The following is a 55,718-nucleotide window of genomic DNA, read 5'->3' on the forward strand; positions in this document are numbered from 1 at the left end:
TTCTGGATGGGGCTGGCCAAGCGGTCGGTGCAGTTCGGCTGAAACCGGCCTCATGGAACCCGGGGTTCCCCCCGGGTGTTACAGCGGCTTCTCGTACCAGGCCACGTCCCAGTAGCGGTCGAACTTGCGGCCCACCTCCCGGTACGTGCCGACGTACTGGAATCCGCAGCGCTCGTGCAGCCGGACGGAGCCCTCGTTCGGCAGCGCGATACCGGCGTAGGCGCGGTGCAGGTCCTCGCCGGACAGGGCCTCGAAGAGGGCCCGGTACAGGAGGGTGCCGACGCCGCGGCGGCCGGTGCCCGGGGCGACGTACACGGTCGTCTCCACCGAGGTGGCATAAGCGGGCCTCTGCCGGAAAGGGCTTGATGTGGCGTAGCCCAGAATTTCCTGTGAGTTGGTGCCCGTGGCAACCATCAGGCGATGCGGGCCGTCTACTGGATGGGAGAGCAGCCAAGGGCGGCGCTCTTCCGGAGTGAAGACAGCGGTATCGAATGTGATCGCCGTCTCACGTACATAGTGGTTGTAGAGGGCTGTGAGAGCTTCGAGGTCGGCCTCGACTCCCGGTCTGACCTGCACCTCTGTACGTTCCGACGGCATCGTGCCTCCCCAGGTGGCCGGACAGGGTACTGCATGATCAGGAAAATCGTGGGGCGGGTTGGGAATTCTGTCCTGATTCCAGTCGTTGTTTCCATCGGATGCAGGGCACCCGAGGAGAGTCCGGAGAGTCCCGGAGACGGAGTCCAGCGTCCGAAGGACCGCCCGCTGACCTCACCATCGCAAGGGAGCACGCATGGCAACCCGTGCCGTCGCCCGTCGTAAGTCCGCCACCGGCGAGACGGCCGACGCGGCAAGCAGTGTTCGCGCCGTTCGCGCCCATGGCGGCGAGATCGCCGACCGCGACCTGGTCGGCATGTACCTCGACGAAATAGCGCGCACGCCACTGCTCGACGCCGCCAAGGAGGTCGAGCTGTCGCAGGTCATCGAGGCGGGTGTGTTCGCGCGGCAGGTCCTCGACGGGTTCGAGGAGACCAAGGCCGACGCCACCCGTGACGAACTCGAGGCCCTGATAGCCGACGCGGAGCGGGCCAAGGACATCTTCATCCGCTCCAACCTCCGCCTGGTCGTCGCCGTCGCCCGCCGCTACCCCCGTAGCGGTCTGCCGCTGCTGGACCTGATCCAGGAGGGCAACGCCGGCCTGGTGCGCGCGGTCGAGAAGTTCGACTACCGCAAGGGCTTCAAGTTCTCCACGTACGCGACGTGGTGGATCCGCCAGGCCATCACCCGCTCGATAGCCGACCAGTCCCGTACGATCCGCCTGCCCGTCCACCTGGTGGAGGAGCTCGGCCGGATCCGCCGTGTGCAGCGCGAGTTCAACCGTGAGCACGGCCGGGACCCGGAGCCGGCGGAGATCGCCGCCGAGCTCGGCTCGACGCCGGAGCGGGTCACCGACGTGCTGGACTGGGCCCGCGACCCGGTCTCGCTGAACATGTCGGTGGACGACGAGGGCGAGACCCAGTTCGGCGACCTCCTGGAGGACACCTCGGCGGTGTCGCCCGAGCAGTCGGTGCTCACGCTGCTGCGCAGCGAGGAGCTCGACGACCTCATCGGCCGCCTCGACCAGCGCACGGCCTCCATCATCAAGATGCGCTACGGCATCGAGGACGGCCGGGAGCGCACGCTGACCGAGGTCGGCAAGGAGCACGGCCTGACCCGCGAGCGCATCCGGCAGATCGAGAAGCACGCGCTGCTGGAGCTGAAGAAGCTGGCGCGCAGCACCGGTTTCGACGCGGCGGCGTGACGCCTGGTCCGCACCCGGCTGCGTGATGCGTGACACCGCGTACGCCGGGTGGCGAAAGACCGCGCAAACATGGCGTTGTATCGCCGCTTAACCCGAAGGACTCGGGGAACAAGACTTCCGGGTCCACCAGTTCGGGCCCGGGGCCACACCCCCTCGGCCCCCAAGAACCAAGTCCCGTCGCACTCCCCCCGGCGCCGGGACTCTCCCAAGGCCGGGCTTCGGCGCCCCTCCCCCCGGGCGCCGGGGTCCGGCTCTTTTCCTGCCGGTGCCTCGCGCAGAGCCTTCGGCCGCGGTGCTTGGAGGGCGGGGCACCCCGTACCTGAACCACGGGGTGGCCCGCCAGATGGCAGATTGTGTCACATGGGCATACCCTGCCGGGCGTGAGCAGCACCACCCCGACCCCGCCCCAGGCCTCGCTGACCGAACGGCGGAAGGCCGAGACGCGGATGGAGATCGCCCGGGCGGCGGCGGGCCTCTTCGTCCGGCACGGCCTGCGCGCCACCCGCGCCGAGGACATCGCCCAGGCCGCCGGCATCGCCCCGCGCACCTTCTACCGGTACTTCGCCACCAAGGAGGAGGCCGTCGCCCCGCTCTACGCGGCCGGCGCCCAGCGCTGGGTGGCGGCGGTACGCGCCGCTCCCGCCGACGCGAGCGTGCTCCAGGCCCTGGAACAGGGCGTCCGCCACACCCTCACCCCGGGCATCGGCGTCTCGGCGTCCTCCTGGGAGTGGGTCCGCACACTCCTGCGCCTCGCCGAGGCGAACCCGTCCCTGCGCCGGGTGTGGGCGGAGGTCTGCCAGACGTCGGAACGGATGCTGGGGGAGGTGCTCGCGGAACGGGCGACCGGGGCCGAGCGGGGCGACGACAACGTTGCCGCCGCGCCTGCGACACGCTTCGCCGCCGCCGTCGCAAGCGCCGCCGTGCGCGCCGCCCTGGAGGCCTGGGCGGAAGGGGGCGGCCCGGCAGAGGGCCCGGGTGGCCCGGCGGAACTCGCGTCGCGCAACCTGACGGCGTTGCGGGACTTCCCGTGGGAGGGATGACACGGCCGGGGGATGACACGGCCGGGGGCTGACGCGGCCGGGGGCCGAACGGCACCTGAGCGGCAGGGGCATGTCCCGCCGACGGGCACTTGAGGGCCAGGGTCACGCCCCGCCCGCGTCCCCGGCCCCGGCCGCCTTGCTCAGTCGGGCCCCCAACTCCCGCACGGCCCGGACGAGTTCCGCAGGCTGCCGGACCACGAAGTCGCACTCCAGCATCGCCAGCCGGAACGCCACCCACTGCACCTGGTCCCCTGCGGACCCCCGCAGCCGGCAGGTGCTGGCGTCCAACGGCTCAGGTGTGCCCAGCCACTTCGGCAGGCGGGCGGCGACGAAGTCGGCGGGGGCGGCGAAGGTGACCTCGAAGTCGTAGGTCTGCTGCTGCCGTTGCATCGACTGCCGCAGGAACTCCGCCGCGCTTCCCGTGGGCAGCTCGCGCGGTACGAAGCGGGCCCCCGTGGCGAACGGTTCGCTCACCCGGTCGACGCGGAACGTCCGCCAGTCGTCGCGGTCGATGTCGTAGGCGACCAGGTACCAGCGGCGGCCCGTCGAGACCAGTCGGTACGGCTCCGTCAGGCGTCGCGACCCGGTGCCGTCCGCGGCCCGGTAGGCGAACCGCAGCCGTTCGTGCCCGGCCACCGTCGAGGCCATCACGGTCAGTGTCTCGGGTGCGATGCTCGGCCCGTCCCCGCTGGTCAGCGGCATGGTCGCGGCCTGGAGGGTGGTCACGCGGTGGCGCAGCCGGCCCGGCAGCACCTGCTCCAGCTTGGCCAGCGCCCGCACCGACGCCTCGTCCAGGCCCTCCACCGCGTGCCCCGCCCCGGCGCGCAGCCCGACCGCGATGGCCACGGCCTCCTCGTCGTCGAGCACGAGCGGCGGCATGGCCTTGCCGGCGACCAGCCGGTAGCCGCCGTCGGCACCCTTGGTGGCCTGCACGGGGTAGCCCAGTTCGCGCAGCCGGTCGATGTCCCGCCGGACCGTGCGGCGGGAGACCCCGAGCCGGCCGGCCAGCTCGCCGCCGGGCCATTCGCGGGGCGTCTGGAGGAGGGAGAGGAGCGTGAGCAGCCGGGCAGGTGTGTCCGTCGTCATACCGACGAGGATGCCGTACCACTAGGACATGATCTGACCTAATGACCCCCTAGTTTCGAAGCATGACCTCCACCGACACCACCCCTGGCGCCACAGGCGACACCACAGGCGACACCACAGGCGGCGGCAACGACCGCCGCCGCTGGTTCGCCCTCGCGATCGTGATGACCGCGGCCTTCATGGACCTCGTCGACGTCACGATCGTCAACATCGCCATCCCGTCGATCCAGCGGGAGTCGGGCGCGTCCTTCAGCGAGATCCAGTGGATCACCGCCGGATACGCCCTGGCCTTCGCCGCCGGACTGATCACCGGCGGACGGCTCGGCGACATCCACGGCCGCAAGCGGATCTTCCTCGTCGGCATCGGCGGCTTCACCGTCGCCTCCGCGCTGTGCGGCCTCGCGGTGAACCCGGAGATGCTGGTGGCCTCGCGGTTCCTCCAGGGCGGAATGGCGGCGCTGATGGTGCCGCAGGTGCTGTCGATCGTGCACGCGACCTTCCCGGCGCACGAGCGGGGCAAGGTGTTCGGGCTGTTCGGCGCGGTCGTCGGGCTCGGGGCCGTGTCCGGTCCGCTGCTGGGCGCGCTGCTGACCGAGTGGAACCTGTTCGGGTGGGAGTGGCGCTCGATCTTCCTGATCAACCTGCCCGTGGGTGTCGCGGGCCTGATCCTCGGCAGCCGCTTCATCACCGAGTCCAAGGCGCCGAAGGCCCTGAAGCTGGACCTGGTCGGGGTCGCGCTCGTGACGCTGGGTCTGCTGATGCTGCTCTACCCGCTCATCCGCGGCCGCGAGCTGGGCTGGCCGGTGTGGGGATACGTCTCGATGGCCGGCTCGCTCGTCGTCCTCGCGGTGCTGGTGCTGTTCGAGAGGCGCAAGAGCGCACGGGACGGCTCCCCGCTGGTCGAGCTGTCGCTGTTCCGGGTCAAGAGCTTCGCGGCCGGGATCGCCGTACAGACCGTCTTCGGAGTCGCGCTCGGCGTCTTCTTCCTGGTGTGGACGCTGTACATGCAGTTCGGGCTGGGCTGGAGCCCGCTCAAGGCCGGGCTGACCGGGGTGCCGTTCTCGATCGCGGTGTCCGTGGCCGCCGGGATGTCGGTGCAGAAGCTGGTCCCGCGCTTCGGGCGCAAGGTGCTCCAGGCGGGCGCGCTGGTGATGGGGGCCGGGGTGCTGCTCTACATCTGGGAGTCCGGGCACTACGGCCTGGCCATCACCTCCTGGCAGATGGCCCTGCCGCTGGTCGTGATGGGTGTGGGCATGGGCCTGATCGTCGCGCCGCTGACCGACGCGATCCTCTCCGAGGTGCCGCGCGAGCACTCCGGCTCGGCCTCCGGCCTGATCAACACCGTGCAGCAGATGGGCAACGCGCTCGGGCTCGGGCTGGTGTCGGTCGTGTTCTTCGGCTCGATCAGCGACCACCTGAGCCGGGAGCAGGTGGGCCCGGCCTTCGCCGACGCCTTCGAGAACGCGCTCGGCTGGGTGGCCGCGGTGATGGGCGTCATCTTCCTACTGATGTTCGCGCTGCCGAAGCGGCCCGCGCAGCACGTGGAGGGCGAGTCGCTGCCGGCGGAGGGGAAGGAACCGGCTCTGGTCTGACGCAGGGGAACAGAAAACGGGCCCGGCACCTCACAAGGTGCCGGGCCCGCTACTGTTTCCGATCATGCCCGATTGAGCCCGAACCTGTTTACTTCCTGGAAATCTCGGCGTAGCCTCCCGCTGAAACCACACGTTCGGGCATGAGGCGGAGGCGAACAGACATGTACGCACCGGAGCGGCAGCAGGAGATCCTCCGGCTCGCCCGTGACGGCGGCCGAGTGGATGTCGTGTCGCTGGCCGAGGAGTTCCAGGTGACAGCGGAGACGATCCGCCGGGATCTGAAGGCCCTCGACCGGGCCGGCCTGGTCCGCCGGGTGCACGGCGGAGCCATCCCGGTCGGGCGTCTCGACTTCGAGCCGGACCTCGCCGAGCGCGAGACCGCGGCGGCCGACGAGAAGGACCGCATCGCCAAGGCGGCCCTCGCGGAACTGCCGACCGAGGGCACGATGATCCTCGACGCCGGTACGACGGTGGCCAAGATGGCCGCCGCCCTCCCGCTGGAGGCCTCCCTCACCGTCGTCACGCACAGCCTGCCCATCGCGGCCCGCCTCGCCGACCACCCCGGCATCCAGCTCCACCTCATCGGAGGGCGCGTCCGGCACCGTACGCGCGCCGCCGTGGACGCCTGGGCGCTCAGGGCGTACGGCGAGATCCGCGCCGACGTGCTGTTCGTGGCCGCCAACGGCTTCTCCGCCGAACACGGTCTGACCACCCCCGACCTCGCCGAGGCCGCCGTGAAGCGCGCGGCCGTGGCCGCCGCCCGCCGGGTGGTCCTGATCGCCGACTCCTCCAAGCACGGCCAGGAGCACTTCGCCCGCTTCGGCGACCTGAGCGATGTGGACCTGCTGATCACCGACAGCGGGCTGAGCCCCGAAGACGCCGTCGCCATCGAGCGCGGCGGCACGGAAGTAGTGCGCGCATGATCCTCACCGTCACCCCCAACCCGTCACTGGACCGCACCTACGAGGTGCCGTCCCTCGACCGCGGCGAGGTCATCCGCGCCACCGGCGAGCGGATGGACCCGGGCGGCAAGGGCGTGAACGTCTCGCGCGCGGTCGCCGCGGCCGGACAGCGCACGGTCGCGGTCCTGCCGCTCGGCGGCGCCCCGGGCGCGCTCGTCGCCGACCTGCTCGACGCGCAGGGCATCGAGGTCGCGCCGGTCCCGGTCGCCGGGGCCACCCGCTCCAACATCGCCCTCGCCGAGGCAGACGGCGTCCTGACGAAGATCAACGCACCGGGTCCGGAACTGTCCGAGGCCGAGCGCGAACTGCTCCTGGAGACCGTACGGCAGCAGTCCGGCGACGCCGCCTGGATCGCCTGCTGCGGCAGCCTCCCGCGCGGCCTCGCCCCCTCCTGGTACGCCGAGCTGGTCGCCCGCACGCACGCCGCCGGTGCCCGGATCGCCCTGGACACCTCCGGGCCCGCGCTGCTGGAGGCGCTGCGCGAACGGCCCGACGTGGTCAAGCCCAACGCCGAGGAGCTCGCCGGAGCCGTCGGCCGCCCCCTCGCCACCGTGGGCGACGCCGTGAAGGCGGCCGAGGAACTGCGCGCGCTGGGCGCCCGGGCCGTCCTCGCCAGCCTCGGCGCGGACGGGCAGTTGCTGGTGTCCGACGAGGGCGCCTGGTTCGGCAGCGCCCGGGTGTCCGCGGTGCGCAGCAACGTCGGCGCCGGTGACTCCTCCCTCGCCGGTTTCCTGATCGCCGGTGGCAGCGGCCCGGACGCCCTCGCCTCCGCGGTCGCCCACGGCGCGGCGGCCGTCCAGCTGCCCGGCAGCGTCATGCCGACGCCGGGCGACCTGGACCCGGCGGCGGTCACGGTCACGGCGGAGGTCCCGGTGGACCGTGTGCTGAAGGAGCCGGTGTCATGACGTACCCCGAGCCGTTCCCACCGGACCCGCGGCGGCGGAACTCCCCGTTACTCCCCACAGCCACCCCCGTCACCCCCCACCGCACCCCTGTCCCCACCCCCGCCCACCCCGCTGACCGGGCGATACGCGTGCTAAGGAGCCCGCGATGAGCGACATGATCACGGCGGACCTGGTCGATCTCGACCTGTCCGCGGACACCAAGGAAGCGGCGGCGCGTGCCCTCGCCGAGCGCATGGTGGCCCTGGGCCGGGTGACCGACCTGGACGGCTTCCTCGCCGACGTGGCCGCCCGCGAGGCACAGATGCCGACCGGCCTCGACGGCGGCATCGGCATCCCGCACTGCCGCAGCGAGCACGTCACCGAGCCGACGCTCGCCTTCGGGCGCAGCTCCGACGGCATCGACTTCGGCGCGACGGACGGCCCCGCCGACCTGATCTTCCTGATCGCCGCGCCGGCCGGTGCCGACGACGCCCATCTGACGATCCTGTCGTCACTGGCCCGGCAGCTGATGAACACGGAGTTCACCGACGCGCTGCGCTCGGTGGGCGACGCGGCGGCCGCGGCGGCGCTGATCCGCGGCGACGAGCCCGACTCCGCCGAGCCTTCCGCGGAAGGCGGTTCCGAAGACACCGTGGCGTCGGCGGGAGCGGCCTCTCCCGCCGCCGCCACGGTCACCGACGACAGCGAAGACGCCCCCGAGGAGCGCCCGTTCCGCATCGTCGCCGTCACCTCCTGTCCCACCGGCATCGCCCACACCTACATGGCGGCCGAGTCGCTGGAGAACGCCGGCCGAGAGGCGGGCGTCGAGGTCACCGTCGAGACCCAGGGCTCGGCCGGTTTCACCCGCCTCGACCCGGAGATCATCGCGGCGGCGGACGGCGTGATCTTCGCCCATGACGTCTCCGTACGGGAGAAGGACCGGTTCGCCGGCAAGCCGACCGTCGACGTCGGGGTGAAGGCGGGCATCAACCGCCCCGCCGAACTCATCGCCGAGGTCCGTGAGAAGGCCGCGCGCGGCGAGGTCACCTCCGGCTCCCCGGGCGCCACGCCCGTCGAACGCACCGGCGACTCCGGCGAGGGCTACGGCACCAAGCTGCGCAAGTGGCTGATGTCCGGCGTCAGTTACATGGTCCCCTTCGTCGCGGCGGGCGGTCTGCTGATCGCCCTCGGCTTCGCGATCGGCGGCTACAAGGTCAACAAGGCCCCGTCGGTGATGGACCACTTCCTGTGGACGCAGGCCGACAGCTGGGCGGCCCTGCTCTTCCAGATCGGCGGCGTCGCCTTCGGCTTCCTCGTCCCGGTCCTGGCCGGCTACATCGCCTACGGCATGGCCGACCGGCCCGGACTCGTCCCCGGCTTCGTCGGCGGCTCGATCGCCCTGACCATCAACGCCGGCTTCCTCGGCGGCCTGGCGGCCGGTCTGATCGCCGGTGGCGTGGTGATCGCGATCCAGAAGGTGAACATCCCGGCGGCGCTGCGCGGCATCATGCCGGTGGTGGTGATCCCGCTGATCTCCTCGGCGATCGTCGGGTTCCTGATGTTCGTCGTCATCGGCAAGCCCATCGCCGAGGCGCAGAAGGGCATGACCGACTGGCTGAACAGCCTGTCCGGCGCCAACGCCATCCTGCTCGGCACCCTCCTCGGCCTGATGATGTGCTTCGACCTCGGCGGCCCGGTCAACAAGGTCGCCTACACCTTCGCCACGGCCGGCATCGCGGTCTCCGACCCCAGCGACTCCGCGATGAAGATCATGGCGGCGGTCATGGCGGCCGGCATGGTGCCCCCGCTGGCGATGGCCCTGGCCACGACCGTGCGCGGCAAGCTCTTCAACGCCACCGAGCGCGAGAACGGCAAGGCCGCCTGGGTGCTCGGCGCATCCTTCATCTCCGAGGGCGCGATCCCCTTCGCGGCGGCAGACCCACTGCGCGTCATCCCGGCCTCCATGGCGGGCGGCGCGATCACCGGTGCCCTGTCGATGGCCTTCGGCGCCACCCTGCGCGCCCCGCACGGCGGCATCTTCGTGGTCCCGCTGATCGGCAACCCGCTCCTCTACCTGGTCGCCATCGCCGCGGGCGTCTGCGTCACGACGGCCCTGGTGATCGTCCTGAAGGGCATGCGCAAGCAGGCCCCGGGCACCACCGCGGCTCCCGGCGAGGGCGCAGCGGCCCCGGCGGCGGAGAGCAAGCAGCCGGTGGCGGCCTGACTCCCGTAGCGGTCCGTCCCTTTCAGGGCATGTGAACCGTTCACGCCACCTGCGAGATAGATCACGAAAATCACGGCCCGGGACCGAAGTCCCGGGCCGTGGTGTCTACTGGAACGCATGCCTGAGCACCTCTCCGGGTGGCCCGAAGGCCACTCCCTCCCCGCTCTCCCGCAACAGCGGCAGACAGGCCCCCGGTCGGAGTCCGTGGAGCTGACCACGGAGGAGAGAGACGCCTTCACCGAGCTGGTGCGCCAGTTGGGCGGAGACCGGGGCGTCTAGGTGGCGAGGTGTCCAAATGACCGAGGCCTCTAGGACAACTGCGCCGCCCGCCGCTCCATCGCCTCGCGCGCAGCGTCCTCGCTGACGTACACCTCGCACATGTGCCGCCCGTCCGGCGTCGCCGTGTGCTCGACCTCCCAGAGGGAGAGCTCCGCGCCGTCGCGCAGCAGGAACGCGTGCTCGTAGAGCGAGAAGCCCAGCCCCGCCCGCCCGGCGCGGCAGGGGCGGCCGAAGGCCTGGGTGATCTGGTGGCCGGACGCCGTGGCCAGCAGGGCCGCCGTGTCCGCGCCCGGCCGGTCCATGTTCTCCGCCCGGCGCAGTAAACGGCGCGCGTGGTCCGCCGAGTCGTCGGCGGCATAGGCGTGCCGGGGCGTGGGGACCGGTGACAGCTGCACCGTCACGGGCAGTTCGAAGTCGGGCGTGTCCGGCGGCAGCGGCAGCCGCGCGGTCGCGGCTCGCAGCTCCTCCTCGTCCACATAGACCTCGTGCTGCGGTTCGCTGCCCAGTGCCGTGTTGTGGACGAGCTCCCAGAGGGTGAGGGCCGAACCGTCGGCGAGCAGCCACGTGTGCCGGTACGTCTCCCGGTGCAGTCCCGCGCTGTGGTGCGCGGAGTGCAGCGAACCGTCGTGGGCCAGGGCGCAGTCCAGGCGCCTTATCGTCTCGTCCGGTAGCTCGAAGGAGTTCAGGGCGCGGCCGAGGAGTCGCGCGAGGTGCTCCTCCGGAGACTCGGGCGAGTCGTGGGGTTCGTACGCTGCCGTCTCGTACGGAACGCTCAAGGTTTCTCCCGGCGTTGCTGCATGTCACCTTGTGGGTGCATACCGTAGCCCCTCGGTCGGACATCATGTCCGGGAACCGAGAAAACGTACGTCCGGGAAAACGCGCGGGCCGCGCGAAAAGTTCCCGCGCGGCCCGATCGGTCCGTCAAAAACCCCAGTTGGGGCAGGTCTTCAGTGCCCTACGACTCGCTGCCCGCGACCCACTGGCTCCAGGGCATGTTCCAGCCGTTGAGCCCGTTGTCCGGGGACACCGTCTTGTCGGGGGAGTTCTTCACGATCACCACGTCGCCGATGAGCGAGTTGTCGTAGAACCACTTGGAGGGCGTGTTGCCCCCGGCGCCCTGGACGTCCGCGAGGCCGACGCAGCCGTGGCTGGTGCCCTGGCGCCCGAAGGGCGGATTGCCCTTGTTGTACCAGTAGTTGCCGTGGATGAAGGTGCCGGACGTCGTCAGGCGCATCGCGTGCGGCACGTCCGGGATGTCGTACTCACCGCCGAGACCGACCGTCCGGCTGTTCATCCGGGTCTGCGTGAACTTCTCCGAGATCACCATCTGCCCGTTGTACGTGGTGTGTTCCGGGCTGCCCGCCGAGATCGGGATCGTCTTGATGGTCCTGCCGTCCCGGACGACCGTCATGGTCTGCGTGTTGACGTCGACCGTCGAGACCTGCGAGCGCCCGACGGTGAAGGTGACCGTCTTCTTCTGCACGCCGTAGACACCGTTCGCGCCCTCGACCCCGTCCAGGTCGATCTTCATCGTCACCTTGGAGCCGGCCTTCCAGTACTCCTCGGGCCGGAAGTCGAGCCGCTGTCCGTTGAACCAGTGCCCGACCACCTTCTGCCCGCTGCTGGAGGTGACCGTGATGCGCGACTGCACGGCCTTCCGCTCGGTGATGGCCTTGTCGAAGGTGAACGACACCGGCATGCCCGCGCCGACCGTGGTGCCGTTGTCCGGCGTGTACGTCCCGATGAAGCTGTTCGACGACGACACCGTCGTGAAGATCGAGTTGGCCGCGGCCGTCCGGCCGTCCGTGTCCTTCGCGGTCGCGGATATCTGGTACTTCGTCCCGCGCTCCAGCTGCTCCTTCGGCTTCCACGCCTTGCCGTCGGAGGAGATCGAGCCCGGCACGGCCTGACCGTCGCCCGCCACCGTCATCTTCACGTCGGTCAGCTTCCCGTCGCTGACCTTCACGCCGGTCGAGTTGATGGACGCGCCCGTCGAACCGTCCTTCGCCGAGATGGCGATCTTCGCGACGGACGTGTTGCCCGAGCCCTTGCCACCCTTGGCGTCGTCATCGGCGTTGGCGCTGCCACCGCAGGCGGTGAGCGTCAGGGCGCCGACCATCAGGGCGGCACAGGCCCCCAGTGTGCGCCGCGCAGCAATGTCCGGCGTTGTCACGGGCTGCTCCCAGTTCGTGTGATGTGAGTGATCCGCTCCAGTACGTGAAGGAAGAGGGACCGGGCGGCCGTTCGGGTTGCGTCCGACCGCCAGGAACGACATCACCGTTACATGGCCGCGACAATGTCCGGCATCGCTGTGGGACCGCTGTGGGTGCCCGCCTGCTCAGCGGCCCGCGTACAACTCCCCGTACGACGGCCACGCCCCGCCAGGACCGTCGACCGACCCGGCGGCGCGCACGGCCCGAACGATCGCGCGGGTCACCACATCGGCGCCCGCCGCGAGGACCTCGTTGAGGGCGAGCGGGTTCGCGCCGTCCAGGGCGCGGTCGCCTGTCGCCAGCGCGAACACCGTGTCCCCGTCGTTGAGGAGGTGCACCGGCCGCACCGCGCGGGCGATGCCGTCGTGAGCCGTACCGGCCAGCTTCTGCGCCTGGGCCTTCGACAGATCCGCGTCCGTGGCGACCACCGCCAGCGTGGTGTTGAGCGGCGGAGGCGCGCTCCTCGCGGCCGTCTCAGCGAGCCGCTGCCACGCGGCTGCGTGGACCTCCGCCTCCGGGTACTCCACCCGCCCCTGGAACAACTCGCCGTACAGCACCCCCGTTTCCGGATCCACCGTCGAACCCGCAGCGTTGGCCACCACCAGCGCGGCCACCGTGACACCCGAGCCGAGCACCGTGCTCGCGCTGCCGATGCCGCCCTTCACCACCCCGGTCACCGCCCCCGTGCCGGCTCCCACACAGCCCTGGGGCACCCGCGCACCGGGCTCGCTCGCCGCAGCCGCCTCGACCGCGGCCCGGCCGGTGGCCGCGTCCGGCCGGGCCCGGAAGTCGCCGCCCCGCCCCAGATCGAAGACACAGGCGGCCGGCACCACCGGCACGACATGCGCCGGGTCCGCCCCGACCCGGATCCCGCGCCCCCGCTCCTCCAGCCAGGCCATCACCCCCGAGGCGGCGTCCAGCCCGTAGGCGCTGCCACCGGTCAGCACGATCGCCTCGACCTTCCGCACCACGTTGCGCGGGTCGAGCGCGTCCGTCTCCTTGGTCCCGGGGCCACCGCCCCGCACGTCCACGGCCGCCACGGCCCCGCCCTCCGGGGCGAGCACGACCGTGGTGCCGGTGAGCCAGCCGTCGCCGGCGCGGGTCGCATGCCCCACGCGCAGGCCGGAGACATCCGTCAGAGCGTCCACCAGAGCGTCAACTGTCATGGCGCCCAGTGTTGTCCAGTACTCGGCCCGCGCGGGCGTACCGGGCCGGTCGGCGCGGTCAGGGGGCCGGACTCGACGACTTGTGGGCCCGCGCCGGGTTCGACGACTCCGGGGCCTTCGCCAGGCCCGTCGGCGCCGTCAGGCCGTCCGGCTCGAAGCCGCCTGGGCCCTCGCCGGGCGCGCGGCCAGCGCCTCTCCCGCCGCCACCGACAGCGCGCAGACCACACCCGCCGCGAGCACCGCCCAGTCACCCAGGAACGTGCAGCAGATCACCAGCAGGGCCGTCATCGGCAGCACCAGCTGCTGGGTGATGCCCGCCTTGAAGTGACGCGAGTGCAGGGCCCACACGGTCAGCAGATACAGGGCCGTCGGCAGGGTCACGGCGGCCGACGCTGCCAGCGTGGAGATGTGCGCCTTGCCGACCGTCTGCTCCACCGCCACCTCCAGCCCGGCCCCGACCGCGGCCGCCGAGGCGAAGACCACGTAGTGGCCGTAGCCCCACAGGAACGCCTGCCGGTTGGAGCGCAGATGGCCGTGGATGGGCACCACGAAGTAGATCCACCACGCGGCGAAGATGATCAGCAGCCCGCCCGACGCGATGGGGAGGAGCTCGCCCAGTGCGTCGTTCTCGTCGACACCGGACTTCACGGCGATCGTCGCCGCTGCGATCGTCTCGCCGAGCACGATGATGGTGAACAGCCCGTAGCGCTCCGCGATATGGCGGGGATGCCAGGCCGTGGGGTGGCCCCGCTCCGCGAAGAGCGGCACGCACATCTCCAGCAGCGCCATCACCAGGAACCACCAGGGCCGGGCGTCCTCGGGCAGGAGCAGCAGACCCAGCCAGCCGACCTGGCACAGCAGCACACCGCCGGCGTAGCGCAGGGCCGTCGTCCGCTCCGGGCCCTCGGCGGCGCGGGCCGCCCGCAGCCACTGTGTCGCCAGTGCCAGCCGCATGATCACGTAGCCCAGCCAGACCACGAAATAGTCGTGCTCCTCGAACGCCTGCGAGACCCCTGCCGCGAGGACCAGCACACCCGCGATCTGCACCAACGTGACGACCCGGTACAGCACGTCGTCGTTGTCGTACGCCGAGGCGAACCATGAGAAGTTCATCCACGCCCACCACACGGCGAAGAACACCATCGCGTAGTCGAGGATCCCCTCGCCGGCATGGCCCTCCGCGACGGAGTGCACCAGCTGGATGCCCGCCTGGGCGACGGCCACGACGAAGCACAGGTCGAAGAAGAGCTCCAGCGGCGAGGCCGTCCGGTGCGCCTCGTCGCGTCCGCGGGCCCTGAGCCTGCGCAGCGGTCCCCGGTCGCCGGGCGGGCCGGAGGGGGCGGGCGGGGGAGTGGGGCTGGACGTCATGATTCCCAGCACAGCAGAAGGCGCGGGGTTTTTCTCCGCGACCGTACCCTGGTCGCATGAGTAGTAGCGCCCCCGATCCCGAGCCGCGCGCGCCGAAGCCCGCGCTGGTCTTCGACGACCCGCTCGACCAGCAGTCCTCCGACGACACCGACCGCGGCTGGGGCGAGCGCACCGACTCCGGCTCAGGCGCGGCCGACCTCAAGCGCTTCCTGGACGAGAAGCCGCCCCACCACCTCTGAAGCCGCCGCACTACTCCCGGTCGGGCCCCGCACCACGCTGGGCGACCAGCGCGTCCCGGATCTCCTTCAGCACCTCCAGCTCGGTCACCTCGATGACCTCCTGCGTGCCCTCCTTGGCCTTGCGGCGGGCCTCCTGGCGGGCCAGGTACTTCGCCATGGGCAGGACCATCAGGAAGTAGACGACCGCGGCCGTGATCACGAAGCTCAGGGTGGCGCCGAGGACGGAGCCCCAGGCGATCTGGATGCCCTCCTCGCCCTCGCACGCCGAGCTCAGGCAGGAGCTGTAGTGGTCGAGGTTCTTGGTCCCGATGGCCCCGACGACCGGGTTGATGATCCCCTTGACCACGGCGTTGACGATGTTGGTGAACGCGGCGCCGATCACCACCGCCACAGCCAGATCGACGACGTTCCCGCGCATCAGGAAGGCCTTGAAGCCCTCCCAGAGGCTTGGTTCCTTCTTCTCGCTCACCTCGGGGCCTTTCCTCGCACGAGCAGCTTATGGAACAAAACGCTCCGCAACCTACGTCACGCTGGGGCCGAACAGAGCACCTGGGTCCCTCGAACGTGGGCCTTGACGAGATCGTGCACAGCATCACCACAGCGTCACCGCCAACCGCGCCGTGGCGCTCGCCCCGGCGAGCCGGGCGGCGGTGGCCCGCGGCACCGAGAGCACGATCAGCGCCCCGCCGTCGGTCGCGCCCGCCAGGGGCTCCGGGACCTTCGTCACCCTGGCTCCGCGCGCGACCACCCGGGCATCGCCGCCCGCAGCCGTCCCCTCGGCGGCGATGACGTCGACCCGGTCGCCCGGCCGCAGCAGCCGTACCGTCGCCGCGTCGGCGATCCGGATCGGGGCCGTCACCGGCCCGGCTCCCACCGCGGCACCGTGCGTCCCGGACCGCTCCCCGGACATCGAGGCCCTGTGCGCGGGAGACTGCCCCCGGGGCTGACCGCGGGCTCCGTCACCGTCACGCGGTCCCGCCGCCACCAGCGCGGTCGCGGTGACCGCGAGCCCGACGGCCAGGGCCCGCCGCCGGTGCCGCCCGAGCCGGCCCGACCGGTACCTGCCCCCGCGCACCCGCACGGGATCAAAGCGCGGCACCTCGCGTGTCGCGGGCACCTCGGGACCGGGCGGGAGCGCGGCGACGGGGGAGCCGCCGGAAAGGGAGGACGTGAGCGGAGCGAGGGACACGGGAACCACCACCTGCGACGAGGACCGGCTTGCGCTCCCCACGATGGGGCTTCCCGCCGCCGCCCGCTCAGGCCTGTGGAGCTACCCCCAGCCTGTGGACAACTCCCTCACCCGAACGGCAAGTTCCGCCGCCCACCACCAAACGCCGGCCCCACCCCGTCACCTACGGCAACGCGAACCCCGGATCCATCCCACCCAGCGCCCCGCCACACAGACAGTCCCGCTCGTCCTCCCCCGGCAACCCCGCCACCGCGTCGAACAGCACGCCCCGCAACCGCCCCACGTTCGCCGCGAACACCCGCAGCACCTCGTCGTGCGAGACGCCCTCCCCGCTCTCGGCACCCGCGTCGAGGTCGGTGACCAGGGTCAGGGACGTGTAGCAGAGCTCCAGCTCCCGGGCGAGCGCCGCCTCGGGATGCCCGGTCATCCCCACCACCGACCAGCCCTGCGCCTGGTGCCACAACGATTCGGCACGGGTAGAGAAGCGCGGTCCCTCGACCACGACCAGCGTGCCGCCGTCCACCGGCTCCCAGTCCCGGCCGCGCGCCGCCTTCAGCGCGACGGCCCGCCCTGAGGCGCAGTAGGGGTCGGCCAGCGACACGTGCACCACGTTCGGCACCGACCCGTCGGGCAGCGGCTCTCCGTCGAAGTACGTGTTCGCGCGGGACTTCGTGCGGTCGACCAGCTGGTCCGGCACCAGCAGCGTGCCCGGCCCGTACTCGGGACGCAGGCCGCCCACGGCGCACGGGGCGAGCACCTGGCGCACGCCGACCGACCGCAGGGCCCACAGGTTGGCCCGGTAGTTGATCCGGTGCGGCGGCAGGTGGTGGCCCCGCCCGTGCCTCGGCAGGAAGGCGACCCGACGGCCGGCGACCTCGCCGAGGAAGAGGGAGTCGCTGGGCGGCCCGTACGGGGTGTCGACCTGCACCTCGGTCACGTCGTCGAGGAAGGAGTAGAACCCGGAGCCGCCGATGACGCCGATCCCGGCGCGCGCCCTGTCCGCCGGGCCCGCCACGTCGTCCGCCGGGCCCGCCACGTCGTCCGCCGGGCCCGTCACGTTCGCCTTGTTCGCCATGCCCGCACCCTAACCGCCCCCACAAACGCCGAGGACCCCGTCGCCCGAAGGCGACAGGGTCCCGTAAGAATCAGGCTCTACGCGGCGGTGGTGCTGCTGGTGGAGCTGCCCGTGCCCGACGAGGAGCTCGACGACGTGCTCGAGGAGGAGCTCGAACCGGAACCTGAGCCAGAGCCAGACCCCGAACCGGAGTCGGAGGACGACGAGGAGGAGCTCGACGACTTCGCCGGGGAGCTGCTCGACGAGGAGCCGCGGCTGTCGTTCCGGTAGAAGCCGGAGCCCTTGAAGACGATGCCGACCGCCGAGAACACCTTCTTCAGGCGGCCCTGGCAGTTCGGGCACTCGGTGAGGGCGTCGTCGGTGAACTTCTGCACCGCCTCGAGGCCCTCGCCGCACTCGGTGCACTGGTACTGGTAGGTCGGCACTGTCTTCCTCCTGGCACTCTCACTCGATGAGTGCTAACGACGGTCCATAGTGACGTATTCCAGCCGCTCAGTCCACTGCCACTGGTACGCGGTGACCCACGCCACGTGCGACCGTCCGCCCGTGGGCACGCCCCGCCAGCCGGGAACGCAGGGCCAGGAGGGTCGCCAGGGCGAGCACGGTGCCGCCCATGGGCACCAGGAAACCGGCACCGTCCCAGAGGCGGTCCTCCAGTTGCCCGGCGACGGTGACGGCGGCCGCCTGGCCGAGTGCCACCGCGCCGGTCAGCCAGGTGAAGGCCTCGGTGCGGGCACCGGCCGGGACCAGGCCGTCGACCAGGGTGTAGCCGGTGATCAGGGCGGGCGCGATGCACATGCCGACCAGCAGGCCGAGACCGGCCAGGACCGGTACCGAGTGCGCGGCCCACAGGCCCGACGCGGTGAGGGCGAGCGCCGTGTAGCCGATGACCAGGCGCCGCTGCGGGGCCGCCTTCCAGGCGATCGCGCCGCAGACGACGCCGGAGAGCATGTTGCCCGCGGCGAAGACGCCGTAGAGGACGCCGTTCAGGCCCGGTTCGCCGATCGACTCGGTGAACGCGGCCAGCGAGACCTGCATGCCGCCGAAGACGGCGCCGATGCCCAGGAAGGTCACCATCAGCACGCGCACGCCGGGGACGCGCAGCGCGGAGGTGTGCTCCACGCGCGCGTGGCCGCCGCCCTCGACGGAGGGCTGGGTGCTCTTCCGGGCGGCGAACAGCAGACCGCCGATCAGCGTCAGGGAGGCCTCGGTGACCAGCCCTGCGGCCGGGTCGATCGTCGTGCACAGGGCGGTGGCCAGCAGCGGTCCGACGACGAAGGTCAGCTCGTCCGTGACGGACTCGAAGGCCGCCGCGGTGGTCATCAGGGGCGAGTCCTTGAGCTTCACCCCCCAGCGGGCCCGCACCATGGGCCCGACCTGCGGCACCGAGGCACCGGTCGGGACGGCCGCCACGAACACCGCCCACAACGGGGCGTCGAGCAGCGCGAGCGCCGTCAGCGTCAGCCCGGAGACCGCGTGCAGCAGCACCCCGGGGATCAGCACGGCTCGCTGCCCGTAGCGATCGGCGAGACGGCCGCTCCAGGGCGCGAACAGGGCCATGGAGACACCGGTGACGGCCGCGGCGGCGCCCGCCGCCCCGTAGGAGCCGGTGGTGTGCTGCACCAGCAGCACGATGGAGATCGTCAGCATCGCGAACGGCTGGCGTGCCGCGAAACCGGGGAGCAGGAACGTCCAGGCGCCGCGGGTGCGCAGCAGCCGGCCGTATCCGGGGCGGGCGGAAGCCGTCGAGTTCTCCGAGGTCGTCGGGTCCTGCGACTTCGAGGTGACCGTGGACGCCACGGCCCGTGCCTTTCTGCCGCCTGGTAGCACGGCCCGGTCAACGGGCGGAGCCGAGAGCTGTCCTCTTGCGCGGAACTGCGGTAGATGCCGGGGCCCGGTGAGGAGGGACGTCCCGACCGCCATACGGTCGCGCCAGCTCTGCGTCAGACAGAGTTGGTTCGATCTGGGTACGCCTTCATCGTACAAGGATCAAGGGGCTGTGTTCCTGTGAAAGCGAGCACCAGGGGTTCACTCGCCTTGCAAACCTGTCTTGCGTAGACGAACCGGCGCGAACCGGTCCTTATCGACTCGCCCCGTCCGTCCCCAGCCATCCGGCCAGCTTGCCGCCGTGGCCCACCGACCGCAGCCGCTTCTCCGTCGCGTCCCGGACCGGGTCCGTGGCTACGACGAGCAGCTCGTCCCCGCGTTGCAGCACCGTCGTAGGCAGCGGAACGAACGATTCGTTCGCGCGCACGACGAGGGTCACGGCGGCACCGGGCGGCAGCCGCAGCTCGCCCACCTCCACGCCGTGCATCTTCGACCCCTCGGGGATCGCCACGGACAGCAGATGCCCGCGCAGCCGCTCCAGCGGGGCCGACTCGATGCCGAGGTCGGCGGCCTCCGAACCGTCGCCCAGGTGCAGCTTGCGGCCCAGCCACGGCAGCGTCGGGCCCTGGACCAGGGTGTAGACGACGACCAGGACGAAGACGATGTTGAAGATCCGGTCGCTGGCGGCGACGCCCTTCACCATCGGGATGGTCGCCAGGATGATGGGTACCGCCCCGCGCAGCCCCGCCCACGACATCAGCGCCGACTCCCGCCAGGGCACCCGGAAGGGCAGCAGGCAGGCGAACACGCCCAGCGGACGCGCCACCACGGTCAGGACCAGCCCGATGACCAGCGCGGGCACGATGTCGTCGCCCAGCTCGTGCGGGGTGACCAGCAGGCCGAGCATGACGAACATGCCGATCTGCGCCATCCAGCCGAGCCCGTCGGCGAAGCCGCGCGTGGCCGGCCAGTGCGGCAGCCGCGCGTTGCCCATCACCATCGCGGCGAGGTACACCGCGAGGAAGCCGCTGCCATGGGCGAGCGCGCCCGCCGCGTAGGCCACCGTGGCGATCGCCATGACGGCGATCGGGTAGAGGCCGGAGGCGGGCAGCGCCACATGCCGCAGCCCCCAGGAGCCCAGCCAGCCCACCGCGAGGCCGATGGCCGCGCCGATGGCCAGCTCCAGCAGGATCACGCCCAGCAGTACGTACCAGTGCTCGACCGGGCCCGCCGTGGACAGGGAGACCACGAGGATGACCACCGGGGCGTCGTTGAAGCCGGACTCCGCCTCCAGGGTGCCCGTCACGCGCGCGGGGAGTGGGATCTTGCGCAGCACGGAGAAGACGGCCGCCGCGTCGGTCGAGGAGACGACCGCGCCGATGATGAGCGCCTGCCGCCACTCGAGCCCGATCAGGTAGTGCGCCGCCGACGCCGTGACCCCGACGCTCACCGCGACACCGGCCAGCGCCAGTGCCGTGGCGGCCGGCATGACCGGCTTGATCTCCTTCCACTTCGTGCCCAGACCGCCCTCGGCGAGGATCACGACCAGGGCCGCGTATCCGATGACCTGGGTCAGTTCGGCGTTGTCGAAGTGGATGTCGCCCACGCCGTCCTGGCCCATGGCGACGCCTATGCCCAGGTAGACGAGCAGGCTGGGGAGCCCGCTGCGCGAGGAGATCCGTACCGCTGCGACGGCGACGAGCAGGACGAGCGAGCAGACGAGCAAGAGCTGGTTGAGGTGGTGAACAGTCAGCGGCCGAATCCTTCCCTGGCCCGCACGCACGCGCGCGTGGGCTCACGTACATCGCACATGAAGCTGTGGCGCACCGCGCCAACTACTTCGTTACCTTACCTAACTCTTGACGATTTCTTGACGCTTCCGAGGGCAAGATCGAACGTTCGTCCGTGCTGGTTCCCGACTCCGCGTCAAGGGGCGCAAGGCCCTGCGCCTATCGTTGCTCCAGCGCTCAGTTAAAAGCACAGCCGAACCTGCCGCTCGCGTTAGGACAGCAAGGACAGCGATGCCCCCCAACACCACCGCCTCCACGGGTCAGCAGCCCGGCAAGTCCGGCAGGAGAAAGGGGCGCAAAGCCCGACTGGTCCTGCTCGTCCTGGTGCTGGCCCTCATCGGGGGTGTGGCCTTCGGGGGGTACTGGTCCGTCAGCACCGTCCGGGCCTCCTTCCCCCAGACGACGGGCACCCTCACGCTCAAGGGCCTCTCCGGGCCGGTCGAGGTCAAACGGGACAACTACGGCATCCCACAGATCTATGCCTCGTCCGACGCGGACCTGTTCATGGCGCAGGGCTACGTCCAGGCGCAGGACCGGTTCTACGAGATGGACGTACGCCGCCACATGGCCTCCGGGCGGCTCTCGGAGATGTTCGGCAAGAGCCAGGTCGACAACGACGAGTTCCTGCGCACGCTCGGCTGGGACCGGGTCGCGAAGAAGGAGTACGACACCAAGCTGTCGGCCTCCACGAAGAAGTACCTCCAGGCGTACTCCGAGGGGGTCAACTCCTACCTCCAGGGCAAGGACGGCAAGGACATCTCCCTGGAGTACGCGGCGCTCGGCTTCACCAACGACTACAAGCCGCAGAACTGGACCCCGGTCGACTCGGTCTCCTGGCTGAAGGCGATGGCCTGGGACCTGCGCGGCAACATGCAGGACGAGATCGACCGCGCCCTGCTGACCAGCCGCCTCGGCCCGAAGCAGATCTCCGACCTGTACCCGGAGTATCCGTCCGGCCGTAACAAGGCGATCGTCCAGGAGGGCCAGTACAACGAGCTGACGGGCACGTTCGAACAGGGCGGCACCAGCGGCACGTCCGGCACGAGCGGCGGATCGACGGGCACGGGCGGCTCCACCGGAACCGGAACCGGCACCGGCGCCTCCACCGGCACCGGCGGCAGCGCCTCGGGCAGTTCCGCGGACTCGGGCACGCAGGGCCTCCAGGGCCAGCTCACCGGCCTCACCAAGGTCCTGGACGACCTCCCGCCGGCCGTCGGCGTGAACGGCGACGGCATCGGCTCCAACTCCTGGGTCGTCTCCGGGGAGCACACCATCACCGGCAAGCCGCTGCTGGCCAACGACCCGCACCTGGGTCCCTCGCTGCCGTCCGTCTGGTACCAGATGGGCCTGCACTGCCGCAGTGTCTCCAGCTCGTGCCAGTACGACGTCTCCGGCTACACCTTCGCCGGAATGCCGGGCGTGATAATCGGTCACAACCAGGACATCGCCTGGGGCATGACCAACTCCGGCGTCGACGTCACGGACCTCTACCTGGAGAAGATCAACGGCAACGGCTACCAGTACGACGGCAAGATCAAGCCGTTCGAGACGCGCGAGGAGACCATCAAGGTCGCCGGCGGCGAGCCCAAGAAGATCGTCGTCCGCGAGACCGACAACGGGCCCCTGCTGTCGGACCGTGACGAAGAGCTGGTGAAGGTCGGCAAGAAGGCCGGCGTCGACGCCGCCGCACCCGACAGAGGCGACGGCTACGGCGTCGCGCTGCGCTGGACGGCGCTGCAGCCGGGCACCACCATGGACGCCGTCTTCGCCATGGACAAGGCGAAGGACTGGAACGGCTTCCGCAAGGCCGCCGCGCAGTTCGAGGTGCCCTCGCAGAACCTGATCTACGCGGACACCCAGGACAACATCGGCTACACCCTCCCGGGCAAGATCCCCACGCGTCCCGAGGGCGACGACGGCTCGATCCCCGCGCCCGGCTGGGACTCCAAGTACCGCTGGACGGGTTACGTCGACCAGGACGCGCTGCCGTACGAGTACAACCCCAAGCGCGGCTACATCGTCACCGCCAACCAGGCCGTGATCGACCCGGACAAGTACCCCTACACGCTCACCGAGGACTGGGGGTACGGCACGCGCAGCCAGCGCATAAGCGACCTGATCCAGTCGAAGATCAAGGACGGCGGCAAGGTCTCCACGGACGACATGCGCCAGATGCAGCTGGACAACAGCAGCGAGATCGCCCGGCTGCTGGTGCCCACGCTGCTGAAGATCGACCCCGAGAACAAGGATGTCCGCGAGGCGCAGAAGCTCCTCGAGGGCTGGGACTACACCCAGGACGCCGACTCGGCCGCCGCGGCCTACTTCAACGCGGTCTGGCGCAACATCCTCAAGCTCGCCTTCGGTAACAAGCTGCCCAAGGAACTGCGGCCCAGGGGCCAGTGCCTGTACGTCGACCCGGTCAACACCACCGGGCCCGCCGACGAGGCCGAGAAGGTCCGCGAGTGCGGCCAGCGCGACCCCGACCAGGCGCAGCCCGACGGCGGTGACCGCTGGTTCGAGGTGGTCCGCAAGCTGATGGAGCAGCCCGACAGCGACTGGTGGAAGACGCCCGAGGCGGGCACCCGCCCCCAGGCCGTCAATCGCGACCAGCTGTTCAGGCGGGCCATGATCGACGCCCGCTGGGAGCTGACCGCCAAGCTCGGCAAGGACATCGACAGCTGGAGCTGGGGCCGGCTGCACCGCCTGTTCCTGGACAACCAGACCCTCGGCACCGAGGGCCCCGGCTTCCTCCAGTACGCCCTCAACCGCGGCCCGTGGGAGCTCGGCGGCGGCGAGGCGACGGTCAACGCGACCGGCTGGAACGCCGCCGGCGGCTACAACGTCGTCTGGGTGCCGTCCATGCGGATGGTCGTGAACCTCGGCGACCTCGACAAGTCGAAGTGGATCAACCTCAGCGGCGCGTCCGGGCACGCCTACAGCGCCCACTACGTCGACCAGACGGACAAGTGGGCCGAGGGCGAACTGCTGCCGTGGTCCTACTCGGACAAGGCGGTCGAGGGCAGCACGACCGACAAGCTGGTGCTCAAGCCGTGAGCAGCTGACGCCCGCACGACGAAACGGCCCTCCACGCGCGCGTGGAGGGCCGTTTCGTCGTCAGCCGGTCCGCTCCCCGAACCGCCGCACCCCCGAGGGGGTCACCACCGCGTGCACGGGCCGGTCGTGCGGCTCCGCCGGCACCCGCTCGATCACCTCGGAGTCGTACAGCAGCACCACCAGGGAAGGCCGGGCGTCCGCCCGCTCCAGCCGCGCCAGGACACGGTCGTACGAGCCGCCGCCGCGCCCGAGCCGCATCCCGCGCGTGTCGACCGCGAGCCCCGGCAGCAGGACGGCGTCGGAGGCGGTCACGGCGTCCGGCCCGAGGCGCTCGCCGGAGGGCTCGAAGAGCTCCATCCGGCCGCCGCCGTGCCGGACACGCGCGAGCGAGCCCTTGCCTTCGTAGACGCCCCAGTCCAGGTCGTTGTCGGCCAGCAGGGCCGGAAGAAGGACGCGCACGCCCCGGGCGCGCAGCGTGTCGAGGAGCGCGAGCGTCCCTGGTTCACTCCCCACGGAGACGTACGCGGCGACCGTGCCGGCCCGTGCCAACTCCGGCAGCTCCAGCGCCCGCCCGGCCAGTGCGGCCGCGGTTTCCCGCAGGTCATCTGCCGTCAACCTGTTCCTCACCGAGAGGAGCTCTCGCCGCAAACTCCGCTTGTCAGGCTCGCCCGGACGCCCGATGTGACTCAATGGTTGCTCCCGTATCGTGCTAATACGCTCATATGAGCGCCCATGAACCGGAGCCGCAGATTCCGCCCAAAGACACCGGATATGGTGGCGGACATGACTCAGGCACACCCTCGGATCAGCAAGGCTGTCATTCCCGCAGCAGGCCTCGGCACCCGGTTCCTGCCGGCCACCAAAGCCACTCCCAAGGAGATGCTGCCGGTCGTCGACAAGCCGGCGATCCAGTACGTGGTCGAGGAGGCCGTCGGCGCGGGTCTCGACGACGTCCTCATGGTGACGGGCCGCAACAAGCGCCCCCTCGAGGACCACTTCGACCGCAACTACGAACTGGAGTCCGCGCTTCAGAAGAAGGGCGACGCCGGCCGCCTCGCCAAGGTCCAGGAGTCCAGCGACCTCGCGACCATGCACTACGTCCGCCAGGGCGACCCCAAGGGCCTCGGCCACGCCGTCCTGTGCGCCGCCCCGCACGTGGGCGAGGAGCCCTTCGCCGTCCTCCTCGGTGACGACCTCATCGACCCCCGCGACCCCCTGCTTCAGCGCATGGTCGAGGTCCAGGAGCAGCGCGGCGGCAGCGTCATCGCGCTCATGGAGGTCGCCCCCGAGCAGATCCACCTCTACGGCTGCGCCGCCGTGGAGACCACCGAGGACAGCGACGTCGTCAAGGTCGGCGGCCTCGTCGAGAAGCCCGACCCGTCCGACGCCCCGTCGAACTACGCGGTCATCGGCCGCTACGTCCTCGACCCGCACATCTTCGACATACTGCGCCGGACCGAGCCGGGCCGCGGCGGCGAGATCCAGCTCACGGACGCCCTCCAGCAGCTCGCGGCCGACGAGAAGATCGGCGGCCCGGTGCACGGCGTCGTCTTCAAGGGCCGCCGCTATGACACCGGCGACCGCGGTGACTACCTGCGTGCCATTGTCCGACTCGCATGCGAACGTGAAGACCTGGGCCCGGACTTCCGGACCTGGCTTCGCAGTTACGTAGCCGAGGAGATGTAACACGTTGAGCAGCGCCGCGTCCCGCACACCGGTCCAGGACCACTCGGGCCCCGACCACCTCTGGTCGGTGGACGAGCACCTGGAGGACATCCTCACCACCGTCCGCCCCCTGGAACCCATCGAGCTGCAACTGCTCGACGCCCAGGGCTGCGTGCTGGTCGAGGACATCACGGTGCCCGTGTCCCTGCCGCCGTTCGACAACAGCTCCATGGACGGCTACGCGGTACGGGTCGCGGACGTGGCGGGCGCGAGCGAGAAGTTCCCGGCGGCCCTGGAGGTCGTCGGGGACGTGGCGGCCGGCCAGTCCGACCTGCTCCACGTGGGCCCCGGCCAGGCGGCCCGCATCATGACCGGCGCCCCGCTGCCGCCCGGCGCCGAGACCGTCGTGCCCGTCGAGTGGACCGACGGGGGGCTCGGTGAGGGCCCGGTGCGCGGGATGCGCGCCCGCAGCCTCGGCCCCGAGGGCGCCTCCGGATCGGTGCAGGTGTACCGCCCCGCCGAGGCACGCGCGCATGTGCGCGCGCAGGGCAGCGACGTGAAGGCCGGCGACCGCGCCCTGCGGGCCGGCACCGTCCTCGGCCCGCCCCAGATCGGCCTGCTCGCCGCGATCGGCCGCGGCACCGTGCGCGTCCGCCCGCGCCCGCGCGTGGTGGTGCTCTCCACCGGCAGCGAACTCGTCCAGCCCGACGAGAGACTGCGCACCGGTCAGATCTACGACTCCAACAGCTTCGCCCTCACCGCCGCCGCCCGCGACGCCGGCGCCATCGCCTACCGCGTGGGCGCCGTCGCCGACGACGCCGAGACCCTGCGCTCCACCATCGAGGACCAACTCGTCCGCGCCGACCTCATGGTCACCACGGGCGGTGTCAGCGTCGGGGCGTACGACGTCGTGAAGGAAGCCCTGTCCCATGTGGGCGACGAGGACGAGGCGGGCAGCGGCATCGAGTTCCGCAAGCTCGCCATGCAGCCCGGCAAGCCCCAGGGCTTCGGCTCCATCGGCCCCGACCACACCCCGCTGCTGGCCCTGCCCGGCAACCCGGTGTCGTCGTACGTCTCCTTCGAACTGTTCGTCCGACCTGCGATCCGCACCCTCATGGGCCTCGACGACGTCCACCGGCCGACGACCCGGGCCACCCTGGCCGTCGACAAGGCGCTGACCTCGCCGAAGGGCCGCCGCCAGTTCCTGCGGGCCACCTGCGCCGACGGCCGGGCGACTCCGGTCGGCGGCGCCGGATCCCATCTGGTCGCGGCCCTCGCCCACGCGGACGCGCTGATCGTCGTCCCCGAGGACACCGAGTCCGTCGAGCCCGGCGCCGAGGTCGAGGTGGTCCTGCTCGGCTGAGAAGCGCTGGTTGGGGGTACCGTGTCGCGCACAGCAGGCCCGGACCGGGAGCGCCACACAGCATGAGCACGCAGGATCCCCCTACGCGGGACACTCCTCCGCAGGACCGACTGACGCACATCGACGACGCCGGCGCAGCCCGCATGGTCGACGTGTCGGAGAAGGACGTGACCGCGCGGACCGCACGCGCCAGCGGACGTGTCCTCGTCTCGCCCCGCGTGATCGAACTGCTGCGCGGCGAGGGCGTCCCCAAGGGCGACGCCCTCGCGACCGCGCGGATCGCCGGGATCATGGGCGCCAAACGCACCCCCGACCTGATCCCGCTCTGTCACCCCCTGTCGGTGTCCGGTGTGAAACTGGACCTGTCGGTCGCGGACGACGCCGTGGAGATCCTGGCCACCGTGAAGACCACGGACCGTACGGGGGTCGAGATGGAGGCCCTCACGGCGGTCTCCGTCGCCGCGCTCACCGTGATCGACATGGTCAAGGCGGTCGACAAGGGAGCGGTCATCACGGACGTACGGGTGGAAGAGAAGACGGGCGGTAAGTCGGGCGACTGGAGCCGGGCATGACGTATCGCGCTCTCGTCGTCACCGCCTCCAACCGGGCCGCCGCCGGGATCTACGAGGACAAGGGCGGCCCGATGGTCTCCGCCGGTCTGAAGGGCTTCGGCTTCGACGTCGACGGCCCGCAGGTCGTCCCGGACGGAGACCCCGTGGAGGCGGCCCTGCGCGCCGGTGTCGAAACCGGCTACGACGTCATCGTCACCACCGGCGGCACGGGCATCTCGCCCACCGACCGCACCCCCGAGGCGACCCGCCGGGTGATCGACCACGAGGTGCCGGGCATCGCCGAGGCCATCCGGGCGTACGGCCGGGAGAAGGTGCCGACCGCGGCGCTCTCCCGGGGCCTGGCCGGAGTGGCCGGCGGAACACTGATCGTCAATCTGCCCGGCTCCAGCGGTGGTGTGAAGGACGGACTCGCCGTTCTGGAGCCGCTGCTGGTGCACGCCGTCGAGCAGCTCCGCGGCGGCGACCACCCCAGATCCGGCACGGGGGGTGCGAGCTGAACAGCGCATCCTGGCCCGTCGAGCTGGTGGACGGCGACATCGTCCTCCGGCCGATAAAGCTGCGCGACCAGCGGGCGTGGCGCGAGGTCAACCGGCGCAACCGCGACTGGCTGCGCCCCTGGGAGGCGACCATTCCGCCGCCCGCGCCCGGCGGGCCGCTCGCGCACCGCCCGACCTTCCGCCAGATGGTGCGGCACCTGAGGGCGGAGGCGAACGCGGGCCGGATGCTGCCCTTCGTCATCGAGTACCAGGGGCGGCTGGTGGGGCAGTTGACCGTCGCCGGGATCACCTGGGGCTCGATGTGCTCGGGGCACGTCGGCTACTGGGTGGACGAGTCGGTGGCCGGGCGCGGGGTGATGCCCACGGCGGTGGCGCTCGTCGTGGACCACTGTTTCCGCACCGTCGGGCTGCATCGCATCGAGGTCTGCATTCGCCCCGAGAACGGGCCCAGCCGCCGGGTCGTGGAGAAACTCGGATTCCGTGAGGAGGGGCTCAGGCCCCGTTATCTCCACATCGACGGGGGCTGGCGCGACCACCTCGTGTTCGCCCTCACGACGGAAGAGGTGCCGGACGGGTTGCTGAGGCGCTGGCACCGGGCACGATCGCAGAGTAATCCGGGAATCCGGCATCGCCCCGGAAATTGAATATGTGTTCGAAAATGATCGGCCAGTGACCGTCTCAGGGCAATGAATTCCCGGCCTGGGCGGTCTGCTGATCGCATCGGTCACAAAAAAAGTTCGAAATATCAGCCAGATCGTGCGACACACCGGCTCAATTGGCAGATGGCCTCACGCAAACCCCTCTACGGTGTGAGACGTGAGCAGCAGCGGCCTCATCTACGCAGTCATTGTCGGGGCCTGGGCCGCCTACTTGGTGCCGATGTGGCTCCGTAGGCAGGACGAGCTGAACGAGGCCCGTCCGACGGAACGCTTCAGCACCGCCATCCGGCTGCTTTCCGGCCGGGCGGGGATGGAGCGCCGGTACGCCAAGGACCTGCGGGCGCGCTCCACCGAGGAGGGGGAGCAGGGCGCCGACGACCTGGACGCCGTCACCGACTCGGTGGACGTCCGGGCCTTCGCCGTGTCCAAAACGCGTCCCCAGACCCAGGCACCCGTACCGTCGCCCGCCTCGGAGCAGCAGGCCCGGTCGGAGCAGTCGGCCCGTCCGGCGCCCGCGCCGAACGCGGCGTCCGCGGCCCGTGGAGAGGGCCGTGGGGAGGGTCGTGCGGAGGGCCGCGTGCCCGCCGCGCGGCGCCGCCCGTCGCCCCAGGCTCAGGCGGCCGCGGCACGGGCCCGGCGCTCGAAGGTGCTCGCGCGCCGTCGGCGCACCACCACCATGCTGTTCCTCGCCTTCACTCTCGGCGCGATCGTCGCCGCGGTCGGAGGCCTCGCGTTCCTGTGGGCGCCCGGCGTGCCCGCGGTCATGCTCAGCGTGTACATCGCGTATCTGCGCACCCAGGAGCGCCGCCGCTTCACGTACCAGATGGACCGCCGCCGGGCCGAGCTCGCGGCACAGCGGCTGCGGGAGCGGCAGCGCCAGCCCGGCCGGCGTGCCGGCGCCGATGTGGAGGCCGACGAACCGGAGGACGGACCCGAGCCGGTGACCGACCCGGGCCTGTCCGCCCTCGCGGCCGACCGGCGCGCACTCGTCGAGCAGACCGACCACGCCGAGTGGGTCGACCAGCAGCGCGAGCGGCAGCGGCGCCCCGGGCAGGGCGACAGCTGGGACCCGGTGCCCGTGCCCCTGCCGACCTATGTGACCGCACCGGTCGCCCCCCGGGCCACCAGCGACGTCGACCTCGGGGCCCCCGACACCTGGAGCTCGGCACGCTCCAGCGCCGTCGCTCCGGACCGTCAGGACGAGGCCGACGCCGCGGGCCCCGGCGAGCCGGAGCCCCACGCCGAGGAGCGGGCGGACGGTGACGGGCGCACCGACGCCCGCCGCGCGGCCTCCGCACGGCGGGCCCGGGAGCGTGGCCGTACCCCGCTGTTCGACCAGTACGAGGACGGCGACCGGCCCCGGGCCGCCAACGAGTAGCCCCCGAACCCGCAGGTGACCGCCCCTGGGGAACGGATTTCCAAGCAGGCCGATCGGGGTGCTAAAGTTTCACTCGTTGCAAGGGCCTGTGGCGCAGTCCGGTAGCGCACCTCGTTCGCATCGAGGGGGCCAGGGGTTCAAATCCCCTCAGGTCCACGCAGCTCAGAGCCCCGGTCGGGAATCCCGACCGGGGCTCTGACGTATGTTCAGCAGCCCACGCCTCAGAGGCTCTTCGCGAAGCAGCGGCTCGACTCGTAGTGCCGGTAGTAGCCGAACTTCCCGCACGGCTCGTAACCGCTGGACGTGTACAGGGCTATGGCCTCCGGCTGCTTCGTGCCGGTCTCCAGCACCATGCGGGTCCGGCCCGCCGCGCGGGCGTCCTCCTCCAGCGCGGCCAGGATGCGACGGGCCAGGCCCCGGCCGCGCAGCTGCTCGACCACGTACATCCGCTTCAGCTCGGCGTCGCCGTCCAGGTTGCCCTCGTCGTTCGCGTCCTGACTGCGCCAGCCGCCCGAGGCGACGGGGGAGTCGTACGCGTCGTAGGCGATCAGGTAGATGCCGTTCGGCGGGACGAAGTCCGACGCGGCCATGACCGTGGCGTCACCGTCGTCGCCGTAGCGGACCGCGTACTCGGCCTGGACCTGGTCGTTGAGCTTCGTGGCGTCGGGGTGGTCGAAGGGGACCCGGCGTATATGCATGCTGAGTACCGTATGTCAGCTCATCCGGGGTCGGTCGGGGGCCTGGACGGTTCGGCCGGTTTCGGGCGTGACACCGCGCACCGGGCGTGTGGAGCATCGCGGTATCGCAGCGTGCGGTGGAGAAACGGGGGATGGCATGCGGGTAAGTCGTACTGTGTCATGTCTGGCCGCGGTCGGACTGTGTCTCGGGGTGGCCGCGACCGGAGCGTCGGCGTCATCGGCGTCATCGGGGCCGTCGGCGGGGGAGCGGGTCGCCGCGCCGCCCGACGCTCAGGCCCGGTGGTGGCGTTCGGGCTTCTACGAGATCGAACGACGGTGTGACGAGGATCGCAAGGCCAAGGTGCACAAGGGCGTCCCCACCGATCCGACGCGCGGCTGCTATCGGAACACGAACGGGTACTACTTCTCCTGGTACGGCAGCTTCTGGGACTGATCAACGTGGGTAAGTCCGCGTCTGACGTGCCGCAGGGCGGCGCATGCCCTTAGGGCGGGTCCGTTCATTCGGTCGGGTGGTCAGCGGTCTACCCGGTCCGGCGTCCACACGGAGATGCGCCGATTGAGGGCACCGGTGCGCAAGGGACGGCTTCCGGGGTGCACCGCCTGCTCGGCCCGTTCGATGATCCGCTTGGCGACCGACTGCTGGCTGATCCCCCTCGTCGGCCGCAGCCCGGAACCGGCCGGTCTCGGCGACGGTCACGAACCTCGGCAACCCTCCAGCGTCCACGCTCCCCGCCTACTTCCACAACCATTGGTTGTGTCTGGCGTGGTGCAGGGTTGTTTGATCGAGCGTTCCGCGCGGTGGTGGGATGAGCGCATGTCTACCCGCACAGAGCAGGTCATGTATGTCCGGACACCTGAGTTCGCGCGTCATGCGGAGCGGATCGTGGAGGTCACCGATGCGACGTCTCGACTGAACGTGCTTCCGTTCAGCGACAGCGAAGGTCGCGCCGAACTACTTTCTGTTGTGTTCGGTGGCCGGCTGCCGGAGTCGGTGATGATCTACCCGCCGTTCTATACCGAGTACGGGCTGAACACGACGTTCGGGAAGAACGTCTTCGTCAACCAGGGATGCACCTTCATGGACAAGGGAGGCATCCAGATCGGGAACGGCGTCATGATCGCCCCGAAGGTCAGCCTCATCACCGGAGGCCATCCACTGCCACTGGCCGAGCGCCGCGAGTTCCTCTCCTTCGCCCCGATCATCATCGAGGACGACGTCTGGATCGGGACGGCTGCCGTGATCACGCAGGGGGTGACCATCGGTGCCGGTGCGGTGGTCGCTGCCGGTGCGGTGGTCACTCGTGATGTTCCTGCCGGCACCGTGGTCGCGGGAGTGCCCGCCCGGGTGATCAAGACGATCGACTGAGCCCGGCCGGGCTGCCGGCCCGCGTGCGCAGCACCACTGCGGTCTGATCCTGATGCCTCGTCGCGCCCGGCCGGCTGACCGGCAGTGGGACCGCATCCGACCTCTGCCACCTACCGGACGGACTGCTGGGCGCCGGCAGGGGAAGGCGCTGCAGTCCAGTAACGTTCCTGAGTCTTCCTGTGCTCTGGAGAGTGTTTTGCTCACTGTGACCTCTGTGAATGTGAACGGGCTGCGGGCTGCCGCGAAGAAGGGCTTCGTGGAGTGGCTGGCGGCGACTGACGCCGATGTGCTGTGCCTCCAGGAGGTGCGTGCCGAGCCGGGGCAGCTGCCCGAGCACGTCCGCGCGCCCGAGGGGTGGCATGTGACACACGCGCCGGCCGCGGCCAAGGGGCGGGCCGGGGTGTCCCTGTACAGCCGCCGCGAGCCCGACCGGGTGCAGGTCGGGTTCGGGTCGGAGGAGTTCGACGGCAGCGGCCGGTACGTGGAGGCCGACTTCCCGGGCGTCACGGTCGCCTCCCTTTATCTGCCCTCGGGTGAGGTCGGCACCGAGCGGCAGGACGAGAAGATGCGCTTCATGGGCGAGTTCCTCGCCTATCTGAAGGGCCTCAGGGAGCGATCCGCCGCCGAGGGCCGCGAGGTCCTGGTCTGCGGCGACTGGAACATCGCCCACCAGGAGGCCGACCTCAAGAACTGGCGCGGGAACCGGAAGAACTCCGGGTTCCTGCCGGAGGAGCGGGAGTGGCTCACCCAGGTTTTCCAGGACGGTGACGGGGGGTACGTCGACGTCGTGCGGGCCCTGCATCCCGACACCGAGGGGCCGTACTCGTGGTGGTCGTATCGGGGGCGGGCCTTCGACAACGACACGGGGTGGAGGATCGACTACCACGTCGCCACGCCCGGGCTCGCCGGGCGGGCCGTCAAGGGGTTCGTGGAGCGGGCCGCCACACATGCGGAGCGGTGGTCCGATCACGCGCCCGTGACCGTGGTGTACGACAGGCCCTAGGACGGCTTGCGCATTCTGCGGTCCAGCGCCAGTGACAGTTCCGCCTCCACCACGCTCCGTGCCAGCGGGCGCAGGCGGGGGAGGTCGGTTGGGGAGGCGTGGCGGAGGACCAGGGTGGTGAAGAGTTCGGCCAGGGCGTCGGCGTGGGTGCGGACCTGTTTGGCGGCGTCGAGGACGTCGGCGAGGGGGATGCCCTCGTGGACCAGGGCCGAGGAGACGTCCAGGAGGCGGCGGCTGATGTGGACGATCTCGTCGCCGTCGGTGCCGAGGTAGCCGAGTTCCATCGCGGCGGCGAGGTTCTCCGGTGTGGTCTCGCCGGCGAAGTGGTCGGCGAGTTCCTCGGGGGTGAGGTGGACCGGCTCTTCCTCGGTGGGGGCGCCTCCGACGCCCAGCAGGTCGCCGACGTCCCGGCCGTTGTCGAAGGCCTCCGCGAGTTCCGCGATGCCGCTGAGGGTGTGGCCGCGTTCCAGCAGGGCCGTGATGGTGCGCAGCCGGGCCAGGTGGTGGTCGTCGTACCAGGCGATACGGCCTTCCCTGCGGGGCGGCGGGATCAGTTTGCGTTCGCGGTAGAAACGCAGGGTGCGCACCGTGATCCCGGCGAGGCGGGCCAGCTCTTCCATGCGGTATTCACGCTTCTCGGCCACCTGGGCACCTTAAGGCGTACCAGGGGTAACTTCCTCGTTCCGCCCCCTACCCATCAGTACGCCGCTGCCCTACGCTCCCATTGCGCCAGTGTTCACTGGCATGGTTCTCGTGGTGTGTGGAGGTGTCGGCATGGGCGAACGCGAACACGAACGCGAGCATGTACGGGTCGCGGTGGTCGGGTCCGGGTTCGGCGGGCTGGGGGCCGCCGTGCGGCTGCGCCGCGAGGGCGTCACCGACTTCGTCGTCCTGGAGCGGGCGAGCAGCGTCGGCGGCACCTGGCGGGACAACAGCTACCCGGGGTGCCGGTGCGACGTGCCCTCGCATCTGTACTCGTTCTCCTTCGCGCCCAACCCCGAATGGCCGCGCACCTTCTCCGGGCAGGAACACATCCGCGCCTATCTGGAGCACGTCACGGACGTGTTCCGGCTGCGGCCGCACCTCCGCTTCGACTCGGAGGTGAAGCGGATGAGCTGGAACGCCGAGCGACTGTGCTGGGACATCGAGACCGCCAGTGGGAACCTGTCGGCGGACCTGGTCGTGTCGGCGACCGGGCCGCTGTCCGATCCGAAGGTGCCGGAGATACCGGGGCTGGAGTCCTTCCCCGGCAAGGTCTTCCACTCGGCCCGCTGGGACCACGACTACGACCTGCGCGGCAAGCGCGTCGCGATGGTGGGGACCGGGGCCTCGGCCGCCCAGATCGTGCCGGCCATTCAGCCCGACGTCTCGCGTCTGACCCTGTTCCAGCGGACGGCGCCGTGGGTCATGCCCCGTGTCGACCGGAACATCAGCGACGGCGAGCGGTGGCTGCACCGGCAGTTGCCCTTCACCTCGCAGATTCGGCGCGGACTGCTGTGGGGCATCCGGGAGTTGCAGGTGCAGGCGTTCACCAAGCACCCGAAGCAGCTCGGCCTCGTCGAGGAGATGGCCCGGCGCAACATGGCCCGCTCCATCAAGGATCCGGCCCTGCGGGCGAAGCTCACCCCGGACTACCGCATCGGCTGCAAGCGGATCCTGCTGTCCAGCGACTACTACCCGGCGCTCGCGCAGCCCAATGTGGACGTGGTCGCGAGCGGGCTGGCCGAGGTCCGCGGATCGACCCTGGTCGCCGCCGACGGCAGTGAGGCCGAGGCCGACGCGATCGTCTTCGGCACCGGGTTCCACGTCACCGACATGCCCATCGCGGACCGGGTCGTGGGCGCCGACGGGCGGACCCTCGCGGAGACCTGGAAGGGCGGCATGGAGGCCCTGCGCGGCGCCTCCGCCGCCGGGTTCCCCAACTGGATGACGATCATCGGGCCCAACACAGGGCTCGGGAACTCCTCGATGATCCTCATGATCGAGTCCCAGCTGAACTACCTGGCCGACTACGTCCGCCAGCTCGACGTCCTCGGCGGGCGGGTCGCCCTCGACGCCCGGCCGGATGCCGTACGCGCCTGGAACCACCAGGTGCAGGAGCGTATGAAGCGCACGGTGTGGAACACCGGCGGTTGCACCAGCTGGTACCTCGACGCGAGCGGCCGCAACACCACCATCTGGCCCGGCACGACGGGCGAGTTCCGGCGGGCGACGCGACGGGTCGACCTCGCCGAGTACGACGTCCTGCGCGTTCCCGCGCGGAAGGAAGCCGAGAAGGCCGGGGTGGACGCGTGAGCCGTCTCCTGCACGTCGACTCCGGCCCCTACGCCCCGCCCGCCCCCGCGCGCGAACTGACCGCCGTCTCCGCCGACGGGGCCCGGCTGCACGTCGAGATCCACGGCCCCGAGGGCGCCCCCGCAGTCGTCCTCGCCCACGGCTGGACCTGCTCCACCGCCTTCTGGGCGGCGCAGATCCGCGAACTGGCCGCCGACCACCGGGTCATCGCCTACGACCAGCGCGGCCACGGGCGCAGCCCCGCGAGCCCCGCGTGCAGTGCCGAGGCGCTCGCCGACGACCTGGAGGCCGTACTCGAAGCCGCCCTGGCGCCCGGGGAACAGGCCGTGATCGCCGGGCACTCCATGGGCGGCATGACCGTGATGGCGGCCTCCGAGCGGGCCGGCTTCCGGGCGCACGCGGCCGCCGTCCTGCTGTGCAGCACCGGCAGTTCGCAGCTGGTCGCCGCCTCCACCGTCGTACCGATCCGGGCCGGACGGCCGCGCACCTGGCTGACGCGGCGGATCCTCGGCTCCCGGGCGCCGCTCGGCCCGGTCACACCGCTGGCCCGCCGGATCCTCAAGTACGGGACGATGGGAGCCGGTTCGGCCCCGCACATGGTCGAGGCGTGCGCCCGCATCGTGCACGCCTGCCCCCGCAAGGTCCGCCACACCTGGTCGCAGGTCCTGGACCTGCTCGACCTCGACCACGGCGTGCGTGAGCTGCGGGTGCCCACGGCCGTCGTCGTCGGTACGGCGGACCGGCTGACGCCGCCGGTGCAGGCCCGGGGCCTGGCCGCCGCGCTGCCGCAGTGCACCGGGCTCACCGAGCTGCCCGGCATCGGCCATATGACGCCCATCGAGGCGCCGGGGCTGGTCGGCCGACGCATACGGGAACTCGTCCACGCACACATCCGGCCCGTCCGGGTCGTATCCGAGGAGAGCGCATGAGCAGGGTGAGCCTCGAGGGGAAGGTCGCCGTGGTGACCGGGGCGGCGCGCGGCGTCGGGGAGTTGCTGGCCCGCAAGCTCTCCGCGCGCGGGGTGAAGGTGGCGCTGGTCGGTCTGGAGCCGGACGCGCTCAAGCAGGTCTCCGGGCGGCTGCACAGCGAGAGCGACCACTGGCACGCCGACGTCACCGACCACGAGGCGATGGCCCGGGTCGCGAGCGAGGTGAAGGAGCGCTTCGGGCGGGTCGACATCGTCGTCGCCAACGCCGGTGTCGCCACCGGCGGTCCCTTCGCCGACTCCGACCCGGAGTCCTGGCGGCGGGTGATCGAGGTCAACCTGATCGGCTCGGCGGTGACCGGCCGCGCCTTCCTGCCGATGCTGCTGCGGAGCCGGGGGTATCTGCTCCAGATCGCGTCCCTCGCCGCGATCACGCCGGCGCCGATGATGACCGCGTACTGCGCGTCCAAGTCCGGTGTGGAGGCGTACGCGCACAGCCTGCGCGCCGAGGTGGGGCACCGGGGCGTGAAGGTCGGCGTCGGGTATCTGTCGTGGACCGACACCGACATGGTGCGCGGGGCCGACCAGGACGACGTCATGCGGGAGTTGAGGCAGCGGCTGCCCTGGCCGTCCAACAAGACCTATCCGCTGGGCCCGGCCGTGGACCGGCTGGTGGCCGGGATCGAGAACCGGTCGAGCCATGTGTACGGGCAGTGGTGGCTGCGTGGCATGCAGGGTGTGCGCGGCTATCTGCCCGGGGTCATCGGGACGGTGGGGCAGCGCGAGATGCGGCGGTTCGCGGACCGGCTGACGGGCATGCGCACGGGCCTCGTCGGGGCGGGCGGAGCGGCCGACGAACAGCAGCGGACTACGCTCCGTAAGTGATCGACATGCGCAGGGTCACGGCCCGTGTGAATCTGATCGAGCCAGATCCCCTCACCCCCAACGGGAGTGAACCCACATGGGTATGAAGGACCAGTTCCAGGAGAAGTCCGAGCAGTGGCAGAACCAGGCCCGTCAGAAGGCCGACCAGGCCCGCGACCAGATGCAGGGCCGTGGCCGCCGGCGGGACGAGGACATGGACTCGCCGCAGCACCCGCAGCACCCGCAGCGTGACCGTGAGCGGGAGCGCGAGCAGGAGGACCGCTTCGACCAGGACTTCGACGCCTGACGACGCGTGCTGAACGGAAGGGGTGCCTCGCGCGGGGCACCCCTTCCTCACGTCCCCGCCTGCTCAGGCCCGGGGCGGCAGCTTCGGCCGGGAGCGGTCCGGTACGTCGCTGTACGTCGGCGGCACCGCCGGAGGATCGCTCTCCAGCAGCCCGAGCGCCAGCTCCACCGCGTCGGTCAGCTGGGCGTGCCGGCCCTCCGCCCAGTCCAGCGGGGTGCGCAGGACGTCGATGTCGGGGGCGACGCCCCTGTTCTCCACCGACCAGCCGTAGGCGTCGAACCAGGCCGCGTTCATCGGCACCGTGATCACCGTGCCGTCCCCCAGCTCGTGGCGGCCGGTCATGCCGACGACACCGCCCCAGGTGCGCTGCCCCACCACCGGTCCCAGCTTCAGCAGTTTGAAAGCGGCCGTGATCATGTCGCCGTCGGAGGAGGTCGCCTCGTCCGCCAGGGCCACCACCGGGCCCCTCGGCGCGTTCGAGGTGTACGACACGGGCTGGGCGTCGCGGGTCAGGTCCCAGCCCAGGATCGTGCGGCTCAGCGTCTCGATGACCAGCTCGCTGATGTGGCCGCCGGCGTTGCCGCGTACGTCCACGATCAGCGCCGGGCGGGACACCTCCATGCGCAGGTCGCGGTTGAACTGCGCCCAGCCCGAACCCCCCATGTCCGGGATGTGCAGATAGCCGCAGCGCCCGCCGCTCAACTCCCGTACCACCGTCCGGCGTTTGGCCACCCAGTCCTGGTAGCGCAACGGCCGTTCGTCGACGAGCGGCACGACGGCGACCCGCCGGGGCGGGCCCGCGCTCCGGGCCAGACCAGAAGGGCCCGAAGGGCCTTCCTCAGAAGGGTGGCGGCGGGCGACGGGTTGGGCGAAGGTCAGCTCCACCGTCGTACCGCCCGCGCCCGCCAGCAGCGGATACGGGCCCGCGTCCGGATCGACCGGGCGGCCGTCGACGTGGGTGAGGACCGCGCCCTCCCGGATGCCCGTGCCGGCCAGTGGGGAGCGGGCCTTGGAGTCGGAGGAGTCGCCGGCCAGGATCCGCAGCACCGTCCAGCCGCCGTCCCGGCGTACGAGGTTGGCGCCCAGCAGGCCCTGCCTGCGCTGGTAGTGCGGCGGGCCCTCGTTGCGCCGGGCGGCGGTGACATACGCGTGGGAGGTGCCCAGCTCGCCCAGCACCTCGCGCAGCAGGTCCGCGAACTCGTCCGGTGAGGCGACCCGTTCGACCAGCGGACGGTACTGGTCCAGCACCCCGGCCCAGTCGATGCCGCACATGCCCGGCTCCCAGAAGTACGCCCGGATCAGCCGCCCGGCCTCCTCGTACGCCTGCCGCCACTCCGCCGCCGGGTCGACCACGTGCAGGATGCGGCGCGCGTCGATCCACACCGTCGAGTCGGCGTCGCCCGACTCGACGGCCGGTACCGCGCGCAGCTCGCCCTCGTCGACCACGACAAGACGGCTGCCGTCGCCGCTGACCGCGAACCAGTCGAGATGGTCGACGAGTTCGGACCTCTTGGCCTTGGTGATGCCGAAGTGCTCCAGGGTCGGCCGGCCACTGGTGTCGTCCGGGTTGGCGAACGTCTCGCCCAGCGCGCCCGAGATCGGCCAGCGCAGCCACACCAGCCCGCCGCCCGCGACCGGGTGCAGCGCCGAGTACTTGGAGGCGGCCACCGGGAAGGGCGTGACCCGGCTCTCCAGACCCTCGGCCTCGACGATCACCGCCCCGCCGTCCCCGTTCTCGTCGTCCTCCACCGGGTCGAGACCTCCGGCGGCCGGGCGGCCCTCCGGATTCACCGCGAACGGGGAGGGCGTAGCGGAGGACAGCGGCACGAGGTAGGGGCGGCAGCCCAGCGGGAAGGACAGGTCGCCGGTGTGCACGTCGTAGACGGGGTCGAAGCCGCGCCAGGACAGGAAGGCGAGGTAGCGGCCGTCACTCGTGAACACCGGGTTCTCGTCCTCGAAACGGCCGTTGGTGACGTCGATGACGACACCCCCCTCGATCCTGGCCAGCTTGATCTGCCGCAGGGTCCGCCCGATGCCCGGATGCGACCAGGTCAGCCACGCCCCGTCCGGGGAGAACGCCAGGTCCCGCACGGGCCCGTTGATCGACCGGATCAGCTCGGTGACCCCGCCGTCCGAGTCCTCGGTGACGTCGATCAGCAGCAGCCGCCCGTCGTGCGAGGCGACGGCGAGCCGCTCGCCCTCGGGGTCCGAGAGCAGCTCGCGCACCCGGCCCAGGGCGCCCGAGGCCAGCCGGTACGGCTCGCGGGCGCCGGACGCCCGGGGCAGCGAGGCGATCTCGACGGCGTCCTCGCCCTCCGCGTCCGTCACATACGCCACCCGCCCGCTCGCGCCGAGCATCTCCGGCATCCGCACCCGGACGCCCGGGGTGTCGGTGAGGGTGCGGGCGGGCCCGTCGCGGTGGGTGAGCCAGTACAGACTGCCGCGTACGACGACGGCACTGGCCCGGCCGGTCTCGTCGACCGAGATCCCGTCGAGGTGCTGGGCCGCCGCCACCTGGTACGGGCGTCGCCCCGCGCGCGGCCCGCCCATCCGTACGTCGAGCCGCCGCGGCTCGGAGTCCGGCGACAGGTCGTCGACCAGCCACAGATCGCCCGCGCACTGGTACGCCACCCGGGTGCCGTCACTGGAGGCGTGCCGGGCGTAGAAGGCCTCGTGGTCGGTGTGCCGGCGCAGGTCGGAGCCGTCGTAGGCGCACGAGTAGAGGTTGCCGACGCCCTCGTGGTCGGAGAGGAAGGCGATCCGGCCGCCGACGAACATGGGGGAGTGCAGATGGCCGCCGAGGCCTTCGAGCAGCCGTTCGCCGTGCAGCCACAGCCGGCCCATGGCCCCGCCCCGGTAGCGCTTCCAGGAGGCGGGTTCGTGCGGCGGGGTGCCGGTGAGCAGCAGGCTCTTGCGTTCGCCGTCCAGGTCCGCGACCTGGATGTCGGAGACCGGCCCCCAGGGCAGTTTGCGGCCCGGGGTGCCGTCGAGGGGGACCTTGTAGCCCCAGGTGAAGAAGGAGAAGGGCTCGCCGTGCGAGGCCACGGCCAGGATCTCGCCCTCCGGGGTCCAGCCGCAGACCCGGGTGTCGGCGCTGCCCCAGTGGGTCAGCCGGCGGCCCGGGCCGCCGTCCACCGGGACGAGATGGACCTCGGGCACCAGGGTGCGCCAGCTCGTGTACGCGAGGTGGCGGCCGTCGGGCGAGAAGCGGGGGTGGCCCACCTTGGTGCGGTCGACGGTGAGCCGCCAGGCGCGGCCGGGGGCGTCGAGCGGGGCGAGCCAGAGGTCGTCCTCGGCCACGAAGCACAGCAGGTCGTCATGGAGGTGCGGCAGACGCAGATAGCTCACCTCCCCATGCTTTGCCCGGGGGCGGACCGCAGCAAGTTATGACAAACAGGCCACCGTGACGCAGCACACGTACGAAACGGTTTCGTTTCCATGGAGGCTGCGCTACATTCGTCGGGTACGAAGTCGCGTACGAAACCGTGTCGTTCGGAGCACGGTGCGGAGCAGGAAGGTGAGAGAGATGACTGAGGTCGCCACCCCGCGTCGCAGTCGGATCACCCCCGAGCGTGAGGCCGAGCTGTACTCGGCCGTGCTCGACCTGCTCCGGGAAGTCGGCTACGACGCCCTCACCATGGACGCCGTGGCGGCGCGCACGCGCTCCAGCAAGGCCACGCTCTACCGCCAGTGGGGCGGCAAGCCGGAGCTGGTGGCGAAGGCGGTCCGGCACAACAAGCCGGGTGACATCGCCGACGTCGACACCGGCTCCCTGCGCGGCGACCTCCATGCCCTCACCGCGCGTGAGGACGACTGCGCCATGCAGCAGAACGCCGCGCTGATGCGGGGCCTGTTCATGGCGGTGCACGCCAACCCGGACCTCCTCCAGGCCTTCAAGGAACTGCTCATCGAGCCGGAGATGGAGGAGTTCCAGCGGGTGGTGCGCAGAGCGGTCGACCGCGGCGAGGTCCGCGCCGACTGCCCGGCACTGGACTACGTCGTGCACATGCTGGTGGGCGCCTTCGCCACCCGCACCCTGATCGACGACCAGCCGCCGACGCAGGCCTTCCTCAGCTCGTACATCGACGCCGTGGTCCTCCCCGCCCTCGGTATCCCCGCCACCTGAACCAGCTGAACCACCAGCTGAACCATCCCTGAACCACTCCCTGAGTAGTCCCCACCGCAGCACCTGACGCGATCGCCGCTCACGTCGTCGGGCTGATCACCCCTGCCCTGAAACACCCCACGACCTGACCGGGAGTACGCCCTCGTGGCCACTTTCCTCTACAAACTCGGCCGGCTCTCGTTCCGGCGGCGGCATTTCGTCGCCCTGATATGGGTGGCCCTGCTGACCCTCGCCGGTGTCGGCGCGGCCAGCGCCCCCGCCGCGGGCAACAGCTCGTTCTCCATCCCCGGCACGGAGGCCCAGAAGGCCTTCGACCTGCTGGAACAGCGCTTCCCCGGTGCGAGCGCCGACGGAGCCACCGCACGCGTCGTCTTCAAGGCGCCGAGCGGCGAGAAGATGACCGACCCCGGCAACAAGGCGACGGTCCAGGAGGCCGTCAAGGAACTCGCCGACGGTTCCGAGGTCGCCCGCGTCACCGACCCGTACCAGGCGAAGGCCGTCAGCAAGGACGGCACGATCGCGTACGCGCAGGTGTCGTACAAGGTCTCCGGCATGGAGCTGGAGGACTCCTCCCGCGACGCCCTTCAGGACAGCGCGCAGGACGCGCGCAAGAGCGGGCTGACCGTCGAGATCGGCGGTGACGCGCTCCAGACGGTCCCGCACACCGGCTCCAGCGAGATCATCGGCATCGCGGTCGCCGCGGTCGTCCTCGTCATCACCTTCGGCTCACTGGTCGCGGCCGGTCTGCCGCTGCTGACGGCGCTCATCGGCGTGGGCATCGGCGTCTCCGCGATCACGGCGCTGGCCAGTGTGCTGGATCTGGGCTCGACGACCTCCACCCTGGCGATGATGATCGGCCTGGCGGTCGGCATCGACTACGCCCTGTTCATCGTCTCCCGCTACCGCGCCGAACTGGCCGAGGGCCGCGACCGCGAGGAGGCGGCGGGCCGGGCCACCGGCACGGCGGGCTCCGCCGTCGTCTTCGCGGGCCTGACGGTCGTGATCGCCCTGGTGGGTCTCTCGGTCGTCAACATCCCGATGCTGACCAAGATGGGTATCGCGGCGGCCGGCACGGTGGCCATCGCGGTGCTGATCGCCCTGACCATGATCCCGGCGCTGCTCGGCTACGCGGGCCGGCGGGTGAAGCCGATGGGGGAGAAGGGCAAGCGGTTCGGCCGGGCTTCGAAGAACCCGTCGAAGGAGCCGTCGAACAAGCCGGAGCGCCCCAACCTGGGCACACGCTGGGCGAGCTTCGTCGTGCGCCGCCCGATCGCGGTGCTGCTGCTCGGTGTCATCGGCCTCGGCGCGGCGGCCGTCCCGGCGTCGAGCCTGGAACTGGGCCTGCCGGACGACGGCTCCCAGCCCACCTCCACCACCCAGCGCCGCGCCTACGACCTGCTGTCCGAGGGCTTCGGCCCCGGCTTCAACGGCCCGCTGATGGTCGTCGTCGACGCGAAGGGCAGCGATGACCCGAAGGCGGCCTTCACCCAGGTCGGCGACGAGATCAAGGGCCTGAAGGACGTCGTCACGGTGACGCCGCCGGCGCCCAACAAGGCCGGCGACACGGCCACCATCACCGTGATCCCGGGCTCCCAGCCGTCCTCCGTGACGACCGAGAACCTGGTGCACGGCATCCGGGACGCCGGCGCGGGCATCAAGGCCGACACGGACGCGAACGTCCTGGTCACCGGCAGCACCGCGATGAACATCGACGTCAGCGAGAAGCTCAACGACGCGCTGATCCCCTATCTGGTCCTGGTGGTCGGCCTGGCCTTCCTCCTCCTGATCGTGGTGTTCCGCTCGATCCTGGTCCCGCTGAAGGCGGCCCTCGGCTTCCTGCTGTCGGTGATGGCGGCCCTCGGCGCGGTGGTCGCGGTCTTCCAGTGGGGCTGGCTGTCGGACCTGATGGGCGTGGAGCAGACGGGCCCGGTCATGTCGATGATGCCGATCTTCATGGTCGGCGTGGTCTTCGGCCTCGCCATGGACTACGAGGTGTTCCTCGTGACCCGGATGCGGGAGGCCTACGTCCACGGCGAGAAGCCGAGCCAGGCGATCGTGACGGGCTTCCGGCACGGCGCCCGGGTGGTGACGGCCGCGGCGGTCATCATGATGGCGGTCTTCGCCGGCTTCATCGGCTCGTCCGAGTCGATGGTCAAGATGATCGGCTTCGGCCTGGCGATCGCGGTCTTCTTCGACGCGTTCATCGTCCGGATGGCGATCGTCCCGGCCGTCCTGGCCCTCCTCGGCCGCAAGGCCTGGTGGCTGCCCAGGTGGCTGGACCGGGCCCTGCCCAACGTGGACGTCGAGGGCGAGGGCCTGCGCCCGGACTCCGGCCGCGGGGACACGGACCGGGAGCTGGTACGCGCCTGACGTTCCGCTGTCCGTAGCGAAACCGGCCGGTGAGGGCTCCGTGGGGACGGGCGCCCTCACCGGCTCTTCCGTGCTCATGCCCCTCAGAGGCTGCGGGCGGTGATGTCGCCGTAGGCGGTGGTCGCGCGGATGTTCAGGCCGGCGGCGGCGCCGTCGGCGTTCATCAGCGTGTTGTGGATCCGGCCGAAGCCGGTGCCGGCGTCCAGGGTGGCGGAGACGCCGCGGCCGGCGCCGACCGAGATCTCGCCGTGCTCGGTACGCAGCTCGACCGAGCCGCCCATGGCCTCGGCGACCCGGATGTCGCCCTTCTGGGTGCTGATCTCCGCGGTTCCGCCCAGCCGTCCGACCGAGACGTCGCCGGCGAGGAGGGTGAGACGGGCGCCCTCGGTCTCGTCGAGCTTGACCGAGCCGTGCTGGCCCTCGAAGGCGACATCGCCGAGCCGTCCCACGCCCCGGAACTCGGAGCTGGCCGCCTTCGCCTCGACACGGGAGCCGGCGGGCAGCTGGACGGTCACCTCGACGGACCCGGAGTTGCCGAGGATCCGGTTCTTCGCCGGTGCGGCCTCGATCCGCAGCACACCGTCGCCGAACTCGACGCCGATCTGCTCCGCCGCCTTCACGTCGCGGCTGCTCGAGCTGTCCGCGGGCCGGACCTCGACGGTGGTGTCGTCCCGGTCGGCGGCGATGAACTGGATACGTCCGGCGGGGATGTCGAGGACGGTGGAGATCGGGGCGGGGGTGGTGAACTTCTGCATCGTGCTCTCCTTCAGCTCGCTGTTTCCGATGAAGGAAACGCTACGTTGCGTTCATGACTCTGGCAACAGGCTCGTTGCGCTTGGCGGGCATAAGTGCAGATGAAAGCAGCAATTTCGTTGCAATGGTGGTCGATTTAATGCAACGTCGTCTCAACCTTCGTTGCAATGGAATGAAGATGAACGCTATGCTGAGGGCATCTGAGGAGAACGAAGGAGATCGCGATGCCGGGAGGCAGGCTCACCCAGCAGGAACGTCAGCAGATCGCGCTGGGACTGGCCGACGGCCTCGCCTACGCGGAGATCGCCAGACGGGTCGACCGCCCGACCTCGACCATCACACGCGAGGTCATGCGCAACGGCGGCCCCACCGCCTACCGTGCCGACCTCGCCCACCGCGCCACCGAGCACCGCGCCCACCGGCGCCGGCAGGCCACGTCCCGGACGGCGGAGGCGCCCCCGCAGGCCCATGGCCGCGACTCCGAGGCCGTGCGTGAGTACGAAGAGGTGTTCACCACCGTCATGATGGCCTCGGGTATGACGACGATGCCGGCCAGGGTGATGGCCTCCCTCACCCTGACCGACAGCGGCAGTCTCACCGCGTCCGAACTCGTCGAGCGCCTCCAGGTCAGCCCGGCGTCCATCTCCAAGGCGATCGCGTTCCTGGACAGCCAGGGCCTCGTCCGCCGGGAACGCGACCAGCGCCGCCGCGAGCGCTACATCGTCGACGACGACGTCTGGTACCAGTCGATGATGGCCAGCGCCCGGTCCATCGCCCAGCTCGTCGAGACCGCCCGCCAGGGCGTCGGCGTCCTCGGCCCCGGAACCCCGGTCGCCGCCCGGCTCGAGAACATCGCCCGCTTCCTCGACTTCGTCAGCGAGAGCACGGCCCGCGCGGCGGAGCAGGCCCGCGAGATCCTCCGTACGAAGGCCGAGTGAGCCTGAGGTCTGTCGTTTGGATCACGCCGCAGACGCGGGGTCTGGCACGCTTATCTGCCGCACAACAGGCCCTGGAGGTCGCCGCCCCTGTGGTCGTCCCGTCTCAGGCGTGCGGATGCAGGACGACCTTGGTGTAGCCCTCGACCCGCTTGTCGAACTTGTCGTACGCCGACGGGGCCTGGTCGAGCGGCAGTTCGTGCGAGACGACGAAGCTCGGCTTCGCGCGGTCCTCGATGATCATGTCGCGCAGGTGACGGTTGTACCGCTTGACGTTGCACTGCCCGGTGCCCATGCGGAGCCCCTTCTCGAAGAGGCGTCCGACGGCGACCATCAGCATGCCCTGCTTGGCCTGCTCGTCCGGTCCGCCCGGGTCGCGCGGGACGTACAGACCGGGCACTCCGAGAGCGCCCGTCGGCCGGACCGTCTCGACGAGCGAGTTCAGCACGATCGCCGGTTCCTCGCGGTCCTCGCCCTGCGCCTGGGCCTGGTAGCCGACGGCGTCGACACCCTTGTCCGTGCCCTGGCCGTCGGTCTGCTCCTTGATCTGCTGGGCCGGACTGCCCTGGGTGAAGTCGATCGGCACCGCGCCGATCTCCCGCGCCTTCTGCAACCGCTCGGCCACCCGGTCGACCACGAACACCTTGCTCGCACCGCGCAGCATCGCCGAGTAGGCGGCCATCAGCCCGACCGGACCTCCGCCGTACACGGCGACGCTCTCACCGGGACGCACATCGGCCAGTTCGTTGCCGTGGTAGCCGGTCGGGAAGATGTCGGCGAGAAGGACGTAGTCCGTCTCCTTCTCGGTGCCCTCGGGGAGCTTGAGGCAGTTGAAGTCGGCGTACGGAACCCGTACGTACTCCGCCTGGCCCCCTGTGTAAGGCCCCATCGCGACATAACCGTAGGCGCCGCCGGCGAAGCCCGGGTTCACCGTCAGGCAGAAGCCCGTGAAACCCGCCGTGCAGTTCTTGCAGAAGCCGCAGGCCACGTTGAACGGCATGACCACCCGGTCGCCGCGGCTGAGCGACGTGACTCCCTCTCCTGTCTCCTCGATCACCCCGAGGTTCTCGTGACCGAACACGATGCCCGGCTCGGCGGCGGTACGGCCCTCGTACATGTGCAGGTCCGAACCGCAGATGGCCGTCGACGTCACCCGCACGATCACATCGTTCGGGTGCTGGATCCGGGGATCCTCCACTTTCTCTATCGCTACCTCGAAGGGGCCCTTGTATACGACAGCCCTCATCGTCAGCACCTCCATCTGTGCCGTGGCTCATATACCAGGCTGGTACATGATGGGACGATTTGCACTAAGAGAAGACACCCGGACAGGAAAAGGATCCACCGCCTTGTCACGACGTATCGGAACATTGCTCGTATCGGTCTCCGGCCTGTCCGGCACGACCTACCCGGTGGGCACCCGCGTGGCCATCCGGGGCACCGGAGGGTCCGTCGACGGCTTCGTCGACGGGGACTGGCTGCCGCTCGCGTGGTGGGAGTTCGCGGATGTCGCGCAGGGGGACGACGTGCGCTGAATCCCCCTCGCGTGTCCGATACACGGACCGCTAGCGTGCCCCCATGACGACGACAGCCGCCACTGACGCCGAAGGCTCCGGAGCACACCCCCTTTTCGCCCAGGCCCTGCGGGACCTGGGGCTGGACGAGGTCGTGCCGCTCGTCCGGCGCTTCCCGGAAGCCACCCGTACCGCGGCCGAGGCCGCCGCCGCTCTCGGGTGCGAGCTGAGCCAGATCTGCAAGTCGCTGATCTTCGCGGCGGACGGGGTGCCCGTGCTGGTGCTCATGGACGGGGCCTCCCGCGTCGACCTCGAACTGGTGCGCAAGGAACTCGGTGCGGACAAGGTCACCCGGGCCAAGGTCGATGTCGTGCGGGAGACGACCGGCTATGCCATCGGCGGTGTGCCGCCCTTCGGGCACCGGACGAAGACGCGTGTGCTCGCCGACCGGTCCCTGCTCGGCCACGAGACCGTGTGGGCGGCGGCCGGGACGCCCTACACCGTGTTCCCCATGACGCCCCGCGACCTCGTCGCCCACGCCGGCGCCACCCTGGTGGACGTGCGCGAGAGCGCCGCGTGACGCCGCTGGTCACGGCCGCCGTGCTGCTCGCCGCCGTGACCCACGCCAGCTGGAACGCCATCGCGCACAAGATCACGGACAAGCTCGCCGGGTTCGCGCTCATCTCGGGCGGCGGAGTGGTCATCGGGCTGGCGCTCGCGCCGTTCGTGGCGTTCCCGGCGGCCGGGGCGTGGCCGTATCTGCTTCTCTCCGCCGCCATCCACATCGCCTACTACGCGCTGCTGATGAAGTCCTTCCGGCTGGGCGACTTCGGGCAGGCCTACCCCATCGCGCGCGGTACCGCGCCCCTCGTCGTGACCCTGCTCGCCGCGCTCTTCGCGCACGAGGTGCCCGACGGGTGGGCCGCCGCCGGGATCGCCCTGTCGTGCGCGGGGCTGACCGGCGTCGCCCTGTGGGGGCTGCGCGGGCGCCGGCCCGACTGGGCGGCGATCGGGGCGGCCCTGGCGACCGGGCTGACGATCGCCGTGTACACCGTGGTGGACGGGCTGGGCGTACGCGCGTCGGGCTCCCCGCTCGGGTACATCGCCTGGCTGATGGCCGTGCAAGGGGTCGTCATCCCCGCGTACGCCCTGAGCCGCTGGCGCGGGCGGACCGTCGCCCTGCTGCGGCCGTTCGCCGGGATCGGGCTCCTCGGGGCCGCCCTCTCCGTCGCCGCCTACGCCCTCGTCCTGTGGGCCCAGACCAAGGCCGAGCTCGCGCCCATCGCCGCCCTGCGCGAGTCGTCGATCATCGTGGGCGCGGCGATCGGGGCCGTGTTCTTCAAGGAGCGGTTCGGCGCTCCGAGGATCGCGGCGGCCGGGCTGCTCGTCGTCGGGATCGGGCTGATGCTGCACGCCGGATAGGCAAGGCGGGTGCACTCGCCGCAGCTGAGGAGCACCCTGGAACTAGGTCTTCCGGAGGTGATCGTCATGATGCACACCCGAGCGGGATGGCACGTCGAGATGGAGTTCATGGAGGACGACCAGCACACGCGCGCGGTCGCGCTGGTCCGGCTGCCCGACGGCACCGAGGTACGGGCGCACGGGGCGGCCAGCCGGCACCGGTCCGACACCAACCAGCCCAGGGTCGGAGAGGAGATCGCCGGGGCCCGGGCGCTCAACGAACTCGCCATGCAGTTGCTGACCAAAGCCCATGAGGAGATCGACCAGGCGTCCGGGCGGGTCTCCCACCCGATCCACGTCTAGAGCCGTACGGCCGGGTGATCGGCGGTCTCAGAGGCCGAGGGACTGCCGTACGGCCCGCACCAGCCCCTGCGCCCGCGGATCCGCCGTGACCGTCTTCCGGAAGCCGTTCGTGACATAGCCGAAGGCGATCCCGGACTCCGGGTCCGCGAAGCCCAGGGCGCCGCCGCGGCCCGGGTGGCCGAAGGAGCCCGGGGCCAGGAAGGGCGAGGCGCTGCCGTGCAGCATGTAGCCGAGGCCGAAGCGGGTTCCGACCACCAGGACGCGGTCGGGGCCCGCCGACTCCTCGGCCCGGGCCAGCTCGACCGTCTCCGGCGTGAAGAGGCGGGCGGCGCCGGCCGTGTCGCCGATCAGCGTCGCGTAGAAGCGGGCCAGTCCGTCCGCCGTCGCGATGGCGTTGGTCGCGGGCAGTGCCGCCGCGCGGTAGGCCGGGTCGTTCTGGTCCGGGAACGGGGTGATCGCCGCGAAGGCCCGGCGGGTGAGGGAGGCCGGGTCCTCGTAGGCCTCGGTGACCGAGCGCTTCGGCCGGGCGCGCAGGCCCCCCGTCGGCTCGGGGCCCTCGACGCGGCCCGCGCGTCCCACCCGGTGGGCCTCCGCCTCGGGCAGGCCCAGCCAGAGGTCCAGGCCCAGCGGGCCGGTGATCCGCGCCGCGAGCCACTCGCCCGCGCCCTGCCCGGTCACGCGCCGCACCAGTTCGTCGAGCATCCAGCCGTAGGTGAGCGCGTGGTAGCCGTGGTCGGTGCCGGGCTCCCACGCGGGGGTCTGGGCGGCGACCGCCTCGGGGCCCCGCAGCGGGTCGAGGGCCTGCTCGGGGGTGAGGGGGTGGTCGAGGACCGGCAGGCCCGCCCGGTGGTTCAGGACATGCCGGACCAGCACCCGCTCCTTGCCCCGCGCCTTGAACTCCGGCCAGTAGTGGCCCACCGGCGCGTCCAGGTCCAGCTGTCCCCGCTGGTGCAGCAGCAGGAGTACGGCGACGGCGACGCCCTTCGTCGCCGAGCGCACGACCTGGGCGGTGCCGCGCTCCCAGGGGGTCGTGCCGTCGATGTCCTTCGTGCCGGCCCACAGGTCGACGACCCGCTGGCCGTCCCGGTAGACCGCGACCGAGGCGCCCCGTTCGCCGAGCGTCTCGAAGTTCCGTACGAACGCTTCCCTGACCGGCTCGAAGCCCTCGGCGACCGTGCCGTTCACATCCACGTCCGTACTCCTCGTCCTGCTGGGTTGTTCCCCTCTACCCAAGCAGGATCGTCACGTCGATGTTCCCGCGGGTCGCGTTCGAGTACGGGCAGATCTCGTGGGCCGCGTCCACCAGCCTGGTCGCGAGGTCGGGGTCGACGACCGGCAGGGAGACGCTCAGGGCGACCGCGAGGCCGTAGCCGTGCTGCGCGTTGGGGCCGATGCCGACCTTCGCTGCGACCGTGGAGCCGGCCAGGTCGTAGCCCTCGCGGTTGCCGACGAGGATCAGCGCGTTGTGGAAACAGGAGCTGTAGCCGGCCGCGAAGAGCTGTTCCGGGTTGGTGCCGTTGCCGTCGCCGCCGAGCTGCGGGGGCATCGCGACCTTGAGCTCGATCTGGCCGTCCTGGCTGGTGACGTAGCCCTCACGGCCGCCGTGAGCGGTGGCCTCCGCGACGTACATGATCTTCGTCGGGCGGGTGTCGACGGCGGGGCCGTCAGTCATGCTGTCCTCCCCCGGAACCAAGTGTGCACAAACACATCGTGCACAAGGTACTGGCCGGTAACCGGCCTGCGCCAGCAGGGGGTGGCAACCCGGGGTAACCGGCGGTCAGCGGGCCCGGTCGGCCGCCGACTCCGCCCTCTCGGCCAGGTGCCACAGCTCCTCGCGGAGCCGCGCGATCTCCGTGCCGTCCAGGCCCGTCGCCGTGAGCAGGGCGCCGGGCACGCATGTCGCGCGCTCCCGGAGTTCCTCCCCGCGCCCGGTCACGGCCACGAGCACCGACCGCTCGTCCCGCGCCGAGCGTTCACGCCGCAGCAGACCCGCCGCCTCCAGCCGCTTCAGCAGCGGGGAGACCGTGCCGTAGTCGAGGCGCAGGGCCGCGGCCAGTTCCTTGACCGTGGTCTCGCCGCGCTCCCAGAGGACCAGCAGCACCAGGTACTGGGGATAGGTGAGGCCGAGGTCGTCGAGGAGCGGGCGGTACGCGGCCGTCACCGCGCGCTGGGCGGCGTACAGCGCGAAGCACAGCTGCTCGTCCAGCAGCAGCGATCCGGCGTCCTCTTCGTTCGTCACGCGCCCATTGTCACGGACGGGCCTCGGCGGCCGGCACGGAACGCGGATCGAAACCGAACGGCAGCTCCAGCCGGTGGGCGCGCATCAGCTCCTCGTCACAGAGCAGTTCGCCGGTCGGGCCGTCGGCGGCGATCACGCCCTCGCTGAGGACCAGGGCGCGCGGGCACAGCTCCAGGGCGTAGGGGAGGTCGTGCGTGACCATCAGGACCGTCACGTCCAGCGAGCGCAGGATGTCGGCCAGTTCGCGGCGGGAGGCGGGGTCGAGGTTGGAGGAGGGCTCGTCGAGGACGAGGATCTCCGGCTCCATCGCCAGGACGGTCGCGACGGCCACGCGGCGGCGCTGGCCGAAGGAGAGGTGGTGCGGCGGCCGGTCCTTGAACTCCGCCATGCCGACCCGCTCCAGGGCCCGGTCCACGCGCTCCTCCAGCTCCGGCCCCTTCAGCCCGGCCGCCGCCGGCCCGAACGCCACGTCCTCCCGGACGGTGGGCATGAAGAGCTGGTCGTCCGGGTCCTGGAAGACGATGCCGACCCGGCGCCGGATCTCGGCCATGTGCCGCTTGCCGACGGGCAGCCCGGCGACCCGCACCGTGCCGGCGCCGCCGGTCAGGATGCCGTTGAGGTGCAGCACGAGGGTCGTCTTGCCGGCGCCGTTCGGCCCGAGCAGCGCGACCCGCTCACCGCGCGCGATCGAGAAGTCGACGCCGAAGAGGGCCTGGTGCCCGTCGGGATAGGCGAAGGCGAGGCCGGAGACCTCCAGAGAAGCAGTCACAGAGTCCATCCCAGCAGACAGACGACGAGAGCCGCGCCCGGGAGGGCGAGCGCGTACGACCACTGCGCCCGGGACGCGGTCACCTCGTCGATGACCGGCATGGCACCGGCGTAGCCCCGGCTGACCATGGCCAGATGCACGCGTTCGCCGCGTTCGTAGGAGCGGATGAACAGCGCGCCGGCGGACTTGGCGAGCACGCCCCAGTGCCGGACGCCCTTCGCCTCGAAGCCGCGGGACTCCCGGGCGATCCGCATGCGCCGCATCTCGTCCGCGATGACGTCGCCGTAGCGGATCATGAAGGACGCGATCTGCACGAGGAGCGGCGGCAGTTTGAGGCGCTGCAGGCCCAGGAGGAGCGCGCGCAGGTCGGTGGTGGCGGCGAGGAGCACGGAGGCGGCGACGCCGAGTGTGCCCTTGGCGAGCACGTTCCAGGCACCCCACAGACCGTTGACGCTCAGGGACATCCCCAGGACGTCGACCCGCTCGCCCTCCGCCACGAACGGCATGAGCACCGCGAACGCGACGAACGGCACCTCGATCAGCAGCCTCCGGAGCAGGAAGCCGGCGGGCACGCGCGCGGCGCCCGCGACGGTGCCCAGCAGCACGGCGTACCCCCCGAACGCCCATATCGCCTCGCGCGGCGTCGACACCACGACCAGCACGAAGGCGAACACGGCGGCGATCTTGGTGTGCGGGGGCAGGGCGTGCACGGGCGAGTGCCCGTGCCGGTAGAGCTTGTGCGCGTGCCCTGCTCCCATGTCAGACGCTCGTGGTGCTCGACGTGTCGGTCGGGGACGTGTCGTCCGAGCGGCGACGGCGTACGGCCCAGAAGACCCCGGTGCCCGCGACCACCGTCACACCCACGCCGATGACGCCCGCCAGGCCCCCGGACAGCCGGGCGTCGTCGACATCCCTGACGCCGTAGTCGGCGAGCGGGGAGTCGGCCGCGTCGTGCTCCTCGGCCTTCTTGTCGATGCCGTGGTCGGTGGCGACCTTCTCCAGGCCGTCCGGGTCGGCCGAGGCGTAGAAGCTGACGAATCCGGCCAGGAGGAGGGAGGCGACAAGTCCGGCGGCCCACACCCGGCGGTGCGAGGTCCGGGCGGCCACGGGCGCGGGCTCGGGCGCGGGCTCGGCGTCGGGCGCGTCGACCAGTTCGCCGTTCACCCGCAGCTTGAGCTTCTGCGTGAGGCCGCGCGCGCCGTAGACCAGGTCCGGGCGTACGGCGATGACCGCGCCGACGGTCAGCGCGGTGATCGCCGCCTCGCCGATGCCGATCAGGAGGTGCACGCCGACCATGGCGGTGGCGACCTTGCCGATGGACACGTCGGCGGTGCCGCCGACCGCGTACATGAGCGTGAAGGCCAGAGCGGCGGCCGGGACGGAGACGAGGGCGGCGACGAAGGAGGCCGCGGTGACCGACCGGCGGGTGCGGGGGAGCACCTTCACCAGACCGCGGAAGAGGGCGTAGGCGACGACCGTCGTGACGATCGCCATGTTGGTGATGTTCACGCCGAGCGCGGTCAGGCCGCCGTCCGCGAAGAGCAGGCCCTGCATCAGCAGGACGACGGAGACGCACAGGACCCCTGTGTACGGGCCTACCAGGATCGCGGCCAGCGCGCCCCCGAGCAGATGGCCGCTGGTCCCGGCCGCCACGGGGAAGTTGAGCATCTGCACCGCGAAGATGAACGCCGCCACGAGGCCGGCCAACGGGGCGGTGCGCTCGTCGAGTTCGCGCCGCGCGCCGCGCAGGCTCACGGCGACGGCGCCCGCGGCGATCACCCCGGTGGCGGCGGAGGTGGGGGCGTCCATGAATCCGTCAGGTACATGCACGCTTCGATGATGTGGCTTGATGCGAACGCTTTGCAAGAGCGTGACGCTTGTCTTATCTCACCCGCGATCTCGCCGCGATATGTTCGGGCTCCGAGGGCGCAATCCGGAAAATATGCGACATTGGAGAGGAAGCGGACGCACAGTTTCCGCACAGGTTGCGCACGGTGAAGGGGCCGTCCGATGTCCGTAGTCGAGCAGTACGCGCGAGCCCACATCGTCACGGACGCGGCCGTCCCGTTGATCGATGAGCTGGAGGCGGTTCCGGTCACTCTGCGGTACGACCCCGACCGGGACCCCCGGGTGGTGGGCATCAAGCTTCCGGGCCCCGGGGGGCGCGAGTGGACCTTCGGCCGTGAGCTCCTGGAGGAGGGGCTGCGGGCCCCCAGGGGCAGCGGTGAGGTGCGGGTGTGGCCGTGCGGCCGGGTGCAGGCCGTGGTGGAGTTCCACTCCGCTCAGGGAGTGCTGGTGGTGCAGTTCGAACGACAGGCACTGCTGCGGTTCCTGCGGCGGACCTATATGGCCGCCGCGGAACCGGTCACCCACTGACCTTTCGGGTCAGCCGCCCGCCTTCAGCAGCGCCGCCACGATCGGCCCGGCCGTCTCACCGCCGTGCCCGCCCTGCTGGACGACGCCCGCGGCCGCCAGATCACCCCGGTAGGCGGTGAACCAGCCGTTCGGCTTCTTCTGCCCGTCGACCTCGGCCGACCCGGTCTTGGCGCCGACATCGCCGCTGACCCCGGACATCGCCTCCGCCGCCGTCCCGGCCGCGGCCGTGTACGACATCAGCTCGCGGATCTGGGAGGCCGTGCCCGCCGGCATCGGGCGCGAGGCCTTGGCGAGCTTGCGCCCGTCCACGTCCGGGGAGACCAGGTACGGCTGGTGGAAGGTCCCGGTCTTGACCGTCGCCGACACCGACGCCATGTTCAGCGGGTTCATCCGGACCCCGCCCTGCCCGATCAGCGAGGCCCCCATCTGGGCCGCCGACTGCACCGGCACGGCGCCGTCGAAGGACGGCACACCGATCGCCCAGTTGTTCATCCCCAGGCCGAAGACCTGCTGGGCCTCCTTGGTCAGGTCGTCGTCCTTGAGCTTCGGCGCCTGGCTGATGAAGGCCGTGTTGCAGGAGCGGGCGAAGCTCGCCTTGAACGTGCCGTCCTTGATCTCGAACTTGTCGTCGTTCTGGAACTTCCAGTGCCCGTACGTGAAGTACTTCGGGCACGGGTGCTTCTTGTCCGCCGAGCCCAGGCCCTTGTCGAGCAGCAGCGAGGCGGTGATGACCTTCATCGTGGAGCCGGGCGCGAGCGAGCCCTGGAAGGCCGTGTTGAAACCGGGCGAGGCGTTGGCGGCGGCCAGGATCTCGCCGGTCGAGGCCCGCATGACGGCCACCGACGACTTGGCCTTCTTCGCGACCTGCTTCTCCGCCGCCGCCTGGAGGGCGGGGTCCAGTGTGGTCTTCACCGTGCCGGGCGTGCCCTTGCTCAGCTCCAGCAGGGTCTTGTCGGAGAGGTCGTCCGACTTGGCCGACTTCCCGCGCACGACCCGCAGCTCGATGCCGGCCTTGCCGCCGGCCTCCTTGCCGTACTTCTCGCGCAGGCCGTCCAGCACCGGGCCGAGCGAGGCGTACTTCTGCTTGGTCAGCTCGCCCCCGTCCCGGTCGAGCGCCTTGACGGGGGGCGTGCCCGCCTCGCCGGTGACCAGCTTGTCGCCGTCCTTCAGATCCGGGTGGACGACCGCCGAGTGCCAGTCCACCAGCGGCTTTCCGTCGCTGCTGCGGCGGACGACGGTCAGCGCGCTCTCGTAGGCCAGCGGCTTCTCGGTGTCCTTGTACGCCACGGTGCCCTTGACGGAGAACGGCACCTTGTCACCGGTGGGCTTGCCCGGGGTGAGGGTGACGTCCTTGATCCGGGCGTCCTTGGTGTAGCCGGTGAGCAGGGCCGTCGCCGCGGCGGCCTCGTCGGTGGCCGCGGCGGCCCCCGGGACCTTCCCGGACTGCCAGGCGGTGAGGAAGGCGCGGGCGGTGGTGGTGACCTCGGTCGCCGA

General features: G+C 71.1%; 56 protein-coding genes and 1 tRNA gene (2 of these 57 cut by a window edge). 32 read left to right on the top strand and 25 right to left on the bottom strand.

All coding sequences use genetic code 11. The features are described from left to right. A protein-coding gene (locus ACIBK5_RS09830; protein WP_399017958.1) for a dioxygenase crosses the window boundary here: on the top strand, nt 1–42 show its 3' end. Its footprint begins 744 nt before the window's first position; only the last 42 of its 786 coding nucleotides appear in the window; its start codon lies off the left edge, out of view; its stop codon occupies nt 40–42. Between the two features lie 36 nt (nt 43–78). Here the strand turns inward: ACIBK5_RS09830 and ACIBK5_RS09835 are convergent, their stop codons facing one another. Further along, complete coding sequence (locus ACIBK5_RS09835; RefSeq protein WP_399017960.1) at nt 79–597, bottom strand: GNAT family N-acetyltransferase; 519 nt, start codon at nt 595–597, stop codon at nt 79–81. A gap of 193 nt (nt 598–790) precedes the next feature. Between ACIBK5_RS09835 and ACIBK5_RS09840 the strand changes: the two genes are divergently transcribed. Continuing rightward, on the top strand, nt 791–1,798 hold the full coding sequence (locus tag ACIBK5_RS09840) for an RNA polymerase sigma factor RpoD/SigA (protein ID WP_399017962.1): 1,008 nt from the start codon (nt 791–793) through the stop codon (nt 1,796–1,798). 380 nt (nt 1,799–2,178) lie between these two features. Further along, nucleotides 2,179–2,838 (top strand): TetR/AcrR family transcriptional regulator, encoded by a 660-nt coding sequence (locus ACIBK5_RS09845; protein WP_399017964.1) that lies wholly within the window; start codon nt 2,179–2,181, stop codon nt 2,836–2,838. A 102-nt stretch (nt 2,839–2,940) separates the two neighbouring features. Here ACIBK5_RS09845 and ACIBK5_RS09850 read toward each other — a convergent pair whose 3' ends face one another. Beyond that, entirely contained in the window at nt 2,941–3,924 is a 984-nt protein-coding gene (locus ACIBK5_RS09850; RefSeq protein ID WP_399017965.1) for a helix-turn-helix transcriptional regulator, read from the bottom strand. A 62-nt stretch (nt 3,925–3,986) separates the two neighbouring features. Between ACIBK5_RS09850 and ACIBK5_RS09855 the strand changes: the two genes are divergently transcribed. From ACIBK5_RS09855 to ACIBK5_RS09875, 5 genes are all read left to right on the top strand, one after another. Further along, a complete protein-coding gene (locus tag ACIBK5_RS09855) occupies nt 3,987–5,516 on the top strand; it encodes an MFS transporter (RefSeq protein WP_399017967.1) in 1,530 nt (509 codons plus the stop codon). Between the two features lie 161 nt (nt 5,517–5,677). Next, complete coding sequence (locus ACIBK5_RS09860; RefSeq protein WP_382495569.1) at nt 5,678–6,439, top strand: DeoR/GlpR family DNA-binding transcription regulator; 762 nt, start codon at nt 5,678–5,680, stop codon at nt 6,437–6,439. Further along, nucleotides 6,436–7,383 carry a 1-phosphofructokinase gene (gene pfkB, locus ACIBK5_RS09865; RefSeq protein ID WP_399017970.1) on the top strand — a complete coding sequence of 316 codons (948 nt, stop codon included), beginning with the start codon at nt 6,436–6,438 and terminating at the stop codon, nt 7,381–7,383. The genes ACIBK5_RS09860 and pfkB overlap by 4 nt, the downstream gene beginning before the upstream one ends. 145 nt (nt 7,384–7,528) lie before the next feature. Next, on the top strand, nt 7,529–9,586 hold the full coding sequence (locus ACIBK5_RS09870) for a fructose-specific PTS transporter subunit EIIC (protein WP_399017972.1): 2,058 nt from the start codon (nt 7,529–7,531) through the stop codon (nt 9,584–9,586). A gap of 117 nt (nt 9,587–9,703) precedes the next feature. Continuing rightward, complete coding sequence (locus ACIBK5_RS09875) at nt 9,704–9,865, top strand: hypothetical protein (protein WP_399017974.1); 162 nt, start codon at nt 9,704–9,706, stop codon at nt 9,863–9,865. A 29-nt stretch (nt 9,866–9,894) separates the two neighbouring features. On the opposite strand, the gene ACIBK5_RS09880 is transcribed toward ACIBK5_RS09875, so the two are convergent. From ACIBK5_RS09880 to ACIBK5_RS09895, 4 genes are all read right to left on the bottom strand, one after another. Next, a complete protein-coding gene (locus ACIBK5_RS09880; RefSeq protein ID WP_399017976.1) occupies nt 9,895–10,641 on the bottom strand; it encodes a DUF6227 family protein in 747 nt (248 codons plus the stop codon). Nucleotides 10,642–10,820: 179 nt separating this feature from the next. After that, on the bottom strand, nt 10,821–12,038 hold the full coding sequence (locus tag ACIBK5_RS09885) for an Ig-like domain-containing protein (protein WP_399017978.1): 1,218 nt from the start codon (nt 12,036–12,038) through the stop codon (nt 10,821–10,823). Nucleotides 12,039–12,203: 165 nt separating this feature from the next. Beyond that, nucleotides 12,204–13,244 carry a P1 family peptidase gene (locus ACIBK5_RS09890; protein ID WP_399017980.1) on the bottom strand — a complete coding sequence of 347 codons (1,041 nt, stop codon included), beginning with the start codon at nt 13,242–13,244 and terminating at the stop codon, nt 12,204–12,206. Nucleotides 13,245–13,382: 138 nt separating this feature from the next. Then, on the bottom strand, nt 13,383–14,612 hold the full coding sequence (locus tag ACIBK5_RS09895; protein ID WP_399017982.1) for a low temperature requirement protein A: 1,230 nt from the start codon (nt 14,610–14,612) through the stop codon (nt 13,383–13,385). Nucleotides 14,613–14,668: 56 nt separating this feature from the next. On the opposite strand from ACIBK5_RS09895, the gene ACIBK5_RS09900 reads away from it, so the two are divergent. After that, complete coding sequence (locus tag ACIBK5_RS09900) at nt 14,669–14,851, top strand: hypothetical protein (RefSeq protein WP_399017984.1); 183 nt, start codon at nt 14,669–14,671, stop codon at nt 14,849–14,851. A gap of 10 nt (nt 14,852–14,861) precedes the next feature. Here ACIBK5_RS09900 and mscL read toward each other — a convergent pair whose 3' ends face one another. From mscL to ACIBK5_RS09930, 6 genes are all read right to left on the bottom strand, one after another. Next, nucleotides 14,862–15,320 (bottom strand): large conductance mechanosensitive channel protein MscL, encoded by a 459-nt coding sequence (mscL, locus tag ACIBK5_RS09905; RefSeq protein WP_399017987.1) that lies wholly within the window; start codon nt 15,318–15,320, stop codon nt 14,862–14,864. Nucleotides 15,321–15,443: 123 nt separating this feature from the next. Further along, nucleotides 15,444–15,968, bottom strand: a complete 525-nt coding sequence (locus tag ACIBK5_RS09910; protein ID WP_399018325.1) for a hypothetical protein — start codon at nt 15,966–15,968, stop codon at nt 15,444–15,446. A gap of 235 nt (nt 15,969–16,203) precedes the next feature. Further along, entirely contained in the window at nt 16,204–17,115 is a 912-nt protein-coding gene (locus ACIBK5_RS09915; RefSeq protein ID WP_399017988.1) for an S-methyl-5'-thioadenosine phosphorylase, read from the bottom strand. Between the two features lie 77 nt (nt 17,116–17,192). Continuing rightward, a complete protein-coding gene (locus tag ACIBK5_RS09920; RefSeq protein ID WP_399017991.1) occupies nt 17,193–17,540 on the bottom strand; it encodes an FmdB family zinc ribbon protein in 348 nt (115 codons plus the stop codon). A 67-nt stretch (nt 17,541–17,607) separates the two neighbouring features. After that, the gene (locus ACIBK5_RS09925; protein WP_399017993.1) at nt 17,608–18,915 is read right to left on the bottom strand and encodes an MFS transporter; all 1,308 of its coding nucleotides are present in this window, start codon (nt 18,913–18,915) and stop codon (nt 17,608–17,610) included. Nucleotides 18,916–19,195: 280 nt separating this feature from the next. Next, the gene (locus ACIBK5_RS09930) at nt 19,196–20,725 is read right to left on the bottom strand and encodes a potassium/proton antiporter (protein WP_399017995.1); all 1,530 of its coding nucleotides are present in this window, start codon (nt 20,723–20,725) and stop codon (nt 19,196–19,198) included. A gap of 238 nt (nt 20,726–20,963) precedes the next feature. Between ACIBK5_RS09930 and ACIBK5_RS09935 the strand changes: the two genes are divergently transcribed. After that, the gene (locus tag ACIBK5_RS09935; RefSeq protein WP_399017997.1) at nt 20,964–23,786 is read left to right on the top strand and encodes a penicillin acylase family protein; all 2,823 of its coding nucleotides are present in this window, start codon (nt 20,964–20,966) and stop codon (nt 23,784–23,786) included. Nucleotides 23,787–23,846: 60 nt separating this feature from the next. On the opposite strand, the gene ACIBK5_RS09940 is transcribed toward ACIBK5_RS09935, so the two are convergent. Beyond that, nucleotides 23,847–24,476 (bottom strand): 5-formyltetrahydrofolate cyclo-ligase, encoded by a 630-nt coding sequence (locus ACIBK5_RS09940; protein ID WP_399017998.1) that lies wholly within the window; start codon nt 24,474–24,476, stop codon nt 23,847–23,849. A gap of 93 nt (nt 24,477–24,569) precedes the next feature. Between ACIBK5_RS09940 and galU the strand changes: the two genes are divergently transcribed. From galU to ACIBK5_RS09975, 7 genes are all read left to right on the top strand, one after another. Further along, a complete protein-coding gene (galU, locus tag ACIBK5_RS09945; RefSeq protein WP_215120866.1) occupies nt 24,570–25,472 on the top strand; it encodes a UTP--glucose-1-phosphate uridylyltransferase GalU in 903 nt (300 codons plus the stop codon). Nucleotides 25,473–25,476: 4 nt separating this feature from the next. Next, on the top strand, nt 25,477–26,814 hold the full coding sequence (gene glp / locus ACIBK5_RS09950) for a gephyrin-like molybdotransferase Glp (protein WP_399018000.1): 1,338 nt from the start codon (nt 25,477–25,479) through the stop codon (nt 26,812–26,814). Nucleotides 26,815–26,876: 62 nt separating this feature from the next. Further along, nucleotides 26,877–27,386: a cyclic pyranopterin monophosphate synthase MoaC gene (moaC, locus tag ACIBK5_RS09955; RefSeq protein ID WP_399018002.1), complete on the top strand. Its 510-nt coding sequence runs from the start codon at nt 26,877–26,879 to the stop codon at nt 27,384–27,386. Then, complete coding sequence (locus ACIBK5_RS09960) at nt 27,383–27,883, top strand: molybdenum cofactor biosynthesis protein B (protein ID WP_399018004.1); 501 nt, start codon at nt 27,383–27,385, stop codon at nt 27,881–27,883. The genes moaC and ACIBK5_RS09960 overlap by 4 nt, the downstream gene beginning before the upstream one ends. Nucleotides 27,884–27,906: 23 nt before the next feature. Further along, nucleotides 27,907–28,527 (top strand): GNAT family N-acetyltransferase, encoded by a 621-nt coding sequence (locus ACIBK5_RS09965; RefSeq protein ID WP_399018327.1) that lies wholly within the window; start codon nt 27,907–27,909, stop codon nt 28,525–28,527. 172 nt (nt 28,528–28,699) lie between these two features. Further along, complete coding sequence (gene glpR, locus ACIBK5_RS09970) at nt 28,700–29,920, top strand: gephyrin-like molybdotransferase receptor GlpR (RefSeq protein WP_399018005.1); 1,221 nt, start codon at nt 28,700–28,702, stop codon at nt 29,918–29,920. 82 nt (nt 29,921–30,002) lie between these two features. Further along, nucleotides 30,003–30,076, top strand: a tRNA-Ala gene (locus ACIBK5_RS09975). Between the two features lie 65 nt (nt 30,077–30,141). Here the strand turns inward: ACIBK5_RS09975 and ACIBK5_RS09980 are convergent. Next, entirely contained in the window at nt 30,142–30,618 is a 477-nt protein-coding gene (locus ACIBK5_RS09980) for a GNAT family N-acetyltransferase (RefSeq protein WP_399018007.1), read from the bottom strand. A gap of 190 nt (nt 30,619–30,808) precedes the next feature. Between ACIBK5_RS09980 and ACIBK5_RS09985 the strand changes: the two genes are divergently transcribed. From ACIBK5_RS09985 to ACIBK5_RS09995, 3 genes are all read left to right on the top strand, one after another. Further along, the gene (locus ACIBK5_RS09985; RefSeq protein ID WP_399018009.1) at nt 30,809–31,051 is read left to right on the top strand and encodes a hypothetical protein; all 243 of its coding nucleotides are present in this window, start codon (nt 30,809–30,811) and stop codon (nt 31,049–31,051) included. Nucleotides 31,052–31,456: 405 nt separating this feature from the next. Next, nucleotides 31,457–31,984: a DapH/DapD/GlmU-related protein gene (locus tag ACIBK5_RS09990; RefSeq protein WP_399018329.1), complete on the top strand. Its 528-nt coding sequence runs from the start codon at nt 31,457–31,459 to the stop codon at nt 31,982–31,984. A 196-nt stretch (nt 31,985–32,180) separates the two neighbouring features. Continuing rightward, complete coding sequence (locus ACIBK5_RS09995) at nt 32,181–32,987, top strand: exodeoxyribonuclease III (RefSeq protein WP_399018011.1); 807 nt, start codon at nt 32,181–32,183, stop codon at nt 32,985–32,987. On the opposite strand, the gene ACIBK5_RS10000 is transcribed toward ACIBK5_RS09995, so the two are convergent. Next, nucleotides 32,984–33,631 carry a MerR family transcriptional regulator gene (locus tag ACIBK5_RS10000; RefSeq protein ID WP_399018013.1) on the bottom strand — a complete coding sequence of 216 codons (648 nt, stop codon included), beginning with the start codon at nt 33,629–33,631 and terminating at the stop codon, nt 32,984–32,986. The genes ACIBK5_RS09995 and ACIBK5_RS10000 overlap by 4 nt on opposite strands. A 130-nt stretch (nt 33,632–33,761) precedes the next feature. Here ACIBK5_RS10000 and ACIBK5_RS10005 point away from each other — a divergent pair, with 130 nt between their 5' ends. The 4 genes from ACIBK5_RS10005 (at nt 33,762) to ACIBK5_RS10020 (ending at nt 37,378) form a co-directional block, all read left to right on the top strand. Beyond that, entirely contained in the window at nt 33,762–35,282 is a 1,521-nt protein-coding gene (locus ACIBK5_RS10005; protein WP_399018015.1) for a flavin-containing monooxygenase, read from the top strand. Next, nucleotides 35,279–36,211, top strand: a complete 933-nt coding sequence (locus tag ACIBK5_RS10010; RefSeq protein ID WP_399018016.1) for an alpha/beta fold hydrolase — start codon at nt 35,279–35,281, stop codon at nt 36,209–36,211. Before ACIBK5_RS10005 ends, ACIBK5_RS10010 begins: the two co-directional genes overlap by 4 nt. After that, complete coding sequence (locus ACIBK5_RS10015) at nt 36,208–37,092, top strand: SDR family oxidoreductase (protein WP_399018018.1); 885 nt, start codon at nt 36,208–36,210, stop codon at nt 37,090–37,092. The genes ACIBK5_RS10010 and ACIBK5_RS10015 overlap by 4 nt, the downstream gene beginning before the upstream one ends. A 76-nt stretch (nt 37,093–37,168) precedes the next feature. Next, a complete protein-coding gene (locus tag ACIBK5_RS10020) occupies nt 37,169–37,378 on the top strand; it encodes a hypothetical protein (RefSeq protein ID WP_399018019.1) in 210 nt (69 codons plus the stop codon). 63 nt (nt 37,379–37,441) lie between these two features. Here the strand turns inward: ACIBK5_RS10020 and ACIBK5_RS10025 are convergent, their stop codons facing one another. After that, nucleotides 37,442–40,726, bottom strand: a complete 3,285-nt coding sequence (locus ACIBK5_RS10025; protein WP_399018021.1) for a S41 family peptidase — start codon at nt 40,724–40,726, stop codon at nt 37,442–37,444. Nucleotides 40,727–40,904: 178 nt separating this feature from the next. Between ACIBK5_RS10025 and ACIBK5_RS10030 the strand changes: the two genes are divergently transcribed. Further along, nucleotides 40,905–41,504, top strand: coding sequence for a TetR/AcrR family transcriptional regulator (locus ACIBK5_RS10030; protein WP_399018023.1), 600 nt, complete (start codon nt 40,905–40,907; stop codon nt 41,502–41,504). A gap of 144 nt (nt 41,505–41,648) precedes the next feature. After that, on the top strand, nt 41,649–43,874 hold the full coding sequence (locus tag ACIBK5_RS10035; RefSeq protein WP_399018025.1) for an MMPL family transporter: 2,226 nt from the start codon (nt 41,649–41,651) through the stop codon (nt 43,872–43,874). 83 nt (nt 43,875–43,957) lie between these two features. Here the strand turns inward: ACIBK5_RS10035 and ACIBK5_RS10040 are convergent, their stop codons facing one another. Further along, on the bottom strand, nt 43,958–44,629 hold the full coding sequence (locus tag ACIBK5_RS10040; protein ID WP_399018026.1) for a DUF4097 family beta strand repeat-containing protein: 672 nt from the start codon (nt 44,627–44,629) through the stop codon (nt 43,958–43,960). A gap of 222 nt (nt 44,630–44,851) precedes the next feature. Between ACIBK5_RS10040 and ACIBK5_RS10045 the strand changes: the two genes are divergently transcribed. After that, the gene (locus tag ACIBK5_RS10045) at nt 44,852–45,565 is read left to right on the top strand and encodes a helix-turn-helix domain-containing protein (protein ID WP_399018028.1); all 714 of its coding nucleotides are present in this window, start codon (nt 44,852–44,854) and stop codon (nt 45,563–45,565) included. 103 nt (nt 45,566–45,668) lie between these two features. Here ACIBK5_RS10045 and ACIBK5_RS10050 read toward each other — a convergent pair whose 3' ends face one another. After that, a complete protein-coding gene (locus ACIBK5_RS10050; protein ID WP_399018030.1) occupies nt 45,669–46,808 on the bottom strand; it encodes a glutathione-independent formaldehyde dehydrogenase in 1,140 nt (379 codons plus the stop codon). A 103-nt stretch (nt 46,809–46,911) separates the two neighbouring features. Between ACIBK5_RS10050 and ACIBK5_RS10055 the strand changes: the two genes are divergently transcribed. From ACIBK5_RS10055 to ACIBK5_RS10070, 4 genes are all read left to right on the top strand, one after another. Then, a complete protein-coding gene (locus ACIBK5_RS10055) occupies nt 46,912–47,097 on the top strand; it encodes a hypothetical protein (RefSeq protein WP_399018031.1) in 186 nt (61 codons plus the stop codon). A gap of 43 nt (nt 47,098–47,140) precedes the next feature. Next, nucleotides 47,141–47,656, top strand: coding sequence for a YbaK/EbsC family protein (locus ACIBK5_RS10060; RefSeq protein ID WP_399018033.1), 516 nt, complete (start codon nt 47,141–47,143; stop codon nt 47,654–47,656). Beyond that, complete coding sequence (locus ACIBK5_RS10065) at nt 47,653–48,498, top strand: EamA family transporter (RefSeq protein ID WP_399018035.1); 846 nt, start codon at nt 47,653–47,655, stop codon at nt 48,496–48,498. The genes ACIBK5_RS10060 and ACIBK5_RS10065 overlap by 4 nt, the downstream gene beginning before the upstream one ends. Nucleotides 48,499–48,564: 66 nt before the next feature. Next, complete coding sequence (locus ACIBK5_RS10070) at nt 48,565–48,840, top strand: DUF1876 domain-containing protein (protein ID WP_399018037.1); 276 nt, start codon at nt 48,565–48,567, stop codon at nt 48,838–48,840. Between the two features lie 27 nt (nt 48,841–48,867). Here the strand turns inward: ACIBK5_RS10070 and ACIBK5_RS10075 are convergent, their stop codons facing one another. From ACIBK5_RS10075 to ACIBK5_RS10100, 6 genes are all read right to left on the bottom strand, one after another. After that, on the bottom strand, nt 48,868–50,031 hold the full coding sequence (locus ACIBK5_RS10075) for a serine hydrolase domain-containing protein (RefSeq protein ID WP_399018039.1): 1,164 nt from the start codon (nt 50,029–50,031) through the stop codon (nt 48,868–48,870). Between the two features lie 34 nt (nt 50,032–50,065). Beyond that, nucleotides 50,066–50,512 (bottom strand): organic hydroperoxide resistance protein, encoded by a 447-nt coding sequence (locus ACIBK5_RS10080; RefSeq protein ID WP_399018041.1) that lies wholly within the window; start codon nt 50,510–50,512, stop codon nt 50,066–50,068. Nucleotides 50,513–50,617: 105 nt separating this feature from the next. Further along, nucleotides 50,618–51,079, bottom strand: a complete 462-nt coding sequence (locus tag ACIBK5_RS10085) for a MarR family winged helix-turn-helix transcriptional regulator (protein ID WP_399018043.1) — start codon at nt 51,077–51,079, stop codon at nt 50,618–50,620. 10 nt (nt 51,080–51,089) lie between these two features. Next, entirely contained in the window at nt 51,090–51,857 is a 768-nt protein-coding gene (locus ACIBK5_RS10090; RefSeq protein ID WP_399018045.1) for an energy-coupling factor ABC transporter ATP-binding protein, read from the bottom strand. Continuing rightward, nucleotides 51,845–52,606: a cobalt ECF transporter T component CbiQ gene (cbiQ, locus tag ACIBK5_RS10095; protein WP_399018047.1), complete on the bottom strand. Its 762-nt coding sequence runs from the start codon at nt 52,604–52,606 to the stop codon at nt 51,845–51,847. The genes ACIBK5_RS10090 and cbiQ overlap by 13 nt, the downstream gene beginning before the upstream one ends. Nucleotide 52,607: 1 nt before the next feature. Next, nucleotides 52,608–53,678 carry an energy-coupling factor ABC transporter permease gene (locus ACIBK5_RS10100; protein ID WP_399018048.1) on the bottom strand — a complete coding sequence of 357 codons (1,071 nt, stop codon included), beginning with the start codon at nt 53,676–53,678 and terminating at the stop codon, nt 52,608–52,610. A gap of 180 nt (nt 53,679–53,858) precedes the next feature. Between ACIBK5_RS10100 and ACIBK5_RS10105 the strand changes: the two genes are divergently transcribed. Further along, nucleotides 53,859–54,224 carry an SsgA family sporulation/cell division regulator gene (locus ACIBK5_RS10105; protein WP_399018050.1) on the top strand — a complete coding sequence of 122 codons (366 nt, stop codon included), beginning with the start codon at nt 53,859–53,861 and terminating at the stop codon, nt 54,222–54,224. 9 nt (nt 54,225–54,233) lie between these two features. On the opposite strand, the gene ACIBK5_RS10110 is transcribed toward ACIBK5_RS10105, so the two are convergent. Continuing rightward, nucleotides 54,234–55,718: the 3' portion of a penicillin-binding transpeptidase domain-containing protein gene (locus ACIBK5_RS10110; protein WP_399018052.1), read on the bottom strand. 186 nt of this gene lie beyond the right edge of the window; only the last 1,485 of its 1,671 coding nucleotides appear in the window; its start codon lies beyond the right edge, outside the window; the stop codon is at nt 54,234–54,236.

Source organism: Streptomyces sp. NPDC050546 (assembly GCF_044457425.1).
In the GTDB taxonomy this organism is placed as follows: domain Bacteria; phylum Actinomycetota; class Actinomycetes; order Streptomycetales; family Streptomycetaceae; genus Streptomyces.

Bases quoted from the DNA above. Each gene is read 5' to 3' on its own strand.
- ACIBK5_RS09890 (WP_399017980.1), bottom strand. From the start codon at position 13,244: ATGACAGTTGACGCTCTGGTGGACGCTCTGACGGATGTCTCCGGCCTG.
- ACIBK5_RS09915 (WP_399017988.1), bottom strand. From the start codon at position 17,115: ATGGCGAACAAGGCGAACGTGACGGGCCCGGCGGACGACGTGGCGGGC.
- pfkB (WP_399017970.1), top strand. From the start codon at position 6,436: ATGATCCTCACCGTCACCCCCAACCCGTCACTGGACCGCACCTACGAG.
- ACIBK5_RS09960 (WP_399018004.1), top strand. From the start codon at position 27,383: ATGACGTATCGCGCTCTCGTCGTCACCGCCTCCAACCGGGCCGCCGCC.
- ACIBK5_RS10030 (WP_399018023.1), top strand. From the start codon at position 40,905: ATGACTGAGGTCGCCACCCCGCGTCGCAGTCGGATCACCCCCGAGCGT.
- ACIBK5_RS09935 (WP_399017997.1), top strand. From the start codon at position 20,964: ATGCCCCCCAACACCACCGCCTCCACGGGTCAGCAGCCCGGCAAGTCC.
- ACIBK5_RS10040 (WP_399018026.1), bottom strand. From the start codon at position 44,629: ATGCAGAAGTTCACCACCCCCGCCCCGATCTCCACCGTCCTCGACATC.
- ACIBK5_RS10005 (WP_399018015.1), top strand. From the start codon at position 33,762: ATGGGCGAACGCGAACACGAACGCGAGCATGTACGGGTCGCGGTGGTC.
- ACIBK5_RS09875 (WP_399017974.1), top strand. From the start codon at position 9,704: ATGCCTGAGCACCTCTCCGGGTGGCCCGAAGGCCACTCCCTCCCCGCT.
- ACIBK5_RS09900 (WP_399017984.1), top strand. From the start codon at position 14,669: ATGAGTAGTAGCGCCCCCGATCCCGAGCCGCGCGCGCCGAAGCCCGCG.
- ACIBK5_RS09895 (WP_399017982.1), bottom strand. From the start codon at position 14,612: ATGACGTCCAGCCCCACTCCCCCGCCCGCCCCCTCCGGCCCGCCCGGC.
- ACIBK5_RS09980 (WP_399018007.1), bottom strand. From the start codon at position 30,618: ATGCATATACGCCGGGTCCCCTTCGACCACCCCGACGCCACGAAGCTC.
- ACIBK5_RS09870 (WP_399017972.1), top strand. From the start codon at position 7,529: ATGAGCGACATGATCACGGCGGACCTGGTCGATCTCGACCTGTCCGCG.
- ACIBK5_RS09840 (WP_399017962.1), top strand. From the start codon at position 791: ATGGCAACCCGTGCCGTCGCCCGTCGTAAGTCCGCCACCGGCGAGACG.
- ACIBK5_RS10090 (WP_399018045.1), bottom strand. From the start codon at position 51,857: ATGGACTCTGTGACTGCTTCTCTGGAGGTCTCCGGCCTCGCCTTCGCC.
- ACIBK5_RS09990 (WP_399018329.1), top strand. From the start codon at position 31,457: ATGTATGTCCGGACACCTGAGTTCGCGCGTCATGCGGAGCGGATCGTG.
- ACIBK5_RS10080 (WP_399018041.1), bottom strand. From the start codon at position 50,512: ATGACTGACGGCCCCGCCGTCGACACCCGCCCGACGAAGATCATGTAC.
- ACIBK5_RS09835 (WP_399017960.1), bottom strand. From the start codon at position 597: ATGCCGTCGGAACGTACAGAGGTGCAGGTCAGACCGGGAGTCGAGGCC.
- ACIBK5_RS10050 (WP_399018030.1), bottom strand. From the start codon at position 46,808: ATGAGGGCTGTCGTATACAAGGGCCCCTTCGAGGTAGCGATAGAGAAA.
- ACIBK5_RS10105 (WP_399018050.1), top strand. From the start codon at position 53,859: ATGTCCGTAGTCGAGCAGTACGCGCGAGCCCACATCGTCACGGACGCG.
- moaC (WP_399018002.1), top strand. From the start codon at position 26,877: ATGAGCACGCAGGATCCCCCTACGCGGGACACTCCTCCGCAGGACCGA.
- ACIBK5_RS10015 (WP_399018018.1), top strand. From the start codon at position 36,208: ATGAGCAGGGTGAGCCTCGAGGGGAAGGTCGCCGTGGTGACCGGGGCG.
- ACIBK5_RS09850 (WP_399017965.1), bottom strand. From the start codon at position 3,924: ATGACGACGGACACACCTGCCCGGCTGCTCACGCTCCTCTCCCTCCTC.
- ACIBK5_RS09855 (WP_399017967.1), top strand. From the start codon at position 3,987: ATGACCTCCACCGACACCACCCCTGGCGCCACAGGCGACACCACAGGC.
- galU (WP_215120866.1), top strand. From the start codon at position 24,570: ATGACTCAGGCACACCCTCGGATCAGCAAGGCTGTCATTCCCGCAGCA.
- ACIBK5_RS10045 (WP_399018028.1), top strand. From the start codon at position 44,852: ATGCCGGGAGGCAGGCTCACCCAGCAGGAACGTCAGCAGATCGCGCTG.
- ACIBK5_RS10070 (WP_399018037.1), top strand. From the start codon at position 48,565: ATGATGCACACCCGAGCGGGATGGCACGTCGAGATGGAGTTCATGGAG.
- cbiQ (WP_399018047.1), bottom strand. From the start codon at position 52,606: ATGGGAGCAGGGCACGCGCACAAGCTCTACCGGCACGGGCACTCGCCC.
- ACIBK5_RS10020 (WP_399018019.1), top strand. From the start codon at position 37,169: ATGGGTATGAAGGACCAGTTCCAGGAGAAGTCCGAGCAGTGGCAGAAC.
- ACIBK5_RS09860 (WP_382495569.1), top strand. From the start codon at position 5,678: ATGTACGCACCGGAGCGGCAGCAGGAGATCCTCCGGCTCGCCCGTGAC.
- ACIBK5_RS10060 (WP_399018033.1), top strand. From the start codon at position 47,141: ATGACGACGACAGCCGCCACTGACGCCGAAGGCTCCGGAGCACACCCC.